We start from the raw sequence: 57,671 nt of genomic DNA, 5'->3' as shown, positions 1-57,671 counted from the left end.
TTTGTTCTAAAACTAATGTTTGGAGAACTGGCAGATGCTTTGCTGGAAGGTTCCCGGGCTTCTTCACAGAAAATCCTGAATTCCGGATTCCAGTTTCAGTTTCCTGATCTGAAGAAAGCATTGGAAAATTTATTAATTCACAATCAAACCAAATAAAAAATTATTCAAAAGATTTTAAAAACTATGCATACTCCTAACATCAATATTCTTAAAACAGAAATTCTTTCTGATAACTGGTATACATTAAACAAAGTCACTTACAGCATTGCCAAGAAGGACGGAACCACAGAAACCCAGAGCAGAGAATCCTACGACAGAGGAAACGGTGCGGTTATCCTGCTTTATAACAAAGTGGCAGGGACTGTGATCTTAACCAGACAGTTCAGGCTGCCCACTTTCATCAATGGAAATACAACGGGAATGCTCATCGAAGCCTGTGCCGGCCTATTGGATAATGATAATCCCGAGGAATGCATCAAAAGAGAGACTGAAGAGGAAACAGGATATAAAATTTCAAAAGTAGAAAAAGTATTTGAAGCCTATATGTCGCCAGGCTCTGTAACGGAGATCCTGCATTTTTTCACGGCGGAATATTCTGCTGAAATGAAGATCACTGATGGCGGCGGACTTGAAGAGGAAGGTGAAAACATTGAAGTTTTGGAACTTCCTTTTGATCAGGCACTTTCTATGATAGATACCGGTGAGATCATGGATGCCAAAACCATTATGCTGTTGCAACATTTACGGATTAAAAGTATTCTATAAAAAAATGATTGCCTGCACTGGCTTTATTGAAATAATGTGTAAAAATATTAGTCGCTAAAACAGATGAACAGATCTCTTGGGATAAAAATCATCAGGGTACTTGCCATCCCTGCCGTTGTGATTTTCAGCATCCTGATGCTGAAAGTAATCTCCCAATATACAGGTTTTGATAAAAATGTGGGTTTCCTGATGTTCAAGCAAAAAGTGGTTGGCAATCCATATTGGATGACCTTTTTTTACATTCATATTTTTTCGATCACGCTTTGTCTTCTGGCAGGGCTTACCCAATTCTCGAATCGGTTTTTAATGGAAAACAGGAAGCTGCATCAATGGATAGGAAAGATGTATGTTTACAATATTCTGATCATCAATGTTCCGGCATGCTTTGTACTGGGCCTATTTTCAAATGGTGGAATGATTGGAATTACCGGATTTATTTTACAGGATATTCTCTGGGCATATTTTACGGTTAAGGCTGTTCTTTTGATTAAAAGAGGACATATTGCCGGACATAAAAAGTATATGATCTTAAGCTATGCAGTAACTATTACGGCTATTACGTTCAGAATTATAAAAAATCTGTTCTATAAGGAAAACCTGTATGATTATGAACTATTTTACGGACTGAATGTCTGGCTTTCCATGGCAATCAATCTTTCTGTAGCATTTTTTATTATACGTAAAAATACATTACCGCTCGAAACTGACGGTATTGATAAAGATAACAAATGAGGTGAACAGAAGTAATGCCAATGATCCAACGAAGATCAACACATTCCATGCAGTTTTATATTGAGATTTTGCGGTCCATCGGTTAAAAAAACGCGTAAGAAGGTAAGATATCCCTGCGAAGATCAGGAGAATAAAGACGAAAAAAAGTAGCTCCCAGTCCATAGTTGTTAAATTTATATCAAAACTATTGTTTTAAAATTAAAAAACAATATACTGACCTATAAATAAGTGTAATTAAAATAAAACACAAATAGCACAATTTCAAACACAAATTTTCACAAAATCATTCGTTGAATTAATTAAAACAAAGAAAATGGAAATAGAAAACCTGGACCACATCGTGCTTACCGTAGCAGACATTGATAAAACCGTGGAATTTTACACTACTATTCTAGGGTTTAAGGCTATCACTTTCGGTGAAAATAGAAAAGCTTTGACATTCGGGAACCAAAAGATTAATCTTCACCAAAAGGGTCATGAGTTTGAACCAAAGGCAGAAAAACCTACCTGTGGTTCTGCAGACCTCTGTTTTATTGCAAAAACGGATATTCACGAGGTGCTGGAAGAACTGAAACAGAAAAACATTCAAATTATAGAAGGTATCGTCGAAAGAACCGGTGCTCTGGGGAAAATCAGATCTGTCTATTTCCGCGATCCGGATATGAACCTTATTGAAGTGAGTAATAACGGCTAATAACTGATTTTTACCTTAACTCCACTTTACAACTCAAAAAAATCTTAATGATCTAAAACTTATTCGTTAGATGAACTCCATTTCTTCCTGTTTTAAATCTAATATATTAATTTTACAGTCAAATTCAAAAAGCACCTTTTAAAAAATACCGTACACCAAAATATATGAGAAAATTAATACTTACTCTTTCACTGGCTCTTTCTGTAGCAGTCATGGGACAGAAACAAGCCACCAAGACCAGTAATCTGGTATTGTACACCTATCAAACCTTCAACTGTGACAATAAAGGGTATTTCGATCCGGGAAAATACAAGAAAGAGGAAATAGACGGCGTTAATAAGCTTTTGTATCAATTCAACAGCGGTCTGTTTGACAATCATACCGTTTTTAAACTTTCTGATCTTGAAGATGTCCGGAAAAATAAAAACATCTATCTCCAGCAACTGGAAAAACAATACCAGGAAAAGAAAAAAGAACTGTACGGTATACAGGTCATCAATCTTCCGGAGTGGAAAAAACTTCACCAGGAAACGATTCAGACTTTTGAAAACGAATATCAGCTGAAAAAAGAAGATCTTATCGCCTATTCTGATCCTGCATCTTTAAAAAACAGCAAGTTTTATACTACCTGCAAAGAATATATTGATGCTGTTTCTTCTCCTGACAAACAGAAAATGTACACAGTTTGGAAAAAATTCGTCGAAGCTAAAAGCAAGGATAATGCTGATCCGCAATTAGTAATAGATAAATTCAAGGCTCAATTCAACGATCCCAAAAAAGATGATTATGCACTGATTCAATTGATAGGTTTCGGCTTCTATAACTGTGCCAACGGCAGTTTCAGGCCAGACCCGGATGATGAAGGAACGCTCTACGAAAAATTCGATAAGGTCTTTACGAAACTGAAGCAAGATTGTGATGAGCCGTGATTTTTTAATGAATGATGCAAAAATTGAATGATTTAAAAATTATAATGGCAGTACCCGGTGGGGTACTGTTTTTATTTTTAGATATTCACTCCATAAATATTCTTCACTTCAGCCATCACAAACGTACTGTGTGCGCTACCAATTGAATCTACTGAACCTAATTTATTGAATACAAAATCTTGGTAATGCTTCATATCCCTTACCTGAACTTTGAGCAGAAAATCAAAATCTCCGGAAATATTATAACATTCAGCCACTTCGTCGATCTGTAAGATATCTTCAACAAATTGATTTCCCACAGAACGATCATGGATCTTAAGTTTGATCTGGCAAAAAACCGTAAAACCCCGATTCAGTTTTTCGGCTTCCAGAACGGCTGCATAATGTTTGATGTATCCCTCCTGCTCCAGCCTTTTCATCCGTTCGAAAACGGGTGATGGCGAAAGATTAATTTCTTTAGCAAGTTCCTTTACAGTTAGTTTGGCGTTTTTTTGCAGGATTCTAAGCAGCTGAAGATCCTTTTCATCAAGTCTTTCCACAGAATAATATTCTTTTTGGGGTTATTTTTTTCAAATGTACAGAATATTTGACTTTAAAATAAAGTTTATACAGAACTATATCCTTAATTTAAATACAATAACCAATCAATTCACTTTAATCAATACCTTTATCCCAGATTTTGTTCTTTAACATCCTTCATCAAACAGAAAAGGCTTTACATAACGTAGATTAATAGGGAATCGTGTGAGAATCACGAACTGTTGCGCAACTGTAAGTAACACAACAAGGGTTTTTGTCCATGAATATCCACTGCGCAAGCGGGAAGGATGATAAAAACTGTTACAAGTCAGGAGACCTGCCTATTCTGAATGGACAATGCTTTCGCGGTTTGAAGCTTTTTGGTCATACAGATGATACTTTTTGAACGTTTAATTTTGAATAGTTTTGATTTTAAACGCAAAGATTTTTTATACTAATGCCTTATTTTAGGCTGCAAAGAAATGCGATACATCGCTGATGAAGCTTATGGATAAAACGTTAGCTTCATAAAATCAATTTATTGATTCCTCTTTGCTTTCTTAACATATAAAGGAATTTAAATTAAAACTTTGCGTTAAAAACTTTAAACCAATTCTCAAATTACGTCCTCATTGTATCTACTCTATTTCTAAAAAACCTCTCATCGGCAGCATTGCGAAGCATTCCAAAAGAACTTGATAATTAATGTTTAATTAAAAAGTTGAAAAGAAAATGCAAACACACCTACTTGGCTATCCGCGTATTGGTAGCAACAGAGAACTCAAAAAAGCCTGCGAGCAATATTGGTCAGGCAAGACGTCTTTAAACGAACTCTTGGAGATCGGAAAAACCACTACCCATCAAAACTGGAAACTGCAGCAGGAAGCAGGAATAGATCTTATTCCCTGTAACGATTTTTCGTATTATGACCAGGTTTTGGATATGACATTGACGGTTGGAGCTATTCCTAAACGTTATCAGGAAATCGCCTCCAAAGAATCTTCTTCAGAGCTTGATCTGTATTTTGCCATGGCAAGAGGTTTTCAAAAAGACGGTTTGGATATCACCGCGATGGAAATGACGAAATGGTTTGATACCAATTATCACTACATCGTTCCGGAATTTCAGAAAAATCAGGAATTCAAATTATTCTCCAATAAAATCATCCAGGAATTTATTAGTGCAAAACAAGCCGGAATCAATGCAAAACCTGTCATTATCGGTTTGCTGACCTATCTATTGCTGGGAAAAGAAAAAGAAGAAGGTTTCGACAAACTGGATTTAGCTCAAAACCTGCTTCCGGTTTATATTCAGATTGTAAAAGAACTGGAAAATCACGATGCTGAATATATTCAGTTTGATGAGCCGTTCTTAGCATTAGATTTAAATGAAAAAGCGAAAGAAACCTATCAAGTAATTTACACTGAAATCAGGAAACAGTTTCCCCATTTAAAGTTTATTATAGCTACTTATTTTGATGGATTAAAAGATAATCTTTCACTGGCAACTTCTCTTCCAGTTGATGTTTTACACATTGATTTGGTTCGTTCTCCTGAACAGCTGGATGAAATTTTAAACGTTATTCCTCAAACCCTAAGTCTGTCCTTAGGCATTGTGGACGGAAGAAATATATGGAAAAATGACTTTGAAAGATCATTAAGCTTCATAGAAAAAGCAATACATACAATCGGTTCCGAAAGAGTTTTCATTGCTCCATCCTGCTCACTCCTCCACTCCCCATTCGATCTTGATCTGGAGACGAATGAAAAGACATTATCTCCTGAAATTAAACAGTGGCTGGCTTTTGCCAAACAAAAAGTCTATGAAATTGTTACCTTAAAAAAACTGGCTTCAGGCAATGCAGACTATCCGACCTTACAGCAATATGCCGAAAACAAAAAAGCCACCGATACCCGTAAAACGTCAGCGTTAATACACAATCAGAATGTGAAAGACCGCGTAGATGTAACCACTGAAGATGATGCCAAGAGAAACAGCCCGTTCAGTATCCGAAAAGAAGATCAACAGAAAGTTCTGCAACTTCCTCTGTTTCCAACAACAACCATCGGATCATTTCCTCAGACTAAAGAAGTAAGAACCTGGAGAGCAAAATTCAAAAAAGGCGAACTGACTGCCGGTCAATACGATGATCTGCTGAAAAAAGAAACAGAAAGAACCATCCGCTGGCAAGAAGAGATCGGCATCGATGTATTGGTACATGGAGAATTTGAGCGGAATGATATGGTAGAATATTTCGGTGAACAGCTTGACGGATTTGCCTTCACTCAAAACGGCTGGGTTCAGAGCTATGGAAGCCGCTGCGTAAAACCTCCCGTAATCTATGGTGACGTTCACAGACCCCACCCGATGACAGTTTACTGGTCTCAGTATGCGCAATCTCTGACTCAAAAATGGGTAAAAGGAATGCTTACAGGTCCGGTGACCATTTTACAATGGTCTTTTGTCCGTGATGATCAGCCCCGATCTTTAACCTGTAAACAAATTGCACTGGCCATCCGAGATGAGGTAAACGATTTGGAAAAGGCGGGGATCAGAATTATTCAGATTGATGAACCGGCCATCAGAGAAGGTCTCCCGCTCAGAAGATCCGAATGGCAACAATACCTGGAATGGGCCGTAGAAGCCTTCAGGATTTCAGCTTCGGGTGTGGAGGATACAACACAGATTCATACGCATATGTGCTATTCTGAATTCAACGATATCATTCATAATATTGCAGACATGGATGCTGATGTGATCACCATCGAGTGCTCAAGAAGCCAGATGGAGCTGCTTCAGGCTTTTGCAGATTTCAAATATCCGAATGAGATCGGTCCAGGAGTCTACGATATTCATTCACCAAGAGTTCCGTCTAAAGAAGAGATGATTCATCTGCTGCAAAAAGCACAGGCCGTAATTCCGGCACAACAACTTTGGGTGAATCCCGATTGCGGTTTGAAAACAAGGCATTGGGATGAGACGGAAAAGGCTCTGATTGCAATGGTTGAAGCGTCACGGGAAGCCGCTGCCGCGTATGTACTACAGGAAAGCTAAAGATATAATCATTATAATTTTTAAGCAGGAGTTTTACTTCTGCTTTTTTTATGTTTTGGCTAAAGCCTTTTTCATTCTGTCTTTATGATAAGCGGGCTTTAGCCCATCTTCAAAAACGAAAGTATTCATCCGGCTTTAGCCAAAATTTATTTTAATATAAAATTCCTTCTCAATAAAAATTACCGTAGTTTTGATATCACATCTATCATAAAACTATTATCCCTAATGAAAAAAACCATCATCACTGTAAGCCTGTGCATCATCACATCAAATTTATTTGCACAGACCGAAAGAAATCCTGACCTGAAACCGAATCAACAATCGGATCAGAGAGTTAAAACGGATAATGACAAAGATTTTGAACAGTGGATGAAGGAAAATAAAGTTCCAAATGTTGGACTTGGCATTATTAGAAACGGAAAAATTGAAAAGATAAAAGTCTATGGAGCATTGAGGGATGGAAATGCAGCGCCTGACAATACATTATTCAATGTGGCTTCCCTTACTAAACCAGTTACAGCCATCGTCGCCTTAAAATTGATCAGTGCAGGAAAATGGAATCTTGATGAGCCTCTTGACAAGTACTGGACAGATCCTGATATTGCCCAGGATCCCAGAAATAAGAAACTGACGACCCGAATCATCTTAAGCCACCAGACAGGATTTCCTAACTGGCGTTGGATGAATGCTGACGGAAAACTGAATTTTCAGTTTGATCCGGGAACAAAGTATCAGTATTCAGGGGAAGGTTTTGAATATTTGAGAAGAGCTTTGGAAAAAAAATTCAATAAAACCCTGAACCAGCTTGCGGAAGAACTTATTTTTCAACCTTTAAAGATGAAGGATACTTCCTATATTTGGAACGAGAAAAAGGATGCCCTACGATTTTCAGAAGGCTATGACAAGGATGAAAATATGTATCCCACGGTAAAATCAACGACCTCTAACGCGGCAGACGACCTCATGACTACCGTATCAGATTACAGTCGGTTTTTAATCAGTGTGATTAATGGTGATGGACTCTCCAAAAAAGTTGTTGAGGATATGAAAACCGGACAGGTGATCACTAAAAAGGGAAAAGCTTTTGGTCTGGGCTTCGAGATCTACAATTTGGGAGATGGAAATATCGCTCTATCTCATGGCGGATCAGACAAAGGAGTACAAACCATTTTCTTTATCATCCCTAAGACGAAAGACGGGATTGTGATTTTCACTAATGTGGATGATGGTTATAAATCTTTTGAAAAATTGCTAACGGAATATTTGGGGGAATATGGGAAGAAGGTTGTGGAGATTGAGACGAAGTAATCTAATATCCTTATAAATCAAAATATAACTATTTCAATCAAAAATTTTGTTTCACTTTTACATAAATAATTTTTATAATACCCATTTCTTTCTTAAGTCTAATTTGAAAAAAAATTCCGAAATTGCACCTCATATGAGCATGAAGTATTCAGACATAAAAGAGAGATTAAAATTTGAAGTTGTTAAAGAAACTGAAAACAATTTAGCTTATCTCACGCACTATTTTCAGAATCCTAAAAACGGAGTTTCCAAATATTATAAATCCAACGCAGAAAAGCAATTATACAAAATTTATGATAAATTAGATTTTGTTGAAGAGCCTAATTTTCAAGCTTATTTACCCATAAAATGGGATATCCCATTTCCTCCTCCTAAAAAAGCAAAATTTGAATTTGTCGATTTATTTGCTGGCATTGGAGGAATTAGACTTGCCTTTCAAAATTTAGGCGGACAATGTGTTTTTACAAGTGAATGGGATAAATTTTCTAAACAAACTTATGATGCTAATTTTGGTGAAGTTCCTTTCGGGGACATAACAAAAATTAACGAAGAAAACATTCCTGATCATGATATTTTAGCAGCTGGATTTCCATGTCAGCCCTTCTCTATTGCTGGTGTATCAAAAAAGAATTCTCTCGGTAGAGCCCATGGATTCCTAGATGCAACTCAAGGAACATTATTTTTTGATGTTGCACGGATAATTGAGTATAAAAGACCAAAAGCTTTTCTCTTAGAAAATGTAAAAAATCTAGTTTCACATGATAAAGGAAATACATTTAGAGTCATAAAAGAAACATTAGAAAATATAGGCTATAACATTCACTGTAAAATTCTTGATGGAAAACATTTTGTTCCACAACATAGAGAACGTATTATTATCATTGGATTTGATACAAGAGTTTTTAATAGAGAAGAAAACTTTGAATTCCCTAAAATGCCAGAAAAAAAGTTTGCAATTAAAGATATATTAGAAAATAATGTAGATCCAAAATATACATTATCGGATAAATTGTGGAATTACTTACAAGAATATGCAAAAAAACATAAGGCAAAAGGAAATGGTTTTGGATTTGGTTTGACAGATTTAAGTGGAATTTCACGAACATTGAGTGCTAGATATTATAAAGATGGAGCTGAAATTCTTATACCTCAAGAAGGAAAAAACCCAAGAAGACTTACTCCTAGAGAATGCGCCAGATTACAAGGTTTTCCTGATAATTTTATAATTCCTGTTTCAGATAATCAAGCATATAAACAATTTGGAAACTCAGTTGTTTCCCCATTATTTCAAGCTATAGGAAAAGAAATTATTAATTGTATAAAAAAGCAATAATGAGTAATATATTAGAAAAAGCTATTTACCATGCTCAAAATCTTGATATTGTTTATACCAAATTTATTAAAGCAAATGATGTTGGCAAAACCACTCATGGAGAATCGCGAAGCCATCAGGCAGGTTTTTATATTGGAAAATCCTTTCTAGAAGATATTTTTAACACTAATATTGCAAAAAACACAGATTATGAAAAGTTTGTAACAATTAAGTGGCAAGATAATTTTGAAACAACGAGTAGGTTTAAATATTTTGGAAGCAAAAACGAATGTCATTTAACTCGACTTGGATCTAATTTCCCATATAGAAATGATGAAAATATAGGTGATTTACTTATCATTTGTAAAGAAAACTTAGAGTATTATAGAGCTTTTATTCTTAGCAGCGACGATGATATCGAAACTTTTTTTGCTGAACTAAATATTAATTCCACAGAAACCAATAAAGTAATTGATAAAGGTTATCAATTTACTTCCGAGGAGCAACTTTTAGAGTGCTTTAAAGTATTTATTAATAAAACAACACTTGAGTTTCCAACAACATTAGAATTATCTACAAACTCTAGAAATTGTTATAATTCTGCCTTCAGAATAACTCAAAACAAAATTAAACGAGAACCTGACAAACATCTTTTGAGTTGGATTGGAGCTGAATTTCAACTTTTTAAAGAATTTGAAAATAATAGATATTCAAATACAATTAAAACTCCATTTGAAGACGTCGAACAATTAATAATTTTTGCGAATACTATTCTAAACAGAAGAAAAAGTAGGGCGGGAAAGTCATTAGAACATCATTTATCAGAAGTATTTAATAATTTCGATATACAATATTCAACACAAGCAATAACAGAAGGAAATAAAAAGCCAGACTTTTTATTTCCACAATCTGTGGCTTATCATAATCCTAAATTTAACATCGAACATCTTACATTTTTAGCATCTAAAACCACTTGTAAAGATAGATGGAGACAAATTTTAAATGAGGCAGACAGAATTAAAACAAAACATCTATTTACTTTACAACAAGGTATATCATCAAATCAATTAAAAGAAATGTATAATTCAGATGTTTGTCTTGTAGTACCTAAACCTTATTTAAAAAGCTTTCCTGAAGAATTTAGAGAAAAAATATTAACACTCGATAGCTTTATTGGTCAGGTTAAAGCAAAGCAAGGTTAAGGTTTTGTTAACAAAGTTCTTTTCTTATAACATCTACGAATAAATTAATACTGAATAACTTACGGTTTTTACAATTAAAAAGCTTAATTTTGCACCCCGAAATAAGGATTATATAGTATGAAATCGCTATTACAACTTTTGTAGGCGATTGCATATGACCTTAAATCAATAAATATCTACATATGAAAAGAGTTGGTGAACACAGAAAGCTTCTTGGGGTTGATAAAAGCGTTACTTTAAAGGAATTAAAGACAATTTACAGAAATACGATGAAAGATTCGCATCCTGATAAATTTGCTAATGACGAGGCCGGAAAACTGGAAGCAGAAGAAAAAAGCAAATCTGTGATTGAAGCTTATCACTTTTTGGTGAGCATCAACGAGGAAACGCAGGAAAAATATAAAGAAGAATATACGGAAACGATTGCAAAATCTAATATTCAGGATTTTTATCTTGAAAAAGCCGTTTTGAAAGTTCAGCATTTAAACGGAAAAATGTACGAATATATTGGTGTTCCAAGAAACACGTATATCAAAATGGTGAATTCTGACTCGCCAAGCCGTTTTGCAAGAAGACATATTTATGGAAACTTTATCTACAGAAAGTCCGGAGAGGCTATGGAAGATTAATTTTCTCTATTACAATAAGCTAAAGGCTTTCAGTTCATTCTGGAAGCCTTTTTTTAGGACAAAAAACAAAGTTGGAACTAATAAAAAATATTTTAAGTTGTGAACTTTTAATGATTTTTTTAACACAAAGGATTAATTATTATAATTCATGATAAGGATGCAAAGAGGGAATCAATCAAAGATTGATTCGATTAAGGTGCATGGTTACTGGATAGCTTAATCAGCGGCATAGCCGGCTATTCTTTGCCTTCCTCAAAATAAAAAGTGCAGAATAGAAACTTTGCGTTAAAAAAAATAAGCTATTTAAGATCAAAAAAGCGCATCAGAAATCTGATGCGCTTTTACGTTAATTAATGGTTGTTATGTTAGTCTGTGTGTTTCGGGGTATAACCGTCCTCACTTAGTTCTTTATGCTTATATTCAGCTTTCATTTCAGTATCGTAGTCTACTTTTTCACCTTTGCCCATTCTTCTTAGAATTGAATCAAATAATGAATACACTACCGGTACAATGATCAACGTCAGGAATAATGATGATGTTAAACCACCGATAATTACCCAAGCCAATCCATTGTTCATCTCTGCTCCTGCTCCTTTTGCAATCGCAATCGGGATCATACCGAATATCATCGCAATCGTTGTCATCAGGATCGGACGAAGACGTGCGTGGTTGGCCTGAATCAAAGCATCATGCGTATTGGCACCGGCTTCTTTTCTCATATTCGCAAAGTCGACAATCATAATCGCGTTCTTCGCTACCAAACCAATCAACATGATCATCCCCAGCATCGTAAAGATGTTCAATGAATTTCCGGTGATGGCAAGAATAACCATTACCCCGATCAATGCCAGAGGAATGGAGAATAATACCACAAACGGATATACAAATGAGTCATACAGTGAAACCATTACCAGGTAAACCAATACGATAGCGGCCATTAATGCAATCCCTAACGTACCGAAACCTTCAGTCTGGTTTTCCATATCACCACTCCAGATATAGCTTACTCCAGCTGGTTTTGTCTTTTCGTTTTCCATAAACTGAGCGGCCCATTCGTTGGCAACATCTCCTACAGGACGACCTACCACTTTAGATTTTACCTTTACAGAAGGTGCTTTATCTCTACGTTCCAACAAACTCGGACCTGAACCCATTTTTACATCTGCAAACTGACTCAGTCTGATCTGCTCACCCTTAGGGTTTGTAAACATCAGGTTTCTTACATCATCAATAGACTGTCGGTTGGCATCACCAAAACGGATGTTGATATCATATTCATATTCTCCGGCTCTGAATTTCCCGTCTGTATTTCCACTGAATGCAGTCTGCATCGTTTGTCCTACACTGGAAAGATTTAAGCCTAAAGATGCCATTTTATCTCTGTCGATATTTACCTGTACTTCCGGACTTCCGGAGTCCGTGGATAATTCTGCATCTACAGAACCAGGAACTTTTTTAAGCAATTCAAGAATTCTGTTTGCTTCTTTATTGGCCGTTTCGTTATCCTGGGCCGTTACCACCATTTCAATTGGTGCATTATCTGCTCCCATTAATCCGATCGGTGCGGTTTTAAATTCAACTCCTGTGAATTTTTCTTCCAAGGCTCTCTTTATTTTTGCAGACTTGATATCTGTGCTTTCATTACGCTCAGATTTATCTACCAAAATTACCTGAATCTCTGACTGATACAACGTAGCCTGCGCCCCACCAAAACCTGATGATTGCTGACCAACCGTTGTGATCATATCCACTACATCTTTATCATTTCTAAGGTATTTTTCAACCGCTAAAGTAATCTGATTGGTTTTTTCTACAGAAGCATCTTTTGGTAATTCCATCTGAACAAGGAACTGTCCTCTGTCCATTTTAGGGAAGAATTCACCTCCAATAAATCCGAATGCTACCAACATGAATGAAGAAATCAAGATAATGAACGTAACGATCACCGTCATAACTCTTCTTAATGTAGATTTCAACGCCCATTCCAAAATTCCTGTGATCCAATGAGTGAATTTCTCCAATTGCTTTTCAAACCAAAGGATAAATTTCTCAAAAGGATTTTTACCTGTTAAATGCACCAGTTTACCATATCTTGAAGATAACCAAGGAATGATGGTAAATGAAGCCAATAACGAAAATAATGTCGCAATAACCACCGTTACACAGAACTGCGCCAGGATATCAGCAACCAGCCCTGAACTCATCGCGATCGGTAAGAATACCACCACGATTACCAGGGTAATAGCCGTTACCGTAAATCCAATTTCGGAAGCACCATCGTAGGCTGCACGAATTCTGCTTTTCCCCATCTCCATGTGACGGTAAACATTCTCCAAAACTACAATCGCATCATCCACAAGAATACCAACAACTAATGAAAGTCCCAATAAACTCATTAGGTTTAAGGTATACCCCATCAGATACATCCCGATTACCGTTGCAATCAATGACATCGGAATTGAAACCATTACGATAAATGCGTTTCTGATGTTGTGAAGGAATAATAACATTACTACTGCTACCAGGATAATCGCTAAGAATAAATCGAAAATTACGTGGTCTGCAGCTTCAAGCGTAAAATCTGTTGTATCATCTACAATATTGATTTTAACCCCCTGAGTTTTATAATTGTCCTGAACATTAGCAATCGTTTTCTGAATTGCTTCTGAAACTGAAACCGCATTGGCATCAGATTGTTTTTTAACCTGAAGCAAAATCGTTGAATTCTGATTGTATCTTGCCACTTTCTCCACATCTTTCTGTGTATCGAAAACAGTTGCAATATCAGACAAACGAACCTGAGCTCCATTTTTATTGGAAACTACAAGATTATTCATCTCATCTACACTCTTATACTTTCCGGAAAGTCTGATCGTAGATCTTGAAGTTCTTGTCTTCAAAGCTCCCGTTGGGAAATCTAAGTTAGAAGAAAGAATGGCCTGCTGTACGTCTGCAATGGCAAGACCATATCCCTGCATTTTCTTTTCATCTAAGCTTACCTGAATCTCTCTCTCCTGCCCACCTACAAGGTCAACCTGAGCTACCCCGTTGACACGGGAAAAAATAGGCTCTATTTTTTTATCTAAAAGGTCATAAAGATCTTTATTATTCAGCTTGTCACTGGAAATACTCAAAGTCATGATCGGGAGATCATCCAATGAGAATTTTTGCAAAGAAGGAGGATCTGCATCGTCGGGAAGATCTGCCAAAATAGCATTTACCTTTCTCTGTGCATCATTCAAAGCATAGTTTACATCGGCACCGGTATTCAACTGAACCATAATTACCGATAAACTTTCGTAAGATGAAGATTCTACTTTTTTTACGTTTTCCAGTGAACCCACGGCATCTTCAATTTTTCGGGTTACCGAAGTTTCCACCTCAGCAGGCGAAGCTCCAGGATATACCGTAGAAATGGTTACCATATTGGTTTCAAACTTCGGAATCAACTCGTACCCCATCATGGAGTAACTTAATAAACCACCCAACGTCAATATCGTAAACAATACAATAACCAGGGACGGCCTTTTAATGGATATTTCTGCTAACTTCATCTTCTGTTACTTTACGATATTGATTTTCGAACCGTTATCAAGGTTGATCTGTCCGCTGGTAATTACCTGTTCGCCGCCATTCAGTCCGCTTAAGATCTGAACTTTGTCACCGTATACTTTTCCGGTTTGTACTTTGATCAGTTTAGCCGTTCCCTTGCTTACGATAAATAACTGCCCTGAACTTACTCCGTTCACAAAAGCTTCTGCAGGAACAGTCAGCATATTTTGAGTTTCAGCACCGTGATTGGTTTTAAACAAAGCCGTTGCGTACATCCCTGCTTTTAAGTTTCCTCTGTTCTGAACTTCAATTTCCACAGGGAAATTTAAAGAGGCATCACTTTTAGGCGCAATAAATGTAATTCTACCGCTGAAAGAATCTTCCGGTAAAACATTAACATTAATTGGAACTTCCTGACCCAATGCAATTTTTCCCACCTGGCTTTCGTCTACCAACACAGACAATTTAAGGCTATTGATATTAACGATTTCAAACATTGAAGTTCCTATTGAAACTACAGTTCCCGGTTCAACCATTTTTTTATTGATCGTACCACTGATTCCTGCACGGATACTAGCATCATTCACTCTTACTCCCTGTGCTCTCACCGCTGCCTGTGCATTTTTTAGCTGTAATCTTGAGTTATCAACCTGTTGTTTGGTAACCCCTCCTGTTTTGAAGGCATTTTCGTAACGTTGATTGTCGATAATAGCATTCTGCAGGTTATTTTGGGCCTGTGCTACATCTACTTCAATAGCATCTTTTTTAATGGTTGCCAAAGTCTGTCCGGCAGAAACTCTTGATCCTTCTTTTACCAGAACATTCACAATACGTCCTGCGATTTCAGAAGACTGATTCATTTCCTGCTTAGGAATGAAAGTTCCGTTGGCTGAGTAATCAGTATCAATATTTTCTCTTGTAGCCGTTACCACATTCACGTTGATTTTATCAACCTGTTTGGCAACTTCTTTAACTTCTTTTGTCTGTTTCTCTTTGTTATCTGCAATCTTGTAAGCCGCTAAACCGACTAAGACCGCTGCTACGATGATATATATTAAAGTTTTTTTCATTTTAGTTTATTATAAGTTTTGTAGTGTGTTCAGTTCCCCTTTAGCTTTAATTAATTTGATCTCAGCCTGTTTGTAATCCAGCAATGCGTTTGAATAGTTCTGTTTTGCCTGCGTTAATGCATTTTCAGAATCCAAAACTTCGGTCAATGTTGCTAAACCATATTGATAATTCGACTGTGTATTTTTCTGAACTCTTTCAGCAAGATCAACATTATCTTTCATGCTCTGGATATTGATAATGGCATTTTCCATATTGGCAATGGCATTTTTATGATCCAGATCCAAAGTCAGCTGCGTATTCTGAATATCCTGATCAAGATCCTGAATATCAATTTCTGCCTGCTGAATTTTAGCTTTTGTAGCACCCCCCGTAAAAATCGGAACATTGATGTTTAAACCTACGGCAGAATAGTCGCTCCAAAGAACTCCATTATTAAGACCATTGGTTAAAGGAAATTTTTTACCCATACCAGCCCAACCATAGTTCGCTGTAAGGCTCACGGTAGGATAAAGATAGGCTTCGGTCGCTTTTTTATTAAACTGAAGAAGTTCTCTGTTCTTATTTAAAACTTTAATTTCCGTACGGTTATCAAGATTTAAAGTACTTGCGATCAATTCCGGTTTTGGTTCGATTGTTTTTTCTTCAAGCTCGATTTCAGTACCGATCGGAACTCCCATATAAAACTTCAAAGCATTTTTTGAAAGTTCAACAGAATTGATTAGCTGCTGTTTGTTTGAACCGATATTCGTTAATTGAACATTGGTACGATCCAGATCAATAGCTTTTGCCAGACCATTATCTACCAAGCTTTTAATCACGTTTCTTACTCTTTCGGTATTGGTATAGCTGGCTTCTACCGTCTTCAAATTTTCTACCTGTACAAACACCTGATAGTAAGCTGTTGCTACATTTTCAATGATCTGTTCGTTGGTCAGCTGAGCATTCAAAACGTAGAATTCTCTTGTAGATTTCGCGGCTTTAAGACCTGTAAAAACTCTCTGGTCAAATAAAGCCTGCTGAAGCTGTACGGAAGCTGTAGAGCTCCAAGGCTGTCCCAATTGGGCTCTGATCTTCTCTCCTCCAAATTCAAGCAAGGACTCCTGAATAACAGGATTATAGGTAAGTCCTGCTGTAGCAGAGATCTGCGGAAGGGCACCAGCTCTGGCCTCATCAATTTTATATTCAGCTTTTTTGATCTGTAAAGCAGCTTTTTTGGCCTCTGCTTTGTTCTGTAGCGCCTGCTTGATAGCTTCCTGTAAAGAAACCTGCTGCTGGGCAGATACCGATGAAAAGCCGAAAATCATAAATGCTGCAGCTATCCCAATTTTTAGCTTTTTAGCAGTTATACGTTTTCTTTTCATAATATTATACTTCGTTTATTTTTTTAATGTAATTTTTCCGTCAAGGTTTTTGTTTCTAAAGGACGAATCATTTCATAAAATACTTTAACATTTTTTTAATTTTTAAAAAGCATGTTGATAATGATCTCTTTTCTCTCGGAAATAATCTTGTCATATTCCTCGTCACTGATCATCAGATTCTCCATAAATAAAGGTCTGATAGCACTCGGGAATACGAGCAGAGAAACCATATTCAGAATAAACTGAACCGGAGCCATTTTTTCAATATTTCCGAGCTCCATCTCTTTTTCAATATCTTTATAAAGAGTTTCAAGAACATCTTCTTCGATGTCTCTCTGATTGCAGTTTCCTTTATTGATCTGTGAAACGATATAGGTTTCCAGATAAGGATACTGAAGACTTGTAGAAAGGCTACTTTCTATAAATTTGCTGATCTTTACTTTAAAAGGAAGATCTGCATTCTGAATGATCTTGGATTTTTCCTGTTCCACTCTTTGAGCTTCATCAAAAATGATCTGAATCAGATTATCTCTTGAGCGGAAATAATAGTTGATCAATGTTCTGTTCACTCCGGCTTCATCTGCAATCTCCTGGGTAGTAGCATCAAATTTCCCCTTCACAAAGAATAAATTCTTCGCTGTCTCCTTGATCAATTCCTGTGTTTGGTCTTTTTTCGCTTGATTTGACATTATTGTTAAACAATTTTGTGCAAATGTAAATCAAATTCTGTTTTTGACAAAATTGTTAAACAAAATAATTAAACAAAATTGTCATGATATCCATCATGTTTTTGAGATTGCTTTGATATAAGCGGTGGTAAATTCAATAATTAAGAAAAAATTATTGGAATATTAGGAAACCATTCTGACGGAAGAACCTACAGCGGATGTCTTCTGGTAAAGAACAGGGATTAAAAACAAAAACGAGCAGAAAATTCTGCTCGTTTTTTATTTTTATACTAATTTTATTTTATCATCTGAAATATCAACGATCTTATCTTTGTAAAGTCCACCGAGGGCCTTCTTAAAATTCTTTTTGCTCATCTGAAGCTCATCTTTGATCTCTTCAGGCGTAGACTTGTCTGAAAGATAAAGAAGTCCGTAGTTCTCTTCCAGTTTGTCCAGAATTTTCTGCTTGAATTCATCTACATTCTCAAAACCTTCAGACTGCAAAGAGATGTCGATCTTGCCATCTTCACGAATAGCCTTGATGTACCCTCCTTCTTCTGATAATGGATATAGTTTTTTAAATACATCCGATGTATACACAAGTCCAATGTACTTTTTGTTGATCACGACATTCCAGCCCAATTCGCTTTCATTCATCATAATCAGATCTACTTTTTCACCTTTTTCGAAAGGAAGATCCTGATATTGAGGGTTTCTTTTGAATTTTGTAGTTCCGGTGATCAGATCAAGAACTTCATCTACATAAAGATGAACTAAATATCTTTTACCTTCGAGGATTTTTGATTTCTGCTGTTTGTAAGGGATAAAAAGATCTTTAATAATTCCCCAGTCCATAAATGCACCGCTCGGAAGGCTCTGTACACAGCTCATTACGGCATACTCTCCTACTTCGGCCAATGGAATTTCAGTGGTCGCTTTTAATTTTCCGTCATCCTGATAGACAAAAACTTCAACATCATCATCAATTTCTTTATCATCACTGGTGAAAACCTTAGGCAAGAAAGCTTTTTCGCCTGATTCATCCACCAGGATCCATCCTGAATGATTTTTTTCTGAAATTTTTAAAGTCTGGGTTTTTCCGAGTTGCATTGAATATAAAATTAGCCACAAAGGTACGGAAAATTGAAGATTTTAAAACTACATATCCTATTTTACTACAAACTACAGCATTTTTCTGTTTCCAAACTGCTGATAAAGCCTTGTCCATCTCATCAAAAAATTACTAAAAAAACACCTCTCTCTTTTATCTTCTACTATTGCGCGACATTGAAATGAGCCTGAATATCTGTCAATTTCAAATCCGTTTTTTTTCCAATACATTGTCAGAAAGATGATGAAGCTTTTGCAAAAGTTCCAGTTTTCTGATACTTTCTTCCGGCATTTCAGCTCCAATTCGTTTTAAATTCAGCTCCAATTCGGGTTTCCATAATTCTGATATTTTAAATGTATTCTTATCCAAACATCGTGCTTGTTCACCGTTCAGAAAAGGACAAAAACAAAAATTACCAAGACAAATCAATCATTTTCTGTATTCACAAAAAAAGAGAAGCATTTTGCTTCTCTTTAATCTTTTATTATTTGAATTTTTAAATCTTTCAATTAAAAATTACATATGAATAGGTCTCTTACCCGTTGCATCCAATGCTGCTTCTTTAATAGCTTCAGCATAGGTTGGGTGAGCATGAGAACTTCTTGCGATATCTTCAGCACTTGCACGGAATTCCATAGCAATTACGCCTTCTGCGATAAGGTCAGCTGCTCTGGCTCCGATGATGTGCATTCCTAAAACTTCGTCAGTTTTTTCGTCTGCAATAATCTTCACTAGACCGTCGATATCACCACTTGCACGGCTTCTACCTAACGCTCTCATTGGGAAAGAACCTACTTTGTAAGCTACTCCTTCTTCTTTCAGCTGCTCTTCGGTTTTACCAACTCCAGCTACTTCAGGCCAAGTGTATACAACACCAGGAATAAGGTTGTAGTTGATGTGAGGTTTCTGACCAGCCAATTGTTCTGCAACCAAAACACCTTCTTCTTCAGCTTTGTGAGCAAGCATAGCTCCTTTGATAACATCACCGATAGCGTAGATGTTGGCAACGTTAGTCTGTAAGTGATCGTTTGTTTTCACTCTTCCTCTTTCGTCAAGTTCTACCCCTGCTTTTTCAAGAGCAAGACCGTCTGTGTAAGGTCTTCTTCCTACAGAAACTAAACAGTAGTCTCCTTCTACGGTTACTTCTTCTCCTTTTTTATCTTTAGCTGTGATCTTTACTGTATCTCCGTTTCTTTCAACAGCAGAAACAGCAGTAGAAAGCATAAACTTCATTCCCTGCTTCTTAAGAACTTTAGTCAATTCCTTGCTTAAAGCTCCGTCCATTCCCGGAATGATTTTATCCATGAATTCAACAACAGTTACCTGAGCGCCTAATCTTAAGTATACAGAACCTAATTCAAGACCGATAACTCCTCCTCCGATTACGACCAGATGTTTAGGAATTTCTTTAAGATTTAATGCTTCTGTAGAAGTGATCACTCTTTCTTTATCGATTGAAATAAAAGGTAAAGAAGACGGCTTGGAACCGGTTGCGATGATGGTATATTTAGATTCGATGGTTTCAGAAGAGCCGTCGTTTTTAGTTACTTTGATCTGAGTAGCAGATTCGAAGCTTCCCAATCCTTCAAAAACAGTGATTTTGTTTTTGCTCATCAGGTAGTTGATTCCATCTGTATTCTGTTTTACCACTTCGTTTTTACGCTCGATCATTCTTGCGATATCCGCTTGTGGCTCGTTGATAATGATTCCGTGACCTGCGAAATTGTGTTTCGCGTTTTCGAAATGCTCAGAGCTGTCTAAAAGCGCTTTTGACGGAATACACCCAACGTTAAGACAAGTTCCGCCTAAAGTTGAATATTTTTCAATAATTGCTGTTTTGAAACCTAACTGTGCCGCACGGATCGCAGCTACATAACCTCCAGGACCAGAACCGATTACGGTAACATCGAATTGACTCATGTTATTGTATGAATTTGTTTGTTATTATCTATCTTAATTCTCACAAATTTACTGATTAATTGCCACACCCCCAAGTGAGTTTTGTCAAGTTTATGTATGAATTTGGGATTTAAAAAAAACAAGTATTATCTATTTGCATTGATCCATATAATTACGGCAAGAAAAATCAAAGCAATTCCAATTTTAATCCCTCCTAAAGTCATCACTACTATTCCTGACAAAAGAACAACAGTGCCTACTATATATAATATGATGCTAATAATAGAACGATATTTATTTTTTTCTTTTAGGGTTTTCTGTTGATCAGCATGAATGTCTTTCATTACTTCATCTACATCTGCTTGATGATAACCTTCTTGAATAATGAGTCTATAAATATATTTTTCATTATAATTTTCAGCAAGATAACTTCTATACTTATTGTAAATTTCTTGTTTTAATTCGTTATTCATGGTTAAAAATTTCAGTATTTTAATTCATCTTAATCGTATTTTTCACTTTTATTAAAGACTTATACAACTACAAAAAATGAATCCTAAAATGGTTAATACAACTTATATTCTCATGTGCATCTTTACTTTATAACAGAGCTCATGCATCTACGCTCATTTTTCCTTGCCCAAAAGTTCCCGTACTTTCAAAAAACGATCCCCCATACACATACCATTCAAGACTTTCCAGATACTCCACTGCATTTTCAGGGGTGATCTGTGATCGATCTTTTTTCGAAACGATTCCTTTGTACCATCTTCCCGATTTAGAAAAATGCTCAAATTCAACAAAATAACGAATCCATATTCTTTGACAAAGTTTGCACTGTTGAATCGTTACTTCTGCATATCTTCCGTGAGTAGGGTCTACGCCTAATTCAGAACTTCTGTATTCAGTATAGTCCGAAGTCGGTTTTTCACAAGCACATCCAATTTTGGGGATTTTATTCATTGATGAATATTGATTTTAAATAAATTTAATGAAGGTCAAATGTAAAAAAATATGAAGCTATAACACAAATCTGGTCATTATTTATTTACCAGATCAATCAGAACCTTTTCATATTTATCCATAATAATGTCCTTTGAAAATCTTGACCTTATAGAATCTTTTATTCCATCACGGTTATAATTTCCCTGTAAAACTTTCATTATTTTTTGGGAGAAATCTTCATAGTCCTCAATATCCGCAACTTCCCCGTTCACCTGATGCTGGATGATCTCATTGATCCCTCCGGGACAGTTATTGGCGAGAGAATAGGTACCACAAGCTCCGGCTTCCAAAAGGACATTCGGAAATCCTTCATATCTTGAAGACAGAATAAAAAGATCGGCATATTTTAAAAACTGGTAAGGATTATCGTGTCTGCCATGAAAAATGACATTTTTTAACCCTAAAAAATCCTTCATCTGGAGCAATATATCTTTGTCTTTGCCATCGCCCAGAATATGAAGCATAATATTTTCATTTTTAAGTCTGGAAAAAACCTTCAGAAGATTATCAAAACCTTTTCTGGAAGAAAGATTTCCAATGGCTACTACATTTTTGTAATTGTATTTAAAACATTCCGGTTTGGGGGAATCTACCAGTTTTTCACTGATAAAATCAAAATCTACCGGGTTGTTTATTTTAACGATCTTCTTTTTCTTAATATTAAAATTGTCGATCAGATCATGCATCATATCATCGCTCTGTGCAATGATCTTCTGATAGTTATTGTAAAAATTATAGAAGAATTTAATTTCTTTTCGGGTAACATGCTGCGTCACCACATTGGTTTCCCGGGCAATAAATTTTGTTCTCGGAAAAAGTTTGATAAACATGGCCAGATAAGCATTAACTTCACCAAAACCCGAAAATACAATATCCGGTTTTCTGCGGTAAATTTCACCTAAAATAGGTTTTAGGGAATGTCTGATCCTTTCTGTATTGATATCTATGATTTCAACATCTTTTTTAAGAAAATTAAGATATCCGCCCTGTTTGCGGAGCAACAGGATCTTTGGTTCAAAACGGTCTCTGGAAAGATGATTGGCAATAGTGGTAACAATTCTTTCTGCACCACCGGTTTCCAGATCCGGCAGAATAAATATGACAGAAATTTTTTTCATCAGTTAAAGTTAGTAAAAAGTTTTATTAACCTTTAATTTTAAGTTTTCAAAGATGGGAATAATTTCGCTGATATTTTCAACACTTATAAAAGCATATTCATCTTCATGAAAATTCATCCCACTTCTTTTAAAAGAAAAAAGTTCATTATTTTTCCCAAAAATAGTTTCAGGTTCACCAAAAATAATATTTCCAAAAAATTTATTATTCATTTCAATATTAACCTGATCTATTTCTGTAAGCTTTTTTTCCTTGACAATTTCTTTAGTCAACTTTTCAGCAACAATAATTCTTTCGTTAGTAATGAGATAATAATTATCTCTCAAATCAAAATACCGTAAAACCCATCTAAAAAAAGCTACATAGAGCCCTGCTCCAAAAAATACTATTGCAAAAAAGAAAAAGAAGGACGTCATATTGATAAGAAGGATTGTAGATATTCCCAAATAAAAAAATGAAAACACTATTCTTATTTTTTCGGTCATATTAAAAAAGAAACTCTTCTTTGGAAGAATTTCTTTTAAAATTATTTCGTTGTTGTGTAAATCCATTTTTAGTTGGCCACGTCACTGATGAATTTTATTCTCAGCATTCTCACTTCCTCATCAGAAAGTTCATCTCCAAATTCATCAAGAAGCACTTTCATGCTGTCGCTTTCAGATTCGGTCATGAATTCCATAAAACCGTCTACGATATCTTCATCAAAATTATCTTCAATATAATAATCGATATTCAGCTTTGTACCCTGATAGACAATACTTTCCATTTCTTTCAGGAGCTCAGTCATGGAAAGATTTTTAGCTCTTGCAATATCTTCAAGATCGATCTTTTTGTCTGTACTCTGAATGATGAAAACTTTGTGACTGGATTTGTTAGCCACCTGCTTCAGTACCATATCCTGGGTACGTTCTATATGATTATCTTCAACGTAAGTTTTGATGAAATCTGCGAATTCTTTACCGTATTTTTTGGCCTTTCCTTCTCCTACTCCATATATTTTAGCAATTTCATCCAACGATATCGGATACTGTACCGTCATGTCTTCCAAACTTGGATCCATGAAAACCGTATATGGAGGAATACCGTGTTTTTTGGCTACTTTTTTTCTTAAATCTTTTAGTTGACTGAAAAGATTCTGATCCAGACCACTGCTGGCCTGCATTTGTACCTGCTCGCTCTCTGCTTTGGTCTGGCTGAGATCAAACTCCCTGTCTTCAGCAATCAGGAACGGTTCTTTAGATTCAAAATTTATATAATCCCTTGCCTTCTCGGACATTTTTAAAACACCGTAGGTTTCAATATCTTTCTGCAGAAATCCCTGAACTGTAGCTTGTCTTAAGATGGTTTTCCAGTAATTGTCTTTTTCTGCTTTTCCAAAACCAAAATAGGAAGTCTGTTCCAGTTTATATGATTTTGTCACTGCATTCTCTTTCCCTACAATGACAGAGATCAAATCTTTAGACTTGAATTTTTCTCCTGTATCTTTAATCAATTCCAGGGTTTTTGTAAGATCTGCCGTAGCATCTTTCAATTTCGGAGGATCGGAAGAATTGTCACACATATCTGCGCCATCCCCTTTCACCGGATCAAAATTTTCGCCGAAATAACACAGAATATATTGCCTTCTGCTCATGGAAGTTTCAGCATAGCCTACAACTTCATTCAAAAGCTGCAGCCCGATCTCTCTTTCGGAAACCGGTTTCTGTGCAAGGAATTTTTCAAGCTTTTCAATATCCTTTGGATCATAAAATGACAAACAATATCCTTCGCCGCCATCTCTTCCCGCTCTTCCCGTTTCCTGGTAATAGCTTTCAAGAGATTTAGGAAAATCGTAATGGATAACAAAACGTACATCCGGTTTATCGATTCCCATTCCGAATGCAATGGTAGCTACAATGACATCTACTTCTTCCATCAGGAATTTATCCTGATTGGCCACTCTTACTTTCTGATCGAGACCAGCATGATAAGGAAGCGCATTGATCCCGTTTACCTGCAATAGCTGGGCAAACTCTTCCACTTTTCTTCGGCTTAAACAGTATATGATCCCTGATTTCCCTTTGTGATGATTGATAAATCTCACAATTTCTTTGTCTACATTGACTTTTGGGCGTACCTCGTAATAGAGATTAGGGCGGTTGAAACTTTCTTTAAAAACCAGCGCATCAGTCATTCCCAAAGTTTTCTGAATATCATCCTGAACTTTTGGTGTTGCAGTAGCTGTCAAAGCGATTACCGGAACATCGGCAATCCTATCAATAATTGATTTCAGGTTCCGGTATTCCGGTCTGAAATCATGTCCCCATTCTGAGATACAGTGCGCTTCGTCAATAGCCACGAAAGAAATTTTCACTTCTTTCAGGAAATCCAGATAATCATCTTTGATCAATGATTCCGGAGCTACGTACAAAAGTTTGGTCTTGCCTCCTTTGATGTCGTCAAAGACCTGTTTTGTCTGTGTCTTGTTTAATGATGAATTTAAAACGTGTGCCACCCCGTCATCAGATGATAGACCATTTACGGCATCTACCTGATTCTTCATTAACGCTATTAAGGGCGAAACTACTATTGCCGTACCTTCTGAAATAAGTGCCGGAAGCTGGTAACATAATGATTTACCTCCTCCTGTTGGCATTAAGACAAATACATCCTTCCCACTAAGTAGGTTTTCTATGATTTGTTCCTGCTGGCCTTTAAATGTAGAAAACCCGAAATACTTTTTCAATTCGCCTGATAAATTGGCTTTTTTTTCGCTCATCTAATTTTCTATTGCTAAATTTGCATCCAACCCAAAGTTATAAAAATTCTGCTTAAAATAAAAGCGAACGAATTTATAAAAAATAAAACTTATATTAAATTTTCTTTTTTAAATATAACGTTTTTCAATGGATTTTTTGTATACCTTATACTAATTAAATGGAAAGAACCGACATTATTTCAATTGCCAAAAGCACTTTAGAGATAGAAATTGCAGAACTTGAAAAATTAAAGAACAGAATTGATGAGGATTTTGCCAAAGCTGTAGAGATCATTCATTCGGCAAAAGGGAAATTAATAGTTGTAGGAATCGGAAAATCTGCCCATGTAGGCAATAAAATTGTGGCTACTTTAAATTCTACAGGTACCCCGTCACAATTCTTGCATGCTTCAGAAGCAATCCACGGTGATCTTGGGGTGATTCAGAAGCAGGATGTTGTTTTATGCATCTCCAATTCCGGAAACTCGCCTGAAATAGCCAATCTGGTGCCTTATTTAAAGGACTACTCTTCGGCTCTGATCGGGATGACCGGAAATAAAAACAGTAAACTTGCTGAATTTTCCGAAATTGTTCTGGATACGCATGTAGATGTTGAAGCCTGCCCGAACAAACTGGCACCAACAAGTTCTACCACCATCCAAATGGCACTTGGAGATGCTATGGCTGTTGCCTTAATGGAACTTAATAATTTCAGAGAGAATGATTTTGCAAAATTCCATCCGGGAGGAAGCTTAGGAAAGAATCTTGTTTCTAAAGTAGACCAGTTCTTATCACCCAAGAAGCCTCAGGTAGATGAAAATGCACCGGTAAGGGATGTTATTATCTCAATCAGCGCATCAAGCCACGGAATCACGGTAGTAACTTATGAGGAAAAGATCATCGGAGTGATCACGGACGGAGATTTGAGAAGAATGTTGATGAAGGGAGATGATATCACTAAAGTTCAGGCCAAAGACATCATGTCTGCCAACCCTAAAACCATTGAAAGCGATACGCTGGCAAAAGAGGCGATGAAAATTCTTAAGGAAAACAATATCGGCCAGCTTATTGTCACAGAAAACGGAAAATATTCAGGAATCATAGATCTTCATACATTATTAGACGAAGGAATCAACTAAACCTGCTCGAAGACATTTCTCATTGATAACAATAAATCTTCAGACGGTATCTTTCAAAATACCGTCTGTTTTTTTCTGAAAATCAAACATAAATGTACTTCCCCTATAAACTTAAATAAAATCCTCCCCAATAATTCTAAATACTGATTATTATTTCATAATTTCGCAAACTTAAACAGCTTCACTCTGACGAGTTTACTATTTTAGATAGACTGTAATTATATGGACGAAAAAAAAGAAATGTCCTTTTTGGGGCATATTGGAGAATTAAGAAGTCATCTTGTTCGCTCAATTATTGCTATTATAATTGTTGCTTTTGCCGTAGGATTCAATATTAACTGGATCATGGACCATATCTTTTTTGGACCTACAAGAAATGATTTTCCAACTTTCAGGGTAGTCAACCATTTTTCAAGAATGCTTTTAGGAGAAGATAGTATTCATCTTCCCAAAGAATTTCCGGTTCGTGTACAAAGACTTTACCAACAGTTCAACGTTATGATGGCGGTTTCCGTTTTTGGAGGTATTGTAGGAGCTTTTCCTTATATTGTATGGGAGTTATGGAGATTTATCGGGCCAGCTCTTCATCCTAAGGAAAGAAAAAACTCTATCTTTATTATCAATGCGGTATGGATTCTTTTTATGACCGGAGTTTTATGCGGTTATTTCCTAATCCTTCCGTTTGCCGTTAATTTCGGTGTTATTTTCAAAATTTCAGACATTATCATTCCGCTTTATGATTTAAGCGATTATACAACTCTGTTTTTACAGGTTATTTTAGGGATGGGCATTATTTTCCTGTTCCCCATTCTTATCTATTTCCTTACCAGCATAGGGATACTAACGCCGATGTTCATGAAAACCTATCGCCGTCATGCTATTGTTCTGATCATGGTTGTTGCTGCGATCATCACACCTGCAGATGTTTTAAGTATGATTATGGCTGCTTTTCCACTGCTTATTCTTTATGAATTCAGCATCATCATGTGTACTTTCACGTACAAAAAAGTACAGAGAAATGCAGCCAATCTTCCGGTAGTTCAAAAATAAAAGACGAAAAAGGGAAAATAACGATTTGCCTATCCGTAAAATGTAAAGACCGTACGGTCTGATCTTTCTATACTTTTTAGGGTGTAAAGCTTGCTATGCAGTTCAGTTAAAATCAGTCTCTTGAAACGTGAAGTAAGAAATTACTCTTGACGATAAAAGTATTTATATTTTTCAGGTTTTGTTAAGAGTAACAGGATCCGCTCAGATTTATCTCTCTCCTGTTATTTCAATTTTTTTAGTTTATTGGATACGATGAACTTAGCTGTATCCATGAATGCATCCTTGTAAGATTCAAACAATAATTTCATTTAGAAAAATCACAATCCATAAAAAATACTAAAAACCACATTAAAGCTCAAAAATACTACTCTCTCTCACCTAATGTTATAATATAATTTGTTATTTAATAACAAATTAAGGATTGTATTAAGGTTAATTTATTTTATATTTGCTTTCGCGAAATAAATAATATTATGAAAAAGAGAATTATTCTTGTGTGCGCTTTGGCTTCAAGCTTGATAGGCCTGCAGGCACAAAACTGGGAACCCGTATCCCAAAAAGTGGCTCCGATAAGGAAGGAAGTCAATGTATTGTATGCCTATAAGGTAGATTTAAACTCTCTGAGAGGTCTTTTAAGAGATGCTCCTGAAGCAGGACAAGGTCGCGCCCCTGTCATTATTTCTTTACCTACAACAGATGGAAAAATTGAAAGATTTTCTGTTTACAGTTCGCCAGTAGTGGAAAAATCTATGGCAGACCGATATGAACTGGGAGCTTATTCAGGGGTTAGCGTAGATAATCCTCATAAGCAAATCAGATTCAGTACAGCTCCAAATGATTTCCAGTCAATGATTTTTGACGCAGTTACCGGAAAATATGAGTTTATTGAACCTATCAATAAAGAAAAGAATGTATACGGTGTATTTTTAAAATCCAATAAACCACAAGGCGGAAATCCATTTGAATGTAAAACATCTGAGCCTGAACATTCAAAAAAGGAAATGTCCAAATTATTACAATCTAAGAATGTTCTAAACGGCCTTGGAGGGACTCATAAAAGTAACGACCAAAAATACAGAACTTACAGATTAGCGATCTCTGTAAATGCAGAATATACGCAGTTAGCAGGAGGTGTTGCTGGTGCAGCAACCCGTATTAATGCTACAATGACGAGAGTAAATGGGGTATTCGAAAAAGATTTCGGCATCCATATGAATGTTCTTGATCTTCCGCAGCTGATTTTCACAAATGCTGCAACTGACCCATATTCTGATGTAATTCAAAATCCAAATGGTACTTATAGTGCACCTGGCGCATGGAATCTGCAGGTTCAGCAGACAATCACTGCAGCCATAGGAAATACAGGTTATGATATCGGGCATTTCTTCGGACACAGAGGTGGCGGCGGAAGTGCAGGAGATGTTGGAAATGTATGTAGAAATCCGGCAAACAATAATGATGACACTTCAAAAGGAGCCGGAATTACTTCTCCTTTTATTGTAGACCAGCCTTTTGGAGATACTTATGATATAGATTTTGTAGCTCATGAAATCGGACACCAATTTGGAGGCAACCATACAATGTCTGTTGCTTTACACGGTGCGCACATGGAACCTGGATCTGGCTCAACTATTATGGGCTATGCCGGTATAGTTGCCGGTGCCAATGTTCAAATGAATTCCGATGCTTATTTCCATATCAAAAACATTGAGGAAGTACAGGCTTATGTGGATTCTCAGGAATGTGGAACAACGACTACCATTACCAATAATACGCCTCCTACCATTCAGCCTCTTGCCAGTAAAGCAGTACCAAAAGGAACAGCATTTGTATTAACGGCTTCTGCTGCTGACGCACAAAATGATCCTATGACCTATACATGGGAACAATATGATCTTGCGGCCTCTACTTTTGGACCTGTAAGTGCCACCCGCAAAAATGGAGCTAATTTCAGATCTTTGATGCCGACAGTATCTCCTACCAGATATTTCCCTCTTCTTTCCACGGTTCTTAACGGTTCTGTGTCAAATATTGCAGGCTGGGAAACTGTTTCTACTGTTCCAAGAGGAATGAGATTCAAAGTAACAGTAAGAGATAACAACCCTGATATCACCAAACAACAGACTCAAAGTGAAAGAGTAAATCTGGAAATAGGAAATGAAGGACCATTCAAAGTAACTTCAACGACTGTCTATAATAATACACCTGGAGCTATTACGTGGGATGTTGTCAACACCAACAACAATACTTATAACGTACAGAATGTTAAAATTGATTACACGACAGATAACGGAGCAACGTGGACAGTAGTCACTCCATCTACTCCTAATGACGGAGCGGAGCCGTTTATGTTCTCTTCTCTTACAACAGGTGCCAATGTGAAGATCAGAGTAAGTGCTATCGGTAATGTATTCTATGCTATCGGAAGTGCTACAGTAAGTGCAAGTGCAGGAGCCTGCTCTACGGCAGAACCTACAGGAATCACTGTTTCAGGAATCACTATGTCTTCTGCCAATATTAACTGGGAAGCGCTTCAGGGCGGACAGTATACAATAAGATACAGAAAGGTAGGTGCCCCTACATGGACTTCAGCTACCATTAACGCTAACTCTTCTTTCGTTTCCGGACTTGACAACAGTACTCAGTATGAATATCAGATCGCTAATATTTGTGGATCTACAACAGGAACATTCTCTACACCAAGTAATTTCACAACACTAGGCTATACGTTGTGTACAAACAATACCGCAAATGCGGGAGATGAATTTATTTCAAATGTTACGGTAACTCCTTCCGGAGGAACTGCTATGTCAAATACCAGTGTAGGTTCACCGTATACAAGTTATACTACAGATCCTTCAAAACTGATCACCCTTACACAGGGAGCTTCCGGTAATACAGTAAGCATTACTAAAGGATGGACAGCTGCTACGTACGACGAAGGTGTTACTGCATGGATCGACTTCAACAGAGACGGAAATTTCTCCGATTCTGAAATCATCCATACCAGCGCTCCAAATGCTGTTACACCTGTTTCAGCAACATTCACTGTACCGGCAGATGCTTATGCAGGAACTGCCAATACAACGATGAGAGTGGTATTAACCTATGAAGACCAGCCAACCAGCGGATGTTCTAACTTCCAATATGGAGAAGTTGAAGATTATGCGGTAAAAATTCTTCCTCAGGCATTAGGTACCAGTGACGTAGTAAAAGACAATACAACGGTGCAGATTTACCCTAATCCAGCTTATGATGTACTGAATGTAACCAACATTTCTTCTAAAGCACAGTTCAGTATTTTCAATATGGCAGGACAGGCTGTAATGAACGGTACTGTTGCAGGTCAGAAAATTCCTGTATCAAAACTAAGTACAGGAGTATATGTCATTACTATTGAAGATAAAGGAACAGTTTCAAAACTGAAATTCATTAAGAAATAATCCTTTTATTTTTATACAATCACAGCCCGGTTTTTACCGGGCTTTTTTATTCTATTGGATAATCGCGATTTCTCTTCTACTGATGAACACATCAGTTTTATATTTTTTTCACGGAACACTCCATGGTGCCATTAATTTTTCTATTTTTGAAAGAATTTAATTTGATTTTAAATGAAAAAGCTGACATATACACTTTTATTCGCTTCGGGGTTGGTCTTCGGGCAGTTCTTTGAAAAAGATAAGGTTTTTACCAAACAGGATACTTTAAAAGGCTCTGACACCTCATTTAGAAACTTTTGGGATGTCAAAAAATATGATCTTTCAGTAGAACCTGATTTTAACCAGAAAAGCATTAAAGGGTATAACAAGATCAGCTTTGAAATTACAAAAGACATTACGGATCCTGTTTTCCAGATCGACCTGCAAAAGCCCATGAAGGCAGATAAGGTTGAAGGCGACTTTCCAATTGCCACCTATAAGCAGGATGGTGATTTTATCTTTGTGACTGCAAAGAAGAAGTTCAAAAAAGGAGAAAAATATACTCTGAATGTAACGTATTCCGGAAACCCCCTAATCGCTAAAAATGCACCCTGGGACGGAGGCTGGGTTTTCACTAAAGATGAAAAAGGAAATCCGTGGATGAGTGTTGCCGATGAAGGAATCGGAGCATCAATCTGGTTGCCGACAAAAGATATCTGGAGCGATGAACCTGAGAATGGAATCATCATGAAAATCATTACTCCGAATGACCTTGTAGGGGTAGGAAACGGAAGACTGACCGATAAAAAGACGGAAGGCGGTAAAACAGCTTATACCTGGGAAGTGAAAAACGCGATTAACGCCTACTCTATTATTCCGAATATTGGTAAATACGTTAATTTCAAAGATATCTTTAACGGAGAAAAAGGAAAACTGGACCTGGATTACTGGGTCATAGACTATAATCTGGAAAAAGCCAAGAAACAGTTTCAGCAGGTAAAACCTATGCTTTCTGCCTTTGAATACTGGTTCGGACCTTATCCTTTCTATGAAGATTCATATAAACTGGTAGATTCTCCTTATCTGGGAATGGAACACCAAAGTAATGTAGCATACGGAAATGGCTATGTGAACGGTTACCGTGGTTCAGACCTTTCGGGAACGGGTGTAGGCCTTAACTGGGATTATATTATTATTCATGAAAGCGGCCATGAATGGTTTGCCAACAATATTACAGCCAAAGATCAGGCAGATATGTGGATTCATGAGAGCTTTACGATGTATTCTGAAGTGCTTTTCACAGAAAAATATATAGATAAAAAGTCTGCTGACCGTTATGCCATAGGAATTCGTAGAAACATTGACAATGATGTTCCTATCATCGGAAAGTATGGAGTAAGAAATGAAGGCAGTGGCGATATGTATCCAAAGGGAGCCAGCATGCTTCACACAATAAGACAGATCATCAATAATGATGAAAAATTCAGAAAGATTTTAAGAGGACTGAACAAAGACTTTTATCATCAGACGGTTACTACGAAACAGATTGAAGATTATATGTCATCAAAATCAGGAATTGATCTGTCGAGTATATTCAATCAATATTTAAGAACAGTAAAGGTCCCAACTCTTGAGTATACTCAAAATGGAGAATCTTTAAAATTCCGATATACAGATAGTATTAAAGATCTTAAGCTTCCCATCATCATTGACGGAAATCAAACCATCAATCCTACAGAAAGCTGGCAGACTGTAAAACTTAAAAAGAACAGTCCGGTAGAGTTTAATAAGAACTATTATATCAATTATCAAGAAGTTCAGTAAAGCTAAAAGGCAAATTCGTTACATACGGATTTGCTTTTTTTATTTTCCTCTAAACCCTGATAAATCGCTTTTCAAATGGGCCTATCATTAAATCAATACTATTTCCTTAAAAATTTTAAGAAAAGTTTAATATTCCTATCCGTAACAAATTGTTCAAAAAAACTACTATTTAACTATAAAATTTAAACCTAATGAGAAAAACAGTAATCAGCTTGGGTCTTTTCGCCGCTTTTTTAGCGAATGCCCAATCTATAAAGACAACGATTGATCTTGTGAACGTAAAAGACGACAAGGTAGCCGTTACTATGGAGTTTCCGAAAATGAAATCCGGAGACATCAAATTTCATTTTCCCAAAACGGTTCCCGGTACCTATTCTGTAGATGACTACGGAAGATTCGTGGAAGGAATCAAGTTTTACGATAATAAAGGGAGAGAACTGACGTATACGAAAGTCAATGAGAATACGTATTCATTAAAAAACGCTAAGGATTTAACCAAAGTTACCTATCTGGTTAATGACAGTTTTGATGATGAAATAGACAATTCAAAACATAAAGCTGTATTTTCTCCGTCAGGAACTGATATCGAACAGGGAAAAGTATATATGGTGAATACCCACGGTTTCATTGGATATATTGACAATATGCAGGATGTTCCGTATCAGCTGATCATTCAGAAACCAGCAGGTTTCTATGGCACAACAGCTTTGGTAGATCAGGATAAATCTGATGCCACTGATACTTTCACACTCGCTAATTATGCTAAAGTAACGGATTCTCCACTGATGTATACCAAACCGGATTATATCACCTTCAATGCCGGAGGAATGGATCTGGTATTGGGCGTTTATTCTCCAACTGGAAAGTACAAAGCTGCAGATTTTAAAGACAATCTTGAAAAAATGGTATTGGCCCAGAAGAAATTTCTTGGCGATATGAATACCAATAAAAAATATGCGATCATGCTTTACCTTTCAGGAGGTGACGGACCGCAAATTAAAGGTTTCGGAGCATTGGAACATCATGAATCAACAAGTGTAGTGCTTCCTGAAATGATGCCTAAAGAAGCCATTGACAAAACAATTACAGACGTGGTTTCTCACGAATTTTTCCACACGGTGAATCCTTTGAAAACACATTCTGAAGAGATCCATTATTTTGATTATGCAGATCCCAAAATGTCTCAACACCTTTGGATGTATGAGGGTGGAACAGAATATTTTGCGAATCTTTTCCAGATCCAGGAAGGTTTGATCAATAAAGATGAATTCCTACAAAGAATCACTGAAAAGATAACCAATTCAAAGAATTACGATGATACAATGCCGTTTACAGTGATGAGTAAGAATATCCTGAAAGACGAATATAAAGATCAGTACAGAAATGTTTATGAAAAAGGGACATTGCTGACTATGTGTCTGGATATTGAGCTGAGAAAGCTGTCTAATGGAGAAATGGGCTACCGTGATATGATCAGAAAATTATCTCAGAGATTCGGAGAGAATAAACCTTTCAAAGATGACAAACTGATTGATGAACTAGTAACAGTAACGGGATATCCTCAGGTAAAGGATTTCTATAACAAATATATTGCAGGAAACCAACCGACACCTTATGCCGAATACCTGAATATGGTAGGCGTAGAAGCGAAGAAGAAAGATACACCGCCTCTTTTCTGGTTCATCAAAGATCCAAATCAGACTGGTTATAACGATAAGAATAACACTTTTGTATTTGATGAAAGCTCTGCCTTATCGCCTTTTGCCAAAAGTATAGGATTTAAAATCACTGACGAAATTGTTGCTCTGGACGGAAAAACAATCAATGTTCAAAATATGCAGGAGTTTATCAGTTATGCTAAATCAATTAAGGAAGGTCAAAATGTTACGGTTACCATTCTTAGAAAAAATGGCGACAAAACAGATAAAATAGACCTTAAGGGAAAAGCTGTTTTAGATAAAATGACGATTGAAAGTCTGCAGTATAAAACAAACCCAACCCCGGCAGAACAGAAACTGCAGAATCAGTGGCTGACTGGGAAGAAATAATGAGGAGTGTAAAATTAATAGGTAATAAAAAAGCGGAGAAAATTTTCTCCGCTTTTTGTTTTTTTATCTTCTGATTTAATGATTTAAAAGCTCAAGGGTGTGTTTCACATGATCGTTCCCTTTCCATTCGTCATGGCCCGGGATTACTTTGGCACTGGCTGGGTATTTAGCTTTTAGTTTTTTCATTGTCAATGGCCATTCTTTGACATTCGCCTCTCCTGTATAACCAAGATCGGTTGCACTCATACTTTTGACTAAACATCCGCCATCTAACACATTATATTTAGGAAACCACACGACCACATTATCTACAGTGTGACCTTCACCAAGGAAGTCTACCGTAAACTCTTCCCCTCCTATTTTATACTTCTTTCCAACTTTTATTATTTTATTTGAAATGGCTTTCCCTTCCTTTTTCAATAATTCATTGGTTTTAGAAGTCGCGTAGGTACTAATTCCTTTATTGTTGTAAAAGCTCAGATCTCCGGCACGGTCGGCATGTGAATGCGTTGCAAATACCGCAATTACTGGTAAATCATGTCGCTTTTTTATGGTGTCCATAAGGCTTTGATATTGGGATTTCTGCCATGGGACATCAAACAACACAACCCCTTTCTTTGTAACCAGGTAAAGAGCATTCGTTGAATATTCTCTGCCATCAAAAACACCAAATGTTTTGTATAGATACAGTTTCTTACCAAGAGGTGGCTCAATGACAAAATCCCTTACTTGTGCGCTAAAAAAATTAATTAAGAATAAAAACAACATAACTAAAACTTTGATACTTTTTCTCATTATTACATAATATTTGATTGATAATCTTAAGTAGAAATTACTTAAGCAAAGATTACTTAAGTATAGATTAATAATATAAAAAATTTGGAATATTTTCCGGCTTGGAAGAAGGACAAAGGTATTTATAATTTGTGTAAACTGATATAAATTAAACAGATTTAACTATTTTTAATAGAACCAATCGTTTAAGTAGCTGTTCCATTGTATCCTGTAAAAAAGACAGGATTTGTATGGTAAGAGTAAAGAATTTGAAATACAAGTTTAAACAAACTAATCTTAAGATTTCCTGATCGTTATTCTGAATGTTGTTCCTTTTCCCACTTCTGTCTGGGAAATTTTAATATCGCCGTTGTGGTATTCGTGAATCACTCTTCTCGCCAGGGAAAGCCCAAGCCCCCATCCTCTTTTTTTCGTGGAATAACCAGGTTTAAAAGCATTTCTTGCCTGCTGTTTGGTCATTCCGCTTCCGGAATCTTTTACTTCTATCAAAAGGTTCTTATTTCTTTCAAAAACAGACATTTGCAATGTTCCCTCTCCTTTCATCGCATCCACTGCATTTTTCACTAAGTTTTCGATTACCCAGCTCATCAGGATCTTATTGTGAGGAACTAAAACGGCATAGGTTGGAAGATGCAGGCTGAAATCTATTTTCTTTGAGATCCTTGTTTTTAAATAGTCATAATTCTGTACAATAGTCTCATTGAAATTCAGATCATTCAGCTCAGGAATGGATCCTATTTTTGAAAAACGTTCAGAAATGGTTCTCAACCTTTCTATGTCTTTTTCAATTTCATAAATGCCTTCAGACTCAGGGGTTTCAAGTTTCATGATCTCCATCCAGCCAATCATAGAAGACAGGGGCGTTCCGATCTGATGGGCCGTTTCTTTGGCCAGTCCGGCCCAGAGATACCCTTCATCAGTTTTCTTGATGGTTCTCAGAAACCAGAATGAAAACAGGAAATAGCATAAAATAAAAAATCCTAATATAAAAGGTGAATACCGCAAATCATTCAGCAACTTCGAGTTATCATAATACACAAACTGGTTGTTCCTGTTAGAGAACTTTAATTCAATAGGAGGATAATTCTTTCCCATCTTTTTAGCCAGTTCGACAATTTTTTTTGAATCATTTTCAATTTCCTGGGGAATATTTTTATGTTCAATCGGACGGTCCTCCTTATCTAAAATAATCACTGGAATCGTTGTATTGGAACTGTAAATCTGAAGGACCAATGCCTGGATTTCAAGACTGGGTGTGGTGACTTCCTGCTGAAATTTCAAAGCACTCACCAAAATGTCTACTCTTTTAATCTCTTCCTTACGGAGAAAATTGATCAGGATAGTTGATGCCACCACAATAGTGACAACCACCAAAGTCATCAGTAAAAATATGATCCAGTTATTCAGTCTGGAAAGTATGGATTTCCTCAAAGTTGTTTTTATTTTAAGACATTCAAAATTTTCTGCAGTTCTGTACTTCCACTTCCCTGATAGTTATTAATGATAATTGAAAATACATATTTTTTTCCATCTTTGGCCGTGTGGTATCCTGCAAAAGATTTGGTATCCCTCATGGTTCCGCTTTTCATCTTCATTCCGTTATCCTGAACGGGAAAACCATCATAATAAGCATCAAACCAGCCTTGCTTTTTCGCATACAATAAGGCCTGAACTTGTGCTTTGGCAGCTACATAATTTTGAGGAGAAAGTCCGCTTCCATCAGCAAAATTGATCATATTCGGGTTGATTCCTTTTGATTTCCAGAAATCTTTCAAATAAGCAACTCCACTTTTAAAACTGGAATTTCCTTTCTTTTCTTTTCCTAGGGTTTTAATTAAAGTTTCTCCATAAAGATTGACACTTTTCCTTAAAAACCAATAGACAATTTTATCCAAAGTTGGCGACTGATACGTAAGAATTACATTTTTCGGAGCTCCCGGCACCTGCTTTCCTTCCAATTCAAGTTGTGAACTTGTGATTGCTTTTCCTGAGATTTCAATCCCTGATTCTTTAAGCCATTGCTTAGCTTCGGTTCCAAGCTGAAGCGGCGGATTGGGCAAAGCACCGGAAACCGTCACTGTTTTTCCAGCAGGAAGTGTTCCATTGATTAAAGCTACATCAGAATGAGGAGCCGTAAAAATAAGGCTCTGGTCAGAATTACCTCCTGTTTTCAAGTCATTCAGCCATTTTATATTGTCAATCGGATAGGAAAAGCCTTTAAACTCGGTCCCATTGATATTGATATCAAACTGATTTTCTCTCCAGTTAATTCCCCAGACTCCCGCTCCGTAATAATTACCCAGATCATCCCACGGCCATCCTCCCGGAATGGTCTGGTGGTCAAAATAAGAATCGTCGATCACCAGATTACCTGAAATCTTAGTAATTCCCGCGTTTTTAAGGGCTTCAATGAATTTCTTCTTGAAACTTTCCGGCTTATAGGCCTCGTAACGCCAGCTTCCCAAGGTGGGATCACCGTTTGAAGTAATGATCAGATCTCCATTCAAAACTCCTGAAGATATATTTCCGGAATAACCCGCTGTTGTTTTAAACGTATATTCTTTTCCCAGAGTTTCAAGCGCTGCTCCTGCAGTGAATATTTTCTGGGTAGACGCTGTTGAAAGACCTTTATTTCCCTGATATTCGTATATAAATGTCCCGTTTTCATCCGCAACATAAAACGATAAACCGGATGAAACAGCGCCCGAAGAATCCATAAGATCTTTGGTTGCTTTATCCAGCTTCTGCGCCATGTTCTGGGCAGATAATATCTGAACCGACAGGACAAGAACTGCAAGTGTTTTTTTCATTGACATGTTTTTATAGATCTAAACTTCACCAATAGGCTTCGATTCCGCTCAGCATGACACTTCTGATATCTGAATGCTCTTTTGCACCATCATACTGATCATAGGTGAAGCATCCGTTATTCAATTGCCTGATCAAATATAGTAAAAATAAGAGCTTGCGATCTAAAGAGCACTACCAGCCTCTATTTCGTAAGGTTCTTTGTCTTTTTCAAAGATTCTGGTTAGCTCGCTGCCTTCCACGGTAATGGTATTTCCAATTCTTCTGATCCAGTTTCCTTCACGAAGGCCAATTACTTTCGTATCATTCTGAGTCAGGAATTCTTTGATCCTGGTTTCTCTGGTTTCCCCGTTGTGTTTCAAATCAGGGTTTGGATCAAGATAATGCGGATTGAGATTGAACGGCACAAGTCCCATACATTCGAAGCTTGGCGGATACACGATAGGCATATCGTTCGTCGTTTTCATATTCTGACCTCCGATATTACTTCCGGCGCTGCATCCCAAATAAGCTTTTCCGGTTTCAACATTCTCTTTAAGTACAGCCATCAGGCCTTCTTCATGTAAAGTTTTTACCAGTAAAAATGTATTTCCGCCACCTGTAAAGTATCCTTTGGCAGTATGTAAAGCTTCTGTTTTGTTTTCAAATTCATGAAGACCTTTCACCTTAATATGGATGCTTTCAAAAAAAGAACGGGCCTTCGCTGTGTAATCGTCATGGGAAATTCCTCCTGGTCTGGCGAAAGGAACGAAGATGATTTCATCAATTCCTTTATAGAGCTGTATTAATTCTTCTCTTAAGTATTCCAGATATTCTCCACCAAAAATAGTGGATGTTGAGGCTAATATGATATTCATACAAGGAAATTATATGGGGTTAAAAAAAAGTTGAGTGACAAAGATAAACTCAAACATCAACGAATCAAAAATTAAGCTAAAAAAAAACATGTATCCGTTAATATTTTCTAAAAAAACTTAAAGCTTCTAAAATTTGAGCCTTTGTGGAATTATAATTGAACTTCAATCTATAGAATTTTAAAAATGTAAGATTATGAAAATGACTAAAATTAATATCAAAAGCCTTTTTGCAGGGTTGATACTTGTAGGAAGTGTAGGTTTTGTTAGTGCACAAACGACTCAAACAGATACCACAACCACTACAGCTGCTACAGTTCAGGCAGGAAGTAATCCAACAATCGACGCTCTTAAAAAACAAATTGAGACCAATCCTAAAGATACAGAATCATTGGCAAAATTGGCTGCAGCCTATCAGGAAGCATCAGACTGGACCAATGCAATTGATACGTGGAAAAAAATATCTGCCTTATTACCGGATTGGGCTCCATCTTATTACAGTCAGGCCTATGCCTACCAATCGGCTAAAGATGATGCCAATGCAAAACTTGCTTATGAAAAGTATATTGCTACTGTAAAACCTGAAGAGGTTGAGCAAAATAAGAAAAATCTGGCATACGCGTATTTCTATGTTGCCTTCGCAGAACAGCAAAGTGATCCTGCTAAAGCAAAAGAACACATCGCCAAATCTATACAGTACGACCCTACCAACCAGGACGCTGTAAAATTAAGTAAAGCTTTAAATTCATAAAGAAAATAAAATCCGGAAAAAATTTTCCGGATTTTATTTTTATCTATTGATCTTGATCATCTATTTTTCATTAATTCTTTTACCAAAAAAATCGGTTTCACCCTGAAGATGACGGATGATCTTTTCAATATTCCTTTCTATACTGGCATCTGTTTTCAGGTTATTGATATACCGGACCAGTTCATGCCTTCTGGAGGGGATCAGGTTTTCAAAATTCTTCATTGCATCAGGGCTCGCTTTAATAGCCAGGTCCAGTTTGGGATGAATGGAAATACTTCTATCCGAATCATCATACTCTATTGAAATTTCAATGGTTTCCCCTATTCTTTTGGGAGAATTTTTCAGCATCATCAGGTTGATATACAATCGCCATTCTCCTAAATATTTCATTAAATTTTGTTTGAATTCTTTCCCGTTCACCGTTCCCTTAACAGGAATAGGGCTTTTATCCTTCCCTGCTGCCGTGAAAATTTCACTTAAAATCTCTTCAGGCACGAAAACAAAAGGATTAATTCCAATAATTTCAAGTAGGGCTGTAAAACTGTTGGTTTTCATTGTGAATACAATTACGTGTTAGGTGTTAGGTGTTAGGTGTTAGGTGTTAGGTGTTAGGTGTTAGGCAAATTTATAAATTATCTGTTGATTTATATAACTAACTACTCCATCTTCCTTCTAACTTCTAACTTCTAACTTCTAACTTCTAACTTCTACCCAAAATTAAAATTTTCCACTCACAAAGGGAATCGTTATCTTTGCAGGAATAAATCTATCGAACAAAATGAAATTTTTTATTGACACAGCTAATTTAGAACAGATTAAAGAAGCAAGAGACCTTGGAATTTTAGATGGTGTAACCACTAACCCTTCATTAATGGCAAAAGAAGGAATTCAAGGGAATGAGGCGATCAAGAATCATTACAAAACGATTTGTGAGCTTGTAGACGGAGATATTTCTGCTGAAGTACTTTCCACTACCTACGAAGAAATGATCAAAGAAGGGGAAGAATTGGCAGCAATCCACCCGAATATCGTAGTAAAGATCCCAATGATCAAAGACGGGATCAAAGCATTAAAATATTTCTCTGATAAAGGGATCAAAACGAACTGTACCCTTATTTTCTCTGCAGGACAGGCACTTTTAGCAGCTAAAGCAGGGGCTAGTTATGTTTCTCCTTTCTTGGGAAGATTAGATGATATCTCAACAGACGGACTAGGTCTTATTCAGGAGATCAGATTAATTTTCGATAACTATATGTATGGCACGGAGATCTTAGCTGCATCTATCCGTCATTCTATGCACATCATCGACTGTGCTAAAATCGGGGCAGATGTGATCACGTCTCCACTTCCTCCGATCTTGAGCTTATTAAAGCATCCTTTAACAGACAGCGGACTGGCTCAGTTTATTGCAGATTCTCAGAAATTAGCTTAATCATCAACAGCTATTTTAAATATAAAAATCCCGAAACTTTCGTTTCGGGATTTTCGTTTTATTGAAAGATATCCATTTGATATTGTTGTTTTATTTATTCAATATTTTTAATGACCTTACAGGGGTTCCCAACAGCAACACTATTCTCAGGAATGTCTTTGGTAACAACACTTCCAGCGCCTATCACGGTATTATTTCCAATGGAAACTCCGGGCAGAACCACTACGTTCCCTCCCAGCCAAACGTTATCTCCAACTGTGATGGGATGGGCATACTCTAGACCTTCATTTCTCTGTTTGGCATCTAGCGGGTGTCCGGCGGTATAAAAACTGCAATTGGGTCCGATGAAAACATTATCACCAAATTTCACTTTTGCACAGTCTAAAATAGTCAAATTATGATTGGCGTAAAAGTTCTCGCCCGTTTCAATATTATAACCGTAATCACACCAGAAAGATGGTTCTATACAGATGTTTTCCTTTGTCTTTCCAATGATCTTTTTGATCAGCTTGTCTCTATTTGGGGTATCAGAATTTTTCAGCTGGTTGTATTCCAGGCAGAGATCTTTGCAGGTGAGCCGTTCATTTATAAGCTCCTTGTCATAATTGGCGTCGTATAAAAGTCCTGCAGCACATTTTTCCTTTTCTGTCATCATATTTAGAATTAAAGCTTTAAAATTAAGACAATAAAAAGAAAAACAGGATAGTCATTAATAACCATCCTGCTCTCTATTAAAAATGTATGTCAACTACTTCGTCATATCCGGTTCAATCGGATTGTTATTTTTCAGCAGTGTTTCTTTCGTTCTCTTTTCCATTTCTTTAAATACCTGATTAGGGTCTGAAAGCTCTTTTCCATCTGCCGTTTTCATTTTAAATGCTACTTTGGTATTTGAATCTCCTCCATTTTTCATCATCATTTCCCTCATATTTTTGGTAGGATCATTCACATAGGCTTTCCATACTTTTTTGTACTGGTCTTTCGTGATCTCCAGCTCTTTTCCGCCCATTCCCAATATTCTGACATTGTCCGGAAGCTGGGTCTCTTTTTCTTCTGCAGGACTCTCTATCGTTTTATTTCCTACCAAAGTCATGGTATGTGAACCTGTTCCGTCTTCTATTTTCACAATCAGTCCCGGAAGCCATAGAATTTATACGGACCATCCTGAAAAGGAATATCTGATGAAAACCATGCCGTCCACTCTCTTCCACCGTAGCTTGTTACTGCTTTTTGGGTATTGTACTCTCCGATCTTCTGTTTATCCGGAAGAATTTTCCATTCCGGTTTTTTATCTTCCTTTATTTTATATTTATCTGTGCTGACACTTGTAAAAAGATACGTCTTAAAATCCGGATAGTCTTTAGTTACCTTATAAGACACCTGTCCCGGCCTGTCTCTTCTGTTCACACTGATGCTTCCGCTTCCGGAGTTTATTTGTTTTTCCAACTCTGCTTTGGAAGTGGAATCTGCAACAAATTTATCGTGGCTATAGTAAGCCGATCCCTTTTTATTAATATCCAGGAGCATCATTTCCTTTTTCACCTCTTCTTTATTGTTAGAATCCGGAATAAACTTGTACTCATAAAAGAATCTGTTGGTCTGTGCATTGGCAAACATACTTAGAAATGCTAATACAATAAAATAATTTCTTTTCATAATTTATGTAATTTTTACCTCTAATTAAAAAAGCTTTGCCAATTATAAATTGACAAAGCTTGATGGTATTTTATTTCTTGGTCTGAATTCTTATTTCTCCTTGTCCGATATTAGCTCCACCTTCTTTATTGATGGTAACGCTTCCAATATTTTCAGGGTTCAGCGCATCAAGTTCTCCTTTGCTGACTTCTTTTCCGTTTATAAAAATTTTTGTATTATCAGAACTGTTCAACTTAAATTTTTTCACTCCATTCATGGCAATGATTCCATTCGCATCTTTCTTAATATAATCTGCCTCCAGCTCCATGGTTCTGTTTAATGAACCTGATTTATCCGTATTTGTGCTTCTGTAAAAATAAACGTTTCCTTTAGTACCTTCCGAAAACTTTTTCACGACTTCCAATCTAATTTTTTCACCTTCAAGTCTGGCTTTTTCACCTACTATTCTTGCTTTCTCTCCTGCTACTCTTGCAGCTTCGCCCTGAAATCTTCCGATCTGTCCTGCTTTCATGCCTTCAATCCGGGCTTTTTCTCCGGCTATTCTTGCTTCTTCACCCATTATTCTTGCTTTTTCGCTTAGTTTCATGGCTTCAGCTCTCGCCTTTTCAGCTTTTTTTCTGGCTGCCTTTCCTTCTTTCATTGCTTTTCGGGCCTCTTTTTCAGTTTCAGGGCTCCAGTTTTGGTAAACGCCATCATTGAATCGTAATACTCTTATACCATGAGCGTTTGGTGGTGTAGGTGGAGCTGGTGGGCCTTCCGGAAAGTCGATATTCAGATTGGATAAGTCCGGCATTTCCACACCAAGGTCTTCAAGGGCTTTCGTTTTATTTTTCCATTCGTCTGATTTGAAAAAATCATTAACTCTTTTTGCTTCTGATGTAGAAAAAGCGAAAGCCATTTTAAAATCATCAGAATTGGTAACTTTTCCTAATTCTCCGGAAAGTTCACCGATCTCTTCAAGGTTCCGCTGAAATTCTTTGCTTTCAGGCTTCAGCGTTTTTAAAACTTTACTTTTTTCTTCAATCTTCTTTCCCAGTTCTGTAATTTTCTTTTCGCTGGATGAATTTTTGAAGAATTTAGGATCTATAACTTCTTTCTGCTCAATTTTCTCAGGTCCTACGGTGTCTTTTTTGATCTGAGAAACGGCTTCCTCAATCGCTATATTAGTTTCTTTAATTTCGTTGTTCTTGGCATTCACCATATAGGCAAAGGCTACTGAAAATAAAACCGGTAATGCAAAAATTCTTCGCGCATATCCGAATTTGGTTTGTGGTTTTTGTAACATTTTGAGTCGTTTTTTTAGATTTGAACTTAAAAACGGACTGGTGGCAGGCAACTGTGTTCCGGAAAAGTGGCTTGCTAAAAGCATATGCGCAAATGCTTTGGTGTCCGATTGTTTGACGGCTTTTTTATCCGCCAGGTATTCGTGAATCAGGCTGATCTCTTTTTTAATGATATGAAAAAATGGATTGAACCAGAAAACAGAAGTAATAATTTCAATAAATATCTTATCGAAAGAGTGCTTCTGCTCAATGTGGACCATTTCATGTTTTAAAATCTGTTCTCCTACATCAGAATTCAATGTGATGGTATTCTTCCAGAAAAGATTTTTAAAGTATGAAAAAGGGGCTTCGGTCAAGTCTGTAAGGTAAAAATTGATCCCGTCAAAACTTTCTTTCTGAAACTGTTTTTTAAGCTGTTGGATCTTAAAGATCCCTACAATCAACTTCCCTAAAAAATAGAGAGAAACCAGTCCCAAAGCTGAAAAAATAATTCTAAAATAAATGTGGCCATTGTCTATGTTTTTTTCTGTATTAAAATTCTGTATTTTATCTAGAAGCATATAGAGGTCACTATTCACTTCTATTGTAAAATCATCTACCCTGATCAGGGGCAGCAGCAGCGATATCACCATCGCACCCAGGAGATAAAACCTGTTATAGTGATGGAATGTCTTGTCTTTTAAAGACAACTGATAATACAAAAACATTACACCAGAGCTTATAATTACTTTTCCGAAGTACAGAAGTAGAGTTTCCATTATCCGTTAATTTTTCTTTTTGAGTTCGTTCAGAAGCATTTCAAGGTCTTCCACGGTCATTTCATTTTTTTCCACAAGAAACGAAACGGCACTTTTATAAGAACCTTTAAAATAATTTTTCACCAGACTTTTCATTGTTTTCCCCGAATACTGTTCTTTAGTTACCAGAGGGAAATACTCGTGCTGTCTTCCGTATACATTATAGTCTACGAATTCTTTGTCCTTCAATACTTTTAAAATAGTAGAAACGGTATTCGTATGGGGTTTCGGTTCCGGAAAAAGATCCAGAACGTCTTTCAGGAATCCTTTTTCAAGTTTCCATAAATACTGCATTACCTGTTCTTCTGCTTTTGTTAAATTCTGAATTTTCATACCCGTTTCATTTTTCATTATAGTGACCTGCCCTTTTACTAGAATCCTGTATCACTAACAAATTAGTTATACAAATGTAGAAATAAATCTGAACCCAACAACTAATTTTATAGTGATAAAATGCAAATTGGTATAAGTCATTGAAAATCAAATAAATAAATTTTATTAAAATATGTTAAATTTCTAATATTCTCTTCTCATCCCTGTTTAATTGACAGAAAAAATTCACATTCTGCTGATAATCTTTACAACTAGTTAAAAAAAGATACAGTAACCATATTCTTTAATTTGAAATAACTGTATCTGTCTAAATAGTCAAAACTGTATCTGCGTACACTTGTCGTGTTTGCTGAAATTTGTATCAGATGAGGCCCGATATCAAAAGTAAATAAGGATTTTGAGCCGTGGGAATAAAGAAATCAGCTGAATACAATTAAACAAAATAGAAGAATGAAAATCGCAATAGTAGGGTACAAAAAGCAGGACAAGTTTGCACAGGGTGTTACCAACGATGAAGATGCAGACCTTTTAAACTTTTTGACAGATAAGGGTTTGAATGTGGTTCCCGCAATCTGGAACGATGATCATATAGACTGGAACAGTTTCAATGTAGCTATCATTAAGTCTCCCTGGGATTATCACAACCACTTACCAGAGTTTTTAAATTGGCTCAATAAACTGGAAAAATTAAATATCAAAGTACTCAATCCGGTGGAAATCATCCAATGGAACAGTAATAAAAAATACCTGAAAGACATTGCCCAAAACGGGCTCCCTGTCATTGCCTCCGAGTACCTTGATAAAGGTTCTGCCTTTGACGATCGGTTCTTTGACTTGTTCGGTACCGATCAACTGGTTGTGAAACCTTGTGTAAGTGCAGGCGCTCAAAATACCTTAACCCTTAATAAAAACAATCTAAAAGAACGTACAGAAGAAATCGGAGAACTCTTAAAAGCAGAAGATTATATTGTACAGCCTTTTGTAGAAGAAATCAAAAACGGGGAATGGTCGTTCCTGTTCTTCAATGGCCAATACAGTCACTGTTCATTAAAGACTCCTAAAAAGGACGATTTCCGAGTGCAACACTACCATGGCGGGACGATCAGTTATCCAACACCCAACCCGCTCCATATTGAACAGGCAGGACAATACTTAAAGAGTCTGCCACAGTCAACACTTTATGCAAGAGTGGATGGTGTACTCATAAATAATTCATTTGAATTGATGGAACTGGAATTAATAGAACCGTATTTATTCCTAAATAATGATAAAAATTTATTGGAAAACTATTACCAGGCATTAATGGTTTTGATTTCATAAGCTGCTCGGTTGATTCTGAATTAGGTTTAAAAAACAGCATCCCTGAGCAATAGATCTGATCATTAATTGTTCATTATAGTTAAGGAATTTAGTTTAAAAATTGCATTAATAAAGACCTTCTCATCACCATTTATACAATGATGGACAAATAATATTATAGATTTGTTAAAATTTATTAAATAAAATTAAAATGAAGTTGTTTAAACTGAGAAAATATATTTATTTTAGTGCTTTAAAAATTTCTCATGAAAAGATATAATTTACTGATTGTACTATTACTGCTTATTTTTAACGTGACTACAGCTCAAAAGAAAAAGTCTCCGGCTGCAGATCTCAGTATCTTAAAGGAAACCAAAACAAAGATTGAAAATACGGTTCCTCTAGTGATCAAGCATCTTCAGGCTATCGCTGATAAAGAAGGGGATAACAACATCGTTACCAACGGAAAAGTTGCTTTAGGGAAAGAATATGGCATTCTGGAGTCTGAGTGGTTCCTTTACAGAAATAATATGAAGAACTGTATTCTGAACAATTCTTCCAAAAAAGCTAAAAAATGTATGGAATATCATACGCAATACCTGAGAAATACATTCCTTAACTACAATAATTATATCTCAAATCTTACCAGAAAGAACGGATACTTAGGTGTGGAAGGGGATACAAAATTTGATTTCAAACCGATTGATATTACGACTAAACTAAGTGAAGCTTACTTCAATGCTCATGAAGCAGCAGGAAGAATGAAAGGAGACCAAAAGAAAGACTTTTTAGGACAAACGATGTCTGATGACAACAAGTTGACTCCTTTCGGTCAGTTAGCTCATTAATATTAATCCCTACAAACTATAATAAATCTCACTTTTTGAAAGTGGGATTTTTATTTTACAGGTGTTTCGCGATTTTTGATATTCCGTTGAAAATCCTCACAAATCTCTACTATCCTATTGGGATGTTCTTTAAACTTACCCAACCTGATAGAATGGTAATTCGGGCTGAATGTTTCAAAATCAGCAGATCCCTTTTCTTTATTTTTTAATTTGACAATAAGACTGTACTTTGTCAACGTAGTATAGCCACCACCTTCGGTCGGTTCCTGACGTTCATAGACATCGATGTGAAAGCCTGCTATCTTAGTCCAGGAATAGTATGGTCAGGAGGTATGGAAAAGCCTCCTTCAAAGTGTATGATGTCAACAAAATTTCTTCCATAACAAAGTCTTATACCATCTTCGGATAAAATTATTCTTTGTTTTACATCCCAAATATAACCGGATATTACAACTACAGGGAAAAAGAGAGTCACTATGATCAAAAAGATAATAAATATTCTCCCATCCTCTGCTAAAATTAACCATTTTACCAAGAAAAATAAGGGTACGACGGCGAATAGGGTTAATAAAATGGAGTCGGTTATGACTGATTTTTTTCTTTCTGTAATGGTAATGCTTTCCATCGGATTGATATTTTATGATAAAGAGGTATGAAAAATCATATCCCTTGAATCTTTTATCTACCAAGTTAATCTAAAAACCGTTATAATTTATTTTTAAGCAAAAAAAAGAGAACCACAGATGCAGCTCTCTTTTTCGTTAGAATATATACCATACTCATCATGATATCTGATGAAAAATCTTTTAAGGGGTGATGTAGAAAACGATCTCCGCCGGGAAAGCCGTTATAAGTTAATCATAAAAACATTCCGGAAAAAGTAGAAAATGAGGCGGAGATCATTAAACATAAATATACTCTACAACCAGTCTCCTGATCATAAGAGCAGTACAAAAGTAAGCTTCAGTCCCGTTCTGTTAAAAAAAATCCTGTAGAATTAAATTACATGTCTTGTAGAAGTAATACTACTTTTGAGACAATAGGATAATTGACTCATACAATCCAATACAGCAGGTTCCGGATTTTATGAATACCGGCAACTTCGGATCTTTATCCTATGCAAAAACATATTGAAATATCTGATCCTGTTTTAAAAAATAAAATACGAAGAAAAGAAATCAATTTTGGAGGGAATCATAAATTGAAGATTTACGGATTACTTTCCTGTTCTTCCGGCAAAAGAATGAAAAAAGAAAACAGGATTTTCTTTATATCTGAAAACGAAGCATTGAAACATAATTACCGTCCCTGTGGGAATTGCATGAGGATAGAATACAAACAATGGAAAAGTAATCAATAGACTTTTCACTGACTAGGCTGATCACAAATGTATCAACCCAAATTTGAAATAGGAACCTACTTGTTTCAAACTCATTATCCTGGAATGAAATAATACGGCTCGCAGTCACTTCCAGCTTCTGTTTTATCCATAAACTCAATTCATTAGAATTATGGAATCCGATAGTCATGGTACCGTTTTTTTAATAGACCATGGTAAAAAAGATAAAGGAGGATCTTTTGAAGAAGATAATACCTAGGGAACTCGAAGAATTAATTAAAATAAAAAGGTTGTCATTTTAACATAATAAAAAAGTTATAAAAAATTCGGATTCCCGTAATTGTGAATAAAACAATTTGTATAATTGTAATACATAAGTTGAGTATGAAAAAGACATTATTTGGTATTATTATAGGCCTTTATAGTATTAATTTATCTGCTCAAGATAATAAGGCCATTATGGAGATTAACTATGAAACTAAGATGATTTCCGATAGTTTAAACAGAGATAAGGTAAATATTTTTTCTACTGCCTTACTTTTTAATAATACTCAATCGATCTATTGCAGTAAGGAAGCCAAATTATATTATAAAGGAACTCCTGCAGAAACCATCACTACTTCGGCTGGTCAAATTGCAAAGTACCCTAAAACCGTAGAAAGTATTTATAAAAACAACGATGTTATTACTGCCTCATTACCTGTGGGTAAATATGCTTTTACATTTGAAGAACCTAAATTGAAATGGGAAATATTGAGCGATAGAAAAGAAATAAAAGGCTATAAAAGTCAACTGGCAAAAACAATCACTGACACAGGCCAAATATTTTTCGCTTGGTTTACAACTGATATAACTATTCCCGAAGGTCCCTTTAGGTTCAAAGGTTTATCCGGGTTAGTACTTGAAGTTTACAATAAAAACAGAACGATTGAAATCTATGCTACAGATATTAAAAAATCTAATGAATTAATCGAGCCTTTAAAATATTACAACGAGGTAAAGGCTAAAACTAAAGCACAGTTTTTAGAAGCCAGAAAGAATTACCATGAAAACCCATCTATATACAACGGAAATATGAGATTATTTGATGAATATGGAAATGAAAAAACCAAGATGATGACAGATCGTATCAAAAGTATCACCACATTTCTGGATTAAAATACAAATGTTTTATTAGGGTTTAGAAAGATGGAATCAATCAGAATTGACTCACTTAATCGAGCCTTTTATCCGGCATCTTCATCAGCGATGCCACCGCCAGCCTTTTCCTCCCTTAAAATCTGTAGTTTCAAAATTCAACTTAGCGTTAAAAAAAGACGCTATTTTACTCACGTCTCCAAAATTATAAACAACAAAAAAGAAGCAATATAATTATTACTTCTTTTTTTCTAGTAGCGGGAACAGGACTCGAACCTATGACCTTCGGGTTATGAGCCCGACGAGCTACCTACTGCTCCATCCCGCGGTGTATTTTTAGAGTGCTTACCGAAAGCACTTAACTTAGTAGCGGGAACAGGACTCGAACCTATGACCTTCGGGTTATGAGCCCGACGAGCTACCTACTGCTCCATCCCGCGGTGTATCTTTAGAGTGCTTACCGAAAGCACTTAACTTAGTAGCGGGAACAGGACTCGAACCTATGACCTTCGGGTTATGAGCCCGACGAGCTACCTACTGCTCCATCCCGCGGTGTATTTTTAGAGTGCTTACCGAAAACACTTTGCTTAGTAGCGGGAACAGGACTCGAACCTATGACCTTCGGGTTATGAGCCCGACGAGCTACCTACTGCTCCATCCCGCGGTGTATTTTTAGAGTGTTTACCGAAAACACTTTGCTTAGTAGCGGGAACAGGACTCGAACCTATGACCTTCGGGTTATGAGCCCGACGAGCTACCTACTGCTCCATCCCGCGATATTGGATTGCAAAGATACGGCTATTTTTTAAAAATCCTAATTTTTCTTTTAAATAAAGGACTTTTATGAAAACTATTTTATTATTTGTATCTTTGTTTTATGGCAAAAATACTAAAAATTTACCCTGACAACCCTCAGGAAAATCTTGTGAATGAGGTTATTAAAACCTTAAAAAATGGCGGACTGATTATCTATCCTTCCGACACTATCTATGCCTTAGGATGTAATATTTTTGACATAAAAGCCATGGAAAAACTGGCCCAGATTAAAAAAGTAAAGCTGGAAAAGTCTAAATTCTCGATTATCTGTAATGACCTAAGCCATCTTTCAGATTTTACAAGACCCATTGACACTTCCGTTTTCAGATTTCTGAAAAGCCATCTTCCGGGGCCGTTCACATTTATTCTTGATGCCAACAAGAGCCTTCCTCTGGCCTATAAAAATCATAAAACCATCGGTATCCGTGTTCCCGATCACCCGATTCCACAGCTTATCGTGGAAAAACTGGGTCACCCGATCGCTTCAACCTCTATTAAAGATGATGACGAAATCATTGAATATTCTACAGACCCGGAACTGATCGCAGAAAAATACGATCATCTGGTAGATATTGTTATTGATTCAGGATACGGGGATAATATAGCGTCTACGATTGTGGACCTTACTTCCGGTGAACCGGAAATCATCCGTCAGGGAAAAGGAATTATTTAATAAAGTATAAATTGTTGAAAACCGACAGCTAATTGTTTGGGATTATGAGTTTGAACGGAAAATACGCACTGGGGATTCTTATCACCTTTGTACTTTTAGCCGCGGTAATGCTTTATATTTTTCCGTTTATTTATTTGATTACGGGAATAAAAGCATTTACACCAGTTAATTTCTTCTATACAAGAATCGCACTCTGGGCTGTTCTTGGGCTGATCTTTCTTTACAGCGTTTTCATTGAGAAAAATACTTTTCTACTTTGGAAAGAGAAGAAATATCCTGTCCTCTTTTATATCAAAGCAGTGATTGTTCTTTATCTGGTTTGTGCTGTCTGTGGTTCTTTTCTGAATCTTATTATTCAGCTTTTGACCCAGGAAGGGATGAGCAAAAAACTGGCTCAGATTTCTTCTGTTTTTAAGGGTAATTATTTGTTGATTATCCTGACCTGCTTTACCGCAGGAGCTGTGGAAGAACTTCTGATGCGGGGATACATTCAGCCGAGAATTGAAAAAATATACAACAATCCATATTTTGGTATATTCGTTTCTGCTGCATTATTTGGGATTCTTCACAGCACCTACGGAACGATTGGACAGGTCCTGGTACCTTTCTTTATCGGAGCTGTTTTTGCTTCATTTTATAAAATATATTCTAATATTAAGATTCTGATCATCTGTCATTTTATGTACGACTTTGTATCTATGATGATTATGAATTTTATTGACATTAAACATTTATCTGCATTCTAACATTATGAAAATTATAACTTCTCCAGCGAAACTGATGAACGTTGAGAATTCAACAGACCTACTGAGATCTACCACTCCGAAATTCATCGAAGAAGCTACACTGCTACAGTCTTATTTAAAACATAAATCGCCGAAATATCTTTCCGAACTGATGGAAATATCGCCAAAACTGGCTGATGAAAACTGGGAAAGAAACCAAAGATGGAAAGATAAACCTACGGCAAAAGAATCCGCTCCTGCTATGTTCGCTTTTACAGGTGAAGTATACAGAGGGCTGGATGCTAAAACTCTGGACAAAAATGCTGTAGACTACTTACAGAAAAACTACAGAATGCTTTCCGGGCTGTATGGCTTGTTGAAACCTTCTGATAAAGTGATGCTTTACAGACTGGAGATGGGACGTTCTTTTCAATTTGATCAGTACAAAAATCTATATGAATTCTGGAGAGAAAAGATTACGGAACAGCTGAATTCTGAAATGAAGAAAGGCGAAATTCTTCTTCATCTGGCGAGCAACGAGTACGGAAAAGTGATTGACAGGAAAAAATTGAACCATAAGGTCATTGATTTCGAATTTTATGAATTGAAAGAGGGAAAACTGAAAACCATCGTCGTTTATACCAAACATGCAAGAGGTCTTGTGGTACGGTTCTGTGCCGAAACCAATGCCAAAACTCTAAACGATGTAAAAGCATTCAACTATGAAGGCTACCTGATCGATGAAGAAAAATCTACAGACAGCAAACTGGTTTTCACAAGATAAATGACAATAACAGAATTCAAAAAACATTTCAAAACAGAGCTTTCCGAAGTCTATAGTGATTCGGAAAGTGCTTTTTTGTGCACTGTTTTCATACAGAAGATCTTTGGCCTCGACTCATTTCATCAGAGAAGGTTATCCAGTCAGGAACTTCTTGTAGATGATGAAAAACAGCTTCTTCAGATCATTTCAGATTTAAAAACCGGAAGACCTTATCAACAGATCCTTGGGGAAACTGAATTTTACGGAATGGTATTTTTCGTGGATGAGAATGTCCTGATCCCTCGTCCTGAAACGGAGGAGCTCCTTGAAATAGCCATCCATAAAATTCATGATTCAGAAATTGATGTTCAGGAATTGAAGATTCTGGATATCGGAACCGGAAGCGGTGTGATTCCATTGGTCTTAAAAAAATATTTTCCCGGGGCAGAAATCTCATCCATTGATTTTTCTGAAAAAGCTTTGGAAACGGCTCAACGAAACGCGGAACATCATCAACTGGAAATCAATTTCATTCATGGGGATTATCTTAATTTTGAATTGGCAGAAAGCTATGATGTTATTATTTCCAATCCCCCATACATAGGCATTGAAGAGGAAACCGAAATCGCTGATTCTGTCAAGGAATTTGAGCCTAAAATGGCTCTTTTCTCCCCGGTTCAGGATGCGTTGATTTTCTACCGGAAAATTGCTGAAGATGCTAAAAAGTATCTGAAAGATAATGGCCTTTTATTTTTGGAAATTAATCAAAAACTGGGTCCTGAAACACTGGATTTATATAGCGGGCATTTTTCTGATGCTCAACTCATCAAAGACTTATCTGAAAACGACCGGTTTATTGTTGGAAAGAAATAAGTAAATTGATCTTCTTTAGCCACAAAATTATGCGGATGTCTATATTCAGTATATTGATAAGGTTTACATTCATTCTGCAGCTTTCATCCTGCAAAAGGGATGCATTTTTCCTGTGACTGATTTTTTAAAAGATATGAAAAGAACCTTAAAATAAAACAGGATGAAGATAAAATCTCATGACATCAATACAACAAAAATTGCTGAAATTATCTCTGATGAAATCATTATCAAATCGGCTCAGGATGGGTTGGATCTTCTTGGAGATATTTATTATCAGGGCTTCGATAAACTGATCATATATGAACACAATATCACTCCTGAATTCTTTGATCTGAAGACGAAAATGGCAGGAGATATCCTGCAGAAGTTTTCCAATTACCGTGTAGGCCTAGCCATCGTGGGAGATTTTGAAAAATATCAAAGCAAAAGCATCCGAGATTTCATTTTTGAAAGTAATAAAACAAAACACATCAATTTTGTAGAACTATTGGAAGATGCATTGAATAATTTTTCAAAATAAGCTCTGTAGCAACTATTTAGCAAAAAACATAAAATTTACAGCCTCTTTTTTCAAATATCATCAGCTCAATAAAGTTTATTTTTAGGATTTTTAATAAAATACAATGCTTTGCGCATTAAAAATAACAATTAATAATTTATTAATTATATAAAAATTTAAACTAAAATACATTAATTAAATTAAAAAATTCGGATAGATTAAAATTAATGATCTGAAAATGAGTAACTAAATATTTTTTTTGTACATTTGCAAAAAACACAACGGAATATGAATCTTACTTATATAGCTTACAAAGCTACTTAACTCAATTTACTTTATCAACTATTTCAGATGAGACATACAATGCTCTTTTATAAGGCATACTTGTTATATCTGTCATTGGTTTTTGGCACAAAGGGTCTCCCTATGCGATTCCTTGAATAGAACAACTCATTTTTCAAATGAATTGTTGAAAGTTACTTATTTCTTTTATGGAATTAAGTGCCTTTGAATGCCTTTCAAAAAAACATAACCATACAACACATAAAAACAAAAAAATACACAGATAAAAAATTATTAAGTACATCATGATTAAAAAATTATTTCTACCAATCGTTTTATTAAGTTCATTTTCATTTGCCCAGATAGGTATTAACACGGCCACACCTGATGCAAGCGCTGCGCTGGATATTTATAGTCAAAGTAAAGGAATGTTGGTACCAAGACTTACCACTGCAAATAGAGACGCTATTATCAATCCGGCCACCTCACTTCTCATTTATGATACTGATAAAAAATGTTTAAGCCAGAATATTGGTACCCCTACCAAACCTGACTGGCTATGTATAAGTGGTAATGCCGTAAAAATGTTCTACATGCCTAGTGTTTCATTTGACACTTCCACCAGTGTCAATGGCCGAACTAAAGATTTGTATACATTATATAAAACTCAGTTCGGATCTCCAAAAGCGAAGAGTACCAGCGCGCCTGCTGCGATTCCTTTTTTCCCATCAAGTAAAGATCTTTACTATTATGTGACTGATGCTGATCCTAATGTATTCAGCAATATTTCTATTTCTGATGATGGTGTAATGACATATGATGTAAAAGCAGCAGCTACAGACTGTTCTTTTATTAATATTGTTTTTGTTGTTAAATAATTGAGTTATGATAAAAAGTACCTCAATTGTACAAAGCAAAAGATTTTTGCTTATTTTTTCATTGTTTATTTTCTTCCAGAATATTCAGGCGCAGAATGAGCAAGGAACGGGCTATCCATATTTTGTCAACTTTACACAGGGATTACAACCTCAGGAAGCCTATAAGGTGTCTACCAGTGGTGTCCAGAATGATGCTACTTTTACCACAGAAGGATTACGACTGACCCGAAGTGTTAATAATATTTCAGGTGGGGTTATTCTTGCTGATAAAATATTTAAAAGTGATCAGGGAATTAAATTCGAATTTGAATTTGCAATTTATGGAGGAAATACTAACGGAGGAGATGGTATTTCTATATTTTTAATAGACGGATCTATTCCTAAAGCACAGCTCAATATCGGATACTTTGGAGGAGGATTAGGGTATAGTTTTGTCCGTGGAGGTGAGTCCACGGAAGGATTGAGAGGAGCGTATCTGGGAATAGGTCTGGATGAATTCGGAAATTTTAAAACAACCTTTAACCAGGGTGAAAGAGTTAGAAATGGAATTTTTGGCCTAACATTAGCCAATGGGCGAAGCAATATTTCTTTAAGAGGTAAACGCGGAAATCAATATCTGTCGGCATCTGAACCTTCTGGATACAATGGTTATCCATTACTTTATAGTACAGCTACCAATGCTTCCCCTTCCAGCAGCAATAGATCCGCTTATCTGGATACACAGACAGGGAAATTTATTGGCATTAAAAATCCGAATCTTCAGCAATTCAGCATTGAAAGTGGCGGAACTACGATTCCTCAAAATGAAAATGACGTAAGATTCCGTAAAGCATATATCACATTAATACCCAATCCTGCCGGTGGTTACAATATAACTCTGGAAATACAGCACGGGAATGTGAAAGAAAAAGTTATTGATAATTATTATTATCCTACTTCTCTGAAATATACAGAGAGTACAATATCTACCAGTACGGTAAGAACCCTGGATACGTCACCTCCTGCTACTTTCAGGATTGGCTTTGCTGCTTCTACCGGAGCTGCTAAGAATATACATTTATTGAAAAACTTAGGGGTTACCAGACCCTATGCTGCCGAAGTAACAGATGATCTATTTGCAGGATGCCCAGGGATAAAATCTACGTATTCTCCTTTACTTAATGATGCAGCCTATTCTTCCGCAAGTGGTCAAAACCCGCCAACACTTTCTTATAACAACCTTGATTTTAATTCATTTCGTTTTTTGGATATCAATGGTAATGTGATTCCGAATATAACAGGTGGAGTTTATACTAGCAGTCAGGGTACATGGACCTATTCATCCACTACAGGAGCGCTTTCTTTCAGGCCCGCCATTGGATTTACAGGAGTCGCCCAAATACAATATGATATTAAAGGTGGCGGAAGAAATGGTACTGAAGCTCCTTATAATAACGAAGAATACAGATCAATGCCGGCGTTGATACAGGTTAATATTTCAAGCGCAAATAACTGCAGCAAAGCCTGCGTTATTTCCAACAAAAATGTAACTCAGAAAATAACAAGATAATTTGATAAAGAATCTGTCTCACAACTGAGGCAGATTCTTTTTGTTATAAAAGTACTTGTTTTACTGTTTTATTTTCATTACATTTAACTGTATATCAGGTATCTGTATGAATTTCAAGGATTATAATCAGCATC

At 36.4% G+C, this 57,671-nt stretch carries 52 protein-coding genes, 5 tRNA genes and 1 riboswitch (1 of these 58 running past the window's edge); of the genes, 28 read left to right on the top strand and 29 right to left on the bottom strand.

The window, feature by feature from the left end; translation table 11 throughout:
• The 5 genes from HHL23_RS10020 to HHL23_RS10000 all read left to right on the top strand — a co-directional run.
• A protein-coding gene (locus HHL23_RS10020; protein ID WP_169234672.1) for a TIGR01777 family oxidoreductase crosses the window boundary here: on the top strand, window positions 1-156 show its 3' end. 762 nt of this gene lie to the left of the window's left edge; the window shows 156 of its 918 coding nt (coding positions 763-918); its start codon lies off the left edge, out of view; it ends in the stop codon at window positions 154-156.
• A gap of 27 nt (window positions 157-183) precedes the next feature.
• Window positions 184-765 (top strand): GDP-mannose pyrophosphatase NudK, encoded by a 582-nt coding sequence (gene nudK / locus HHL23_RS10015; protein WP_169234671.1) that lies wholly within the window; start codon window positions 184-186, stop codon window positions 763-765.
• 63 nt (window positions 766-828) lie between these two features.
• On the top strand, window positions 829-1,497 hold the full coding sequence (locus tag HHL23_RS10010) for a DUF2306 domain-containing protein (RefSeq protein ID WP_169234670.1): 669 nt from the start codon (window positions 829-831) through the stop codon (window positions 1,495-1,497).
• A gap of 313 nt (window positions 1,498-1,810) precedes the next feature.
• Window positions 1,811-2,191 (top strand): VOC family protein, encoded by a 381-nt coding sequence (locus tag HHL23_RS10005; RefSeq protein ID WP_169234669.1) that lies wholly within the window; start codon window positions 1,811-1,813, stop codon window positions 2,189-2,191.
• 164 nt (window positions 2,192-2,355) lie between these two features.
• Window positions 2,356-3,120 carry a hypothetical protein gene (locus tag HHL23_RS10000; RefSeq protein WP_169234668.1) on the top strand — a complete coding sequence of 255 codons (765 nt, stop codon included), beginning with the start codon at window positions 2,356-2,358 and terminating at the stop codon, window positions 3,118-3,120.
• A gap of 77 nt (window positions 3,121-3,197) precedes the next feature.
• Here HHL23_RS10000 and HHL23_RS09995 read toward each other — a convergent pair whose 3' ends face one another.
• A complete protein-coding gene (locus HHL23_RS09995) occupies window positions 3,198-3,659 on the bottom strand; it encodes an Lrp/AsnC family transcriptional regulator (RefSeq protein ID WP_169234667.1) in 462 nt (153 codons plus the stop codon).
• Window positions 3,660-3,813: 154 nt separating this feature from the next.
• A riboswitch (cobalamin riboswitch) is annotated at window positions 3,814-3,998 on the top strand.
• A gap of 373 nt (window positions 3,999-4,371) precedes the next feature.
• On the opposite strand from HHL23_RS09995, the gene metE reads away from it, so the two are divergent.
• The 5 genes from metE (at window position 4,372) to HHL23_RS09970 (ending at window position 11,144) form a co-directional block, all read left to right on the top strand.
• Window positions 4,372-6,693, top strand: a complete 2,322-nt coding sequence (gene metE / locus HHL23_RS09990) for a 5-methyltetrahydropteroyltriglutamate--homocysteine S-methyltransferase (protein ID WP_169234666.1) — start codon at window positions 4,372-4,374, stop codon at window positions 6,691-6,693.
• A gap of 225 nt (window positions 6,694-6,918) precedes the next feature.
• Entirely contained in the window at window positions 6,919-8,001 is a 1,083-nt protein-coding gene (locus tag HHL23_RS09985; protein WP_169234665.1) for a serine hydrolase domain-containing protein, read from the top strand.
• Between the two features lie 139 nt (window positions 8,002-8,140).
• A complete protein-coding gene (dcm, locus tag HHL23_RS09980) occupies window positions 8,141-9,334 on the top strand; it encodes a DNA (cytosine-5-)-methyltransferase (protein ID WP_317174681.1) in 1,194 nt (397 codons plus the stop codon).
• Window positions 9,334-10,515 carry a type II restriction endonuclease gene (locus HHL23_RS09975; RefSeq protein WP_169234663.1) on the top strand — a complete coding sequence of 394 codons (1,182 nt, stop codon included), beginning with the start codon at window positions 9,334-9,336 and terminating at the stop codon, window positions 10,513-10,515. Before dcm ends, HHL23_RS09975 begins: the two co-directional genes overlap by 1 nt.
• A gap of 182 nt (window positions 10,516-10,697) precedes the next feature.
• Entirely contained in the window at window positions 10,698-11,144 is a 447-nt protein-coding gene (locus tag HHL23_RS09970) for a KTSC domain-containing protein (protein WP_169234662.1), read from the top strand.
• Between the two features lie 365 nt (window positions 11,145-11,509).
• Here HHL23_RS09970 and HHL23_RS09965 read toward each other — a convergent pair whose 3' ends face one another.
• The 11 genes from HHL23_RS09965 to recQ form a co-directional block, all read right to left on the bottom strand.
• Window positions 11,510-14,698, bottom strand: a complete 3,189-nt coding sequence (locus HHL23_RS09965; RefSeq protein WP_169234661.1) for an efflux RND transporter permease subunit — start codon at window positions 14,696-14,698, stop codon at window positions 11,510-11,512.
• 6 nt (window positions 14,699-14,704) lie between these two features.
• Complete coding sequence (locus tag HHL23_RS09960; RefSeq protein ID WP_169234660.1) at window positions 14,705-15,766, bottom strand: efflux RND transporter periplasmic adaptor subunit; 1,062 nt, start codon at window positions 15,764-15,766, stop codon at window positions 14,705-14,707.
• Window positions 15,767-15,775: 9 nt separating this feature from the next.
• Window positions 15,776-17,128, bottom strand: a complete 1,353-nt coding sequence (locus HHL23_RS09955; protein WP_169234659.1) for a TolC family protein — start codon at window positions 17,126-17,128, stop codon at window positions 15,776-15,778.
• Between the two features lie 95 nt (window positions 17,129-17,223).
• Window positions 17,224-17,817 (bottom strand): TetR/AcrR family transcriptional regulator, encoded by a 594-nt coding sequence (locus HHL23_RS09950; protein ID WP_169234658.1) that lies wholly within the window; start codon window positions 17,815-17,817, stop codon window positions 17,224-17,226.
• Window positions 17,818-18,081: 264 nt separating this feature from the next.
• The gene (locus tag HHL23_RS09945; protein ID WP_169234657.1) at window positions 18,082-18,906 is read right to left on the bottom strand and encodes a CvfB family protein; all 825 of its coding nucleotides are present in this window, start codon (window positions 18,904-18,906) and stop codon (window positions 18,082-18,084) included.
• Window positions 18,907-19,423: 517 nt separating this feature from the next.
• Window positions 19,424-20,827, bottom strand: a complete 1,404-nt coding sequence (gene lpdA / locus HHL23_RS09940; protein WP_169234656.1) for a dihydrolipoyl dehydrogenase — start codon at window positions 20,825-20,827, stop codon at window positions 19,424-19,426.
• Window positions 20,828-20,952: 125 nt separating this feature from the next.
• On the bottom strand, window positions 20,953-21,279 hold the full coding sequence (locus HHL23_RS09935; RefSeq protein WP_169234655.1) for a hypothetical protein: 327 nt from the start codon (window positions 21,277-21,279) through the stop codon (window positions 20,953-20,955).
• Between the two features lie 139 nt (window positions 21,280-21,418).
• Entirely contained in the window at window positions 21,419-21,769 is a 351-nt protein-coding gene (locus tag HHL23_RS09930; protein ID WP_169234654.1) for a hypothetical protein, read from the bottom strand.
• A 77-nt stretch (window positions 21,770-21,846) separates the two neighbouring features.
• A complete protein-coding gene (locus tag HHL23_RS09925; RefSeq protein WP_169234653.1) occupies window positions 21,847-22,929 on the bottom strand; it encodes a glycosyltransferase in 1,083 nt (360 codons plus the stop codon).
• Window positions 22,930-22,938: 9 nt separating this feature from the next.
• A complete protein-coding gene (locus tag HHL23_RS09920) occupies window positions 22,939-23,478 on the bottom strand; it encodes a hypothetical protein (protein WP_169234652.1) in 540 nt (179 codons plus the stop codon).
• Window positions 23,479-23,480: 2 nt separating this feature from the next.
• Window positions 23,481-25,685, bottom strand: coding sequence for a DNA helicase RecQ (recQ, locus tag HHL23_RS09915; RefSeq protein ID WP_169234651.1), 2,205 nt, complete (start codon window positions 25,683-25,685; stop codon window positions 23,481-23,483).
• Window positions 25,686-25,843: 158 nt separating this feature from the next.
• Between recQ and HHL23_RS09910 the strand changes: the two genes are divergently transcribed.
• The 5 genes from HHL23_RS09910 to HHL23_RS09890 all read left to right on the top strand — a co-directional run bounded on the left by HHL23_RS09910 (window position 25,844) and on the right by HHL23_RS09890 (window position 35,147).
• Complete coding sequence (locus HHL23_RS09910; RefSeq protein ID WP_169234650.1) at window positions 25,844-26,803, top strand: KpsF/GutQ family sugar-phosphate isomerase; 960 nt, start codon at window positions 25,844-25,846, stop codon at window positions 26,801-26,803.
• A 222-nt stretch (window positions 26,804-27,025) separates the two neighbouring features.
• Complete coding sequence (tatC, locus tag HHL23_RS09905; protein ID WP_169234649.1) at window positions 27,026-27,853, top strand: twin-arginine translocase subunit TatC; 828 nt, start codon at window positions 27,026-27,028, stop codon at window positions 27,851-27,853.
• Between the two features lie 473 nt (window positions 27,854-28,326).
• On the top strand, window positions 28,327-31,296 hold the full coding sequence (locus HHL23_RS09900) for a reprolysin-like metallopeptidase (protein WP_169234648.1): 2,970 nt from the start codon (window positions 28,327-28,329) through the stop codon (window positions 31,294-31,296).
• Between the two features lie 171 nt (window positions 31,297-31,467).
• Complete coding sequence (locus HHL23_RS09895) at window positions 31,468-33,099, top strand: M1 family metallopeptidase (protein WP_169234647.1); 1,632 nt, start codon at window positions 31,468-31,470, stop codon at window positions 33,097-33,099.
• A 191-nt stretch (window positions 33,100-33,290) separates the two neighbouring features.
• The gene (locus HHL23_RS09890) at window positions 33,291-35,147 is read left to right on the top strand and encodes a M61 family metallopeptidase (protein ID WP_169234646.1); all 1,857 of its coding nucleotides are present in this window, start codon (window positions 33,291-33,293) and stop codon (window positions 35,145-35,147) included.
• A 75-nt stretch (window positions 35,148-35,222) separates the two neighbouring features.
• On the opposite strand, the gene blaIND is transcribed toward HHL23_RS09890, so the two are convergent.
• The 4 genes from blaIND to pepE form a co-directional block, all read right to left on the bottom strand.
• Window positions 35,223-35,942 carry an IND family subclass B1 metallo-beta-lactamase gene (blaIND, locus tag HHL23_RS09885; protein WP_169234645.1) on the bottom strand — a complete coding sequence of 240 codons (720 nt, stop codon included), beginning with the start codon at window positions 35,940-35,942 and terminating at the stop codon, window positions 35,223-35,225.
• Between the two features lie 276 nt (window positions 35,943-36,218).
• Window positions 36,219-37,373 (bottom strand): sensor histidine kinase, encoded by a 1,155-nt coding sequence (locus HHL23_RS09880; protein ID WP_169234644.1) that lies wholly within the window; start codon window positions 37,371-37,373, stop codon window positions 36,219-36,221.
• Between the two features lie 8 nt (window positions 37,374-37,381).
• Window positions 37,382-38,752 carry a D-alanyl-D-alanine carboxypeptidase/D-alanyl-D-alanine endopeptidase gene (gene dacB, locus HHL23_RS09875; RefSeq protein WP_169234643.1) on the bottom strand — a complete coding sequence of 457 codons (1,371 nt, stop codon included), beginning with the start codon at window positions 38,750-38,752 and terminating at the stop codon, window positions 37,382-37,384.
• 162 nt (window positions 38,753-38,914) lie between these two features.
• Window positions 38,915-39,607, bottom strand: coding sequence for a dipeptidase PepE (gene pepE / locus HHL23_RS09870; RefSeq protein WP_169234642.1), 693 nt, complete (start codon window positions 39,605-39,607; stop codon window positions 38,915-38,917).
• Window positions 39,608-39,800: 193 nt separating this feature from the next.
• Between pepE and HHL23_RS09865 the strand changes: the two genes are divergently transcribed.
• Window positions 39,801-40,355 carry a tetratricopeptide repeat protein gene (locus HHL23_RS09865; protein WP_169234641.1) on the top strand — a complete coding sequence of 185 codons (555 nt, stop codon included), beginning with the start codon at window positions 39,801-39,803 and terminating at the stop codon, window positions 40,353-40,355.
• Between the two features lie 60 nt (window positions 40,356-40,415).
• On the opposite strand, the gene HHL23_RS09860 is transcribed toward HHL23_RS09865, so the two are convergent.
• Window positions 40,416-40,910 (bottom strand): YdeI/OmpD-associated family protein, encoded by a 495-nt coding sequence (locus HHL23_RS09860; RefSeq protein ID WP_169234640.1) that lies wholly within the window; start codon window positions 40,908-40,910, stop codon window positions 40,416-40,418.
• Window positions 40,911-41,133: 223 nt separating this feature from the next.
• Here HHL23_RS09860 and fsa point away from each other — a divergent pair, with 223 nt between their 5' ends.
• Window positions 41,134-41,787 (top strand): fructose-6-phosphate aldolase, encoded by a 654-nt coding sequence (gene fsa / locus HHL23_RS09855; protein WP_169234639.1) that lies wholly within the window; start codon window positions 41,134-41,136, stop codon window positions 41,785-41,787.
• A 94-nt stretch (window positions 41,788-41,881) separates the two neighbouring features.
• On the opposite strand, the gene HHL23_RS09850 is transcribed toward fsa, so the two are convergent.
• From HHL23_RS09850 to HHL23_RS09835, 5 genes are all read right to left on the bottom strand, one after another.
• Complete coding sequence (locus HHL23_RS09850; protein ID WP_262889232.1) at window positions 41,882-42,442, bottom strand: sugar O-acetyltransferase; 561 nt, start codon at window positions 42,440-42,442, stop codon at window positions 41,882-41,884.
• A 93-nt stretch (window positions 42,443-42,535) separates the two neighbouring features.
• Window positions 42,536-42,913, bottom strand: coding sequence for a hypothetical protein (locus tag HHL23_RS22505; protein WP_228464695.1), 378 nt, complete (start codon window positions 42,911-42,913; stop codon window positions 42,536-42,538).
• Window positions 42,914-42,915: 2 nt separating this feature from the next.
• Complete coding sequence (locus tag HHL23_RS22500; protein ID WP_228464694.1) at window positions 42,916-43,443, bottom strand: GLPGLI family protein; 528 nt, start codon at window positions 43,441-43,443, stop codon at window positions 42,916-42,918.
• A 70-nt stretch (window positions 43,444-43,513) separates the two neighbouring features.
• Window positions 43,514-45,484 (bottom strand): M56 family metallopeptidase, encoded by a 1,971-nt coding sequence (locus HHL23_RS09840; RefSeq protein WP_169234638.1) that lies wholly within the window; start codon window positions 45,482-45,484, stop codon window positions 43,514-43,516.
• Window positions 45,485-45,490: 6 nt separating this feature from the next.
• On the bottom strand, window positions 45,491-45,856 hold the full coding sequence (locus HHL23_RS09835; protein WP_099769203.1) for a BlaI/MecI/CopY family transcriptional regulator: 366 nt from the start codon (window positions 45,854-45,856) through the stop codon (window positions 45,491-45,493).
• A 450-nt stretch (window positions 45,857-46,306) separates the two neighbouring features.
• On the opposite strand from HHL23_RS09835, the gene HHL23_RS09830 reads away from it, so the two are divergent.
• The gene (locus tag HHL23_RS09830; protein WP_169234637.1) at window positions 46,307-47,176 is read left to right on the top strand and encodes an ATP-grasp domain-containing protein; all 870 of its coding nucleotides are present in this window, start codon (window positions 46,307-46,309) and stop codon (window positions 47,174-47,176) included.
• Window positions 47,177-47,421: 245 nt separating this feature from the next.
• Window positions 47,422-48,003 carry a hypothetical protein gene (locus tag HHL23_RS09825; protein WP_169234636.1) on the top strand — a complete coding sequence of 194 codons (582 nt, stop codon included), beginning with the start codon at window positions 47,422-47,424 and terminating at the stop codon, window positions 48,001-48,003.
• A gap of 298 nt (window positions 48,004-48,301) precedes the next feature.
• On the opposite strand, the gene HHL23_RS09820 is transcribed toward HHL23_RS09825, so the two are convergent.
• Window positions 48,302-48,628, bottom strand: a complete 327-nt coding sequence (locus tag HHL23_RS09820; protein WP_169234635.1) for a hypothetical protein — start codon at window positions 48,626-48,628, stop codon at window positions 48,302-48,304.
• Between the two features lie 492 nt (window positions 48,629-49,120).
• Between HHL23_RS09820 and HHL23_RS09815 the strand changes: the two genes are divergently transcribed.
• The gene (locus tag HHL23_RS09815; protein ID WP_169234634.1) at window positions 49,121-49,363 is read left to right on the top strand and encodes an Ada metal-binding domain-containing protein; all 243 of its coding nucleotides are present in this window, start codon (window positions 49,121-49,123) and stop codon (window positions 49,361-49,363) included.
• On the opposite strand, the gene HHL23_RS09810 is transcribed toward HHL23_RS09815, so the two are convergent.
• A complete protein-coding gene (locus HHL23_RS09810) occupies window positions 49,272-49,532 on the bottom strand; it encodes a hypothetical protein (RefSeq protein WP_169234626.1) in 261 nt (86 codons plus the stop codon). The two genes, HHL23_RS09815 and HHL23_RS09810, sit on opposite strands and share 92 nt — an antisense overlap.
• 194 nt (window positions 49,533-49,726) lie before the next feature.
• Here HHL23_RS09810 and HHL23_RS09805 point away from each other — a divergent pair, with 194 nt between their 5' ends.
• Window positions 49,727-50,500, top strand: coding sequence for a GLPGLI family protein (locus HHL23_RS09805; RefSeq protein WP_169234633.1), 774 nt, complete (start codon window positions 49,727-49,729; stop codon window positions 50,498-50,500).
• Window positions 50,501-50,734: 234 nt separating this feature from the next.
• On the opposite strand, the gene HHL23_RS09800 is transcribed toward HHL23_RS09805, so the two are convergent.
• The 5 genes from HHL23_RS09800 to HHL23_RS09780 all read right to left on the bottom strand — a co-directional run bounded on the left by HHL23_RS09800 (window position 50,735) and on the right by HHL23_RS09780 (window position 51,255).
• Window positions 50,735-50,807: transfer RNA gene (locus HHL23_RS09800), tRNA-Met, on the bottom strand.
• A gap of 39 nt (window positions 50,808-50,846) precedes the next feature.
• A tRNA-Met gene (locus tag HHL23_RS09795) sits at window positions 50,847-50,919 on the bottom strand.
• Between the two features lie 39 nt (window positions 50,920-50,958).
• A tRNA-Met gene (locus tag HHL23_RS09790) sits at window positions 50,959-51,031 on the bottom strand.
• Window positions 51,032-51,070: 39 nt separating this feature from the next.
• A tRNA-Met gene (locus HHL23_RS09785) sits at window positions 51,071-51,143 on the bottom strand.
• 39 nt (window positions 51,144-51,182) lie between these two features.
• Window positions 51,183-51,255: transfer RNA gene (locus HHL23_RS09780), tRNA-Met, on the bottom strand.
• Between the two features lie 101 nt (window positions 51,256-51,356).
• Between HHL23_RS09780 and HHL23_RS09775 the strand changes: the two genes are divergently transcribed.
• The 7 genes from HHL23_RS09775 (at window position 51,357) to HHL23_RS09745 (ending at window position 57,537) form a co-directional block, all read left to right on the top strand.
• Window positions 51,357-51,968, top strand: a complete 612-nt coding sequence (locus tag HHL23_RS09775; RefSeq protein ID WP_169234632.1) for an L-threonylcarbamoyladenylate synthase — start codon at window positions 51,357-51,359, stop codon at window positions 51,966-51,968.
• Window positions 51,969-52,012: 44 nt separating this feature from the next.
• Window positions 52,013-52,714 (top strand): CPBP family intramembrane glutamic endopeptidase, encoded by a 702-nt coding sequence (locus HHL23_RS09770; RefSeq protein ID WP_169234631.1) that lies wholly within the window; start codon window positions 52,013-52,015, stop codon window positions 52,712-52,714.
• Between the two features lie 4 nt (window positions 52,715-52,718).
• A complete protein-coding gene (yaaA, locus tag HHL23_RS09765) occupies window positions 52,719-53,477 on the top strand; it encodes a peroxide stress protein YaaA (RefSeq protein ID WP_169234630.1) in 759 nt (252 codons plus the stop codon).
• Window positions 53,478-54,329 carry a peptide chain release factor N(5)-glutamine methyltransferase gene (gene prmC, locus HHL23_RS09760; protein ID WP_169234629.1) on the top strand — a complete coding sequence of 284 codons (852 nt, stop codon included), beginning with the start codon at window positions 53,478-53,480 and terminating at the stop codon, window positions 54,327-54,329. It begins immediately after the preceding gene.
• A 160-nt stretch (window positions 54,330-54,489) separates the two neighbouring features.
• Window positions 54,490-54,849: a DUF4180 domain-containing protein gene (locus HHL23_RS09755; protein ID WP_169234628.1), complete on the top strand. Its 360-nt coding sequence runs from the start codon at window positions 54,490-54,492 to the stop codon at window positions 54,847-54,849.
• 566 nt (window positions 54,850-55,415) lie between these two features.
• Window positions 55,416-55,988 carry a hypothetical protein gene (locus HHL23_RS09750; protein WP_169234627.1) on the top strand — a complete coding sequence of 191 codons (573 nt, stop codon included), beginning with the start codon at window positions 55,416-55,418 and terminating at the stop codon, window positions 55,986-55,988.
• Window positions 55,989-55,995: 7 nt separating this feature from the next.
• Entirely contained in the window at window positions 55,996-57,537 is a 1,542-nt protein-coding gene (locus HHL23_RS09745; RefSeq protein ID WP_194306292.1) for an L-type lectin family protein, read from the top strand.
• The last annotated feature ends 134 nt before the right edge of the window (window positions 57,538-57,671 follow it).

Source organism: Chryseobacterium antibioticum (assembly GCF_012927325.1).
In the GTDB taxonomy this organism is placed as follows: Bacteria; Bacteroidota; Bacteroidia; order Flavobacteriales; family Weeksellaceae; genus Chryseobacterium; species Chryseobacterium antibioticum.
This window is presented reverse-complemented; position numbering and strand designations above follow the sequence as displayed.

Bases quoted from the DNA above. Each gene is read 5' to 3' on its own strand.
- HHL23_RS09965 (WP_169234661.1), bottom strand. From the start codon at position 14,698: ATGAAGTTAGCAGAAATATCCATTAAAAGGCCGTCCCTGGTTATTGTA.
- HHL23_RS09825 (WP_169234636.1), top strand. From the start codon at position 47,422: ATGAAAAGATATAATTTACTGATTGTACTATTACTGCTTATTTTTAAC.
- HHL23_RS09770 (WP_169234631.1), top strand. From the start codon at position 52,013: ATGAGTTTGAACGGAAAATACGCACTGGGGATTCTTATCACCTTTGTA.
- fsa (WP_169234639.1), top strand. From the start codon at position 41,134: ATGAAATTTTTTATTGACACAGCTAATTTAGAACAGATTAAAGAAGCA.
- HHL23_RS09775 (WP_169234632.1), top strand. From the start codon at position 51,357: ATGGCAAAAATACTAAAAATTTACCCTGACAACCCTCAGGAAAATCTT.
- dcm (WP_317174681.1), top strand. From the start codon at position 8,141: ATGAAGTATTCAGACATAAAAGAGAGATTAAAATTTGAAGTTGTTAAA.
- lpdA (WP_169234656.1), bottom strand. From the start codon at position 20,827: ATGAGTCAATTCGATGTTACCGTAATCGGTTCTGGTCCTGGAGGTTAT.
- HHL23_RS09945 (WP_169234657.1), bottom strand. From the start codon at position 18,906: ATGCAACTCGGAAAAACCCAGACTTTAAAAATTTCAGAAAAAAATCAT.
- pepE (WP_169234642.1), bottom strand. From the start codon at position 39,607: ATGAATATCATATTAGCCTCAACATCCACTATTTTTGGTGGAGAATAT.
- HHL23_RS09805 (WP_169234633.1), top strand. From the start codon at position 49,727: ATGAAAAAGACATTATTTGGTATTATTATAGGCCTTTATAGTATTAAT.
- blaIND (WP_169234645.1), bottom strand. From the start codon at position 35,942: ATGAGAAAAAGTATCAAAGTTTTAGTTATGTTGTTTTTATTCTTAATT.
- HHL23_RS22500 (WP_228464694.1), bottom strand. From the start codon at position 43,443: ATGAAAAGAAATTATTTTATTGTATTAGCATTTCTAAGTATGTTTGCC.
- nudK (WP_169234671.1), top strand. From the start codon at position 184: ATGCATACTCCTAACATCAATATTCTTAAAACAGAAATTCTTTCTGAT.
- HHL23_RS10010 (WP_169234670.1), top strand. From the start codon at position 829: ATGAACAGATCTCTTGGGATAAAAATCATCAGGGTACTTGCCATCCCT.
- HHL23_RS09950 (WP_169234658.1), bottom strand. From the start codon at position 17,817: ATGTCAAATCAAGCGAAAAAAGACCAAACACAGGAATTGATCAAGGAG.
- HHL23_RS09850 (WP_262889232.1), bottom strand. From the start codon at position 42,442: ATGATGACAGAAAAGGAAAAATGTGCTGCAGGACTTTTATACGACGCC.
- HHL23_RS09930 (WP_169234654.1), bottom strand. From the start codon at position 21,769: ATGAATAAAATCCCCAAAATTGGATGTGCTTGTGAAAAACCGACTTCG.
- prmC (WP_169234629.1), top strand. From the start codon at position 53,478: ATGACAATAACAGAATTCAAAAAACATTTCAAAACAGAGCTTTCCGAA.
- HHL23_RS09975 (WP_169234663.1), top strand. From the start codon at position 9,334: ATGAGTAATATATTAGAAAAAGCTATTTACCATGCTCAAAATCTTGAT.
- HHL23_RS09865 (WP_169234641.1), top strand. From the start codon at position 39,801: ATGAAAATGACTAAAATTAATATCAAAAGCCTTTTTGCAGGGTTGATA.
- HHL23_RS09955 (WP_169234659.1), bottom strand. From the start codon at position 17,128: ATGAAAAGAAAACGTATAACTGCTAAAAAGCTAAAAATTGGGATAGCT.
- HHL23_RS09910 (WP_169234650.1), top strand. From the start codon at position 25,844: ATGGAAAGAACCGACATTATTTCAATTGCCAAAAGCACTTTAGAGATA.
- HHL23_RS09820 (WP_169234635.1), bottom strand. From the start codon at position 48,628: ATGGAAAGCATTACCATTACAGAAAGAAAAAAATCAGTCATAACCGAC.
- HHL23_RS09815 (WP_169234634.1), top strand. From the start codon at position 49,121: ATGCAAAAACATATTGAAATATCTGATCCTGTTTTAAAAAATAAAATA.
- HHL23_RS09810 (WP_169234626.1), bottom strand. From the start codon at position 49,532: ATGACTATCGGATTCCATAATTCTAATGAATTGAGTTTATGGATAAAA.
- HHL23_RS09745 (WP_194306292.1), top strand. From the start codon at position 55,996: ATGATAAAAAGTACCTCAATTGTACAAAGCAAAAGATTTTTGCTTATT.
- HHL23_RS10005 (WP_169234669.1), top strand. From the start codon at position 1,811: ATGGAAATAGAAAACCTGGACCACATCGTGCTTACCGTAGCAGACATT.
- HHL23_RS09890 (WP_169234646.1), top strand. From the start codon at position 33,291: ATGAGAAAAACAGTAATCAGCTTGGGTCTTTTCGCCGCTTTTTTAGCG.
- metE (WP_169234666.1), top strand. From the start codon at position 4,372: ATGCAAACACACCTACTTGGCTATCCGCGTATTGGTAGCAACAGAGAA.
- HHL23_RS10000 (WP_169234668.1), top strand. From the start codon at position 2,356: ATGAGAAAATTAATACTTACTCTTTCACTGGCTCTTTCTGTAGCAGTC.
- HHL23_RS09985 (WP_169234665.1), top strand. From the start codon at position 6,919: ATGAAAAAAACCATCATCACTGTAAGCCTGTGCATCATCACATCAAAT.
- HHL23_RS09860 (WP_169234640.1), bottom strand. From the start codon at position 40,910: ATGAAAACCAACAGTTTTACAGCCCTACTTGAAATTATTGGAATTAAT.
- HHL23_RS09750 (WP_169234627.1), top strand. From the start codon at position 55,416: ATGATTAAAAAATTATTTCTACCAATCGTTTTATTAAGTTCATTTTCA.
- HHL23_RS09960 (WP_169234660.1), bottom strand. From the start codon at position 15,766: ATGAAAAAAACTTTAATATATATCATCGTAGCAGCGGTCTTAGTCGGT.
- recQ (WP_169234651.1), bottom strand. From the start codon at position 25,685: ATGAGCGAAAAAAAAGCCAATTTATCAGGCGAATTGAAAAAGTATTTC.
- tatC (WP_169234649.1), top strand. From the start codon at position 27,026: ATGGACGAAAAAAAAGAAATGTCCTTTTTGGGGCATATTGGAGAATTA.
- HHL23_RS09840 (WP_169234638.1), bottom strand. From the start codon at position 45,484: ATGGAAACTCTACTTCTGTACTTCGGAAAAGTAATTATAAGCTCTGGT.
- yaaA (WP_169234630.1), top strand. From the start codon at position 52,719: ATGAAAATTATAACTTCTCCAGCGAAACTGATGAACGTTGAGAATTCA.
- HHL23_RS09970 (WP_169234662.1), top strand. From the start codon at position 10,698: ATGAAAAGAGTTGGTGAACACAGAAAGCTTCTTGGGGTTGATAAAAGC.
- HHL23_RS09935 (WP_169234655.1), bottom strand. From the start codon at position 21,279: ATGAATAACGAATTAAAACAAGAAATTTACAATAAGTATAGAAGTTAT.
- HHL23_RS09830 (WP_169234637.1), top strand. From the start codon at position 46,307: ATGAAAATCGCAATAGTAGGGTACAAAAAGCAGGACAAGTTTGCACAG.
- HHL23_RS09895 (WP_169234647.1), top strand. From the start codon at position 31,468: ATGAAAAAGCTGACATATACACTTTTATTCGCTTCGGGGTTGGTCTTC.
- HHL23_RS09835 (WP_099769203.1), bottom strand. From the start codon at position 45,856: ATGAAAATTCAGAATTTAACAAAAGCAGAAGAACAGGTAATGCAGTAT.
- HHL23_RS09755 (WP_169234628.1), top strand. From the start codon at position 54,490: ATGAAGATAAAATCTCATGACATCAATACAACAAAAATTGCTGAAATT.
- dacB (WP_169234643.1), bottom strand. From the start codon at position 38,752: ATGAAAAAAACACTTGCAGTTCTTGTCCTGTCGGTTCAGATATTATCT.
- HHL23_RS09925 (WP_169234653.1), bottom strand. From the start codon at position 22,929: ATGAAAAAAATTTCTGTCATATTTATTCTGCCGGATCTGGAAACCGGT.
- HHL23_RS09920 (WP_169234652.1), bottom strand. From the start codon at position 23,478: ATGGATTTACACAACAACGAAATAATTTTAAAAGAAATTCTTCCAAAG.
- HHL23_RS09900 (WP_169234648.1), top strand. From the start codon at position 28,327: ATGAAAAAGAGAATTATTCTTGTGTGCGCTTTGGCTTCAAGCTTGATA.